45 protein-coding genes and 1 tRNA gene (1 of these 46 running past the window's edge) are annotated in these 51,161 nt (G+C 66.5%); 22 read left to right on the plus strand and 24 right to left on the minus strand.

The features are described 5' to 3' along the window. The 4 genes from ACM9HJ_RS16645 to ACM9HJ_RS16660 form a co-directional block, all read left to right on the plus strand. Positions 1 to 842, plus strand: the 3' portion of a protein-coding gene (locus ACM9HJ_RS16645) for a hypothetical protein (protein WP_416572874.1). The gene continues 46 nt to the left of window position 1, outside the view; only the last 842 of its 888 coding nucleotides appear in the window; its start codon lies beyond the left edge, outside the window; it ends in the stop codon at positions 840 to 842. After that, positions 835 to 1,101: a hypothetical protein gene (locus ACM9HJ_RS16650; RefSeq protein ID WP_416572875.1), complete on the plus strand. Its 267-nt coding sequence runs from the start codon at positions 835 to 837 to the stop codon at positions 1,099 to 1,101. Before ACM9HJ_RS16645 ends, ACM9HJ_RS16650 begins: the two co-directional genes overlap by 8 nt. Before the next feature lie 3 nt (positions 1,102 to 1,104). Then, complete coding sequence (locus tag ACM9HJ_RS16655) at positions 1,105 to 2,037, plus strand: HK97 family phage prohead protease (protein ID WP_416572876.1); 933 nt, start codon at positions 1,105 to 1,107, stop codon at positions 2,035 to 2,037. A 213-nt stretch (positions 2,038 to 2,250) separates the two neighbouring features. Further along, entirely contained in the window at positions 2,251 to 2,763 is a 513-nt protein-coding gene (locus ACM9HJ_RS16660) for a P27 family phage terminase small subunit (protein WP_416572877.1), read from the plus strand. 221 nt (positions 2,764 to 2,984) lie between these two features. Here the strand turns inward: ACM9HJ_RS16660 and ACM9HJ_RS16665 are convergent, their stop codons facing one another. Further along, positions 2,985 to 3,245, minus strand: a complete 261-nt coding sequence (locus ACM9HJ_RS16665; RefSeq protein WP_416572878.1) for a helix-turn-helix transcriptional regulator — start codon at positions 3,243 to 3,245, stop codon at positions 2,985 to 2,987. A gap of 388 nt (positions 3,246 to 3,633) precedes the next feature. Here ACM9HJ_RS16665 and ACM9HJ_RS16670 point away from each other — a divergent pair, with 388 nt between their 5' ends. After that, positions 3,634 to 4,170, plus strand: a complete 537-nt coding sequence (locus ACM9HJ_RS16670) for a hypothetical protein (RefSeq protein ID WP_416572879.1) — start codon at positions 3,634 to 3,636, stop codon at positions 4,168 to 4,170. Positions 4,171 to 4,667: 497 nt separating this feature from the next. On the opposite strand, the gene ACM9HJ_RS16675 is transcribed toward ACM9HJ_RS16670, so the two are convergent. Then, a tRNA-Glu gene (locus ACM9HJ_RS16675) sits at positions 4,668 to 4,743 on the minus strand. 156 nt (positions 4,744 to 4,899) lie between these two features. On the opposite strand from ACM9HJ_RS16675, the gene ACM9HJ_RS16680 reads away from it, so the two are divergent. After that, entirely contained in the window at positions 4,900 to 5,862 is a 963-nt protein-coding gene (locus ACM9HJ_RS16680) for a hypothetical protein (protein WP_416572880.1), read from the plus strand. Positions 5,863 to 6,017: 155 nt separating this feature from the next. On the opposite strand, the gene ACM9HJ_RS16685 is transcribed toward ACM9HJ_RS16680, so the two are convergent. After that, positions 6,018 to 6,608, minus strand: a complete 591-nt coding sequence (locus ACM9HJ_RS16685) for a TlpA family protein disulfide reductase (protein WP_416572881.1) — start codon at positions 6,606 to 6,608, stop codon at positions 6,018 to 6,020. 102 nt (positions 6,609 to 6,710) lie between these two features. On the opposite strand from ACM9HJ_RS16685, the gene argH reads away from it, so the two are divergent. From argH to polA, 5 genes are all read left to right on the plus strand, one after another. After that, positions 6,711 to 8,129, plus strand: coding sequence for an argininosuccinate lyase (argH, locus tag ACM9HJ_RS16690; RefSeq protein WP_416572882.1), 1,419 nt, complete (start codon positions 6,711 to 6,713; stop codon positions 8,127 to 8,129). Between the two features lie 26 nt (positions 8,130 to 8,155). Then, entirely contained in the window at positions 8,156 to 8,323 is a 168-nt protein-coding gene (locus ACM9HJ_RS16695) for a hypothetical protein (RefSeq protein WP_416572883.1), read from the plus strand. Then, entirely contained in the window at positions 8,320 to 9,603 is a 1,284-nt protein-coding gene (gene lysA, locus ACM9HJ_RS16700; protein WP_416572884.1) for a diaminopimelate decarboxylase, read from the plus strand. The genes ACM9HJ_RS16695 and lysA overlap by 4 nt, the downstream gene beginning before the upstream one ends. Before the next feature lie 52 nt (positions 9,604 to 9,655). After that, positions 9,656 to 12,361 carry a TIGR02302 family protein gene (locus ACM9HJ_RS16705; protein WP_416572885.1) on the plus strand — a complete coding sequence of 902 codons (2,706 nt, stop codon included), beginning with the start codon at positions 9,656 to 9,658 and terminating at the stop codon, positions 12,359 to 12,361. A 290-nt stretch (positions 12,362 to 12,651) separates the two neighbouring features. After that, positions 12,652 to 15,570, plus strand: a complete 2,919-nt coding sequence (gene polA, locus ACM9HJ_RS16710; RefSeq protein ID WP_416572886.1) for a DNA polymerase I — start codon at positions 12,652 to 12,654, stop codon at positions 15,568 to 15,570. A gap of 273 nt (positions 15,571 to 15,843) precedes the next feature. Here the strand turns inward: polA and ACM9HJ_RS16715 are convergent, their stop codons facing one another. The 9 genes from ACM9HJ_RS16715 to ACM9HJ_RS16755 all read right to left on the minus strand — a co-directional run bounded on the left by ACM9HJ_RS16715 (position 15,844) and on the right by ACM9HJ_RS16755 (position 23,768). Continuing rightward, positions 15,844 to 16,137 carry a helix-turn-helix domain-containing protein gene (locus ACM9HJ_RS16715; RefSeq protein ID WP_416572887.1) on the minus strand — a complete coding sequence of 98 codons (294 nt, stop codon included), beginning with the start codon at positions 16,135 to 16,137 and terminating at the stop codon, positions 15,844 to 15,846. Between the two features lie 44 nt (positions 16,138 to 16,181). Further along, complete coding sequence (locus ACM9HJ_RS16720) at positions 16,182 to 16,523, minus strand: type II toxin-antitoxin system RelE/ParE family toxin (RefSeq protein WP_416572888.1); 342 nt, start codon at positions 16,521 to 16,523, stop codon at positions 16,182 to 16,184. Positions 16,524 to 16,756: 233 nt separating this feature from the next. Next, on the minus strand, positions 16,757 to 18,673 hold the full coding sequence (gene dxs / locus ACM9HJ_RS16725) for a 1-deoxy-D-xylulose-5-phosphate synthase (protein ID WP_416572889.1): 1,917 nt from the start codon (positions 18,671 to 18,673) through the stop codon (positions 16,757 to 16,759). 23 nt (positions 18,674 to 18,696) lie between these two features. Next, positions 18,697 to 19,596: a polyprenyl synthetase family protein gene (locus ACM9HJ_RS16730; RefSeq protein ID WP_416572890.1), complete on the minus strand. Its 900-nt coding sequence runs from the start codon at positions 19,594 to 19,596 to the stop codon at positions 18,697 to 18,699. Positions 19,597 to 19,609: 13 nt separating this feature from the next. Further along, entirely contained in the window at positions 19,610 to 19,861 is a 252-nt protein-coding gene (locus ACM9HJ_RS16735; RefSeq protein WP_094457321.1) for an exodeoxyribonuclease VII small subunit, read from the minus strand. Positions 19,862 to 19,990: 129 nt separating this feature from the next. Then, positions 19,991 to 20,920 (minus strand): histone deacetylase family protein, encoded by a 930-nt coding sequence (locus ACM9HJ_RS16740; protein ID WP_416572891.1) that lies wholly within the window; start codon positions 20,918 to 20,920, stop codon positions 19,991 to 19,993. A 109-nt stretch (positions 20,921 to 21,029) separates the two neighbouring features. Next, complete coding sequence (locus ACM9HJ_RS16745) at positions 21,030 to 21,275, minus strand: sulfurtransferase TusA family protein (RefSeq protein ID WP_416572892.1); 246 nt, start codon at positions 21,273 to 21,275, stop codon at positions 21,030 to 21,032. Between the two features lie 204 nt (positions 21,276 to 21,479). Beyond that, a complete protein-coding gene (locus tag ACM9HJ_RS16750) occupies positions 21,480 to 22,547 on the minus strand; it encodes a Glu/Leu/Phe/Val family dehydrogenase (protein WP_416572893.1) in 1,068 nt (355 codons plus the stop codon). Between the two features lie 294 nt (positions 22,548 to 22,841). Beyond that, a complete protein-coding gene (locus ACM9HJ_RS16755; RefSeq protein ID WP_416572894.1) occupies positions 22,842 to 23,768 on the minus strand; it encodes a peptidoglycan-binding domain-containing protein in 927 nt (308 codons plus the stop codon). Positions 23,769 to 23,966: 198 nt separating this feature from the next. Here ACM9HJ_RS16755 and ACM9HJ_RS16760 point away from each other — a divergent pair, with 198 nt between their 5' ends. Further along, positions 23,967 to 25,451: a response regulator gene (locus ACM9HJ_RS16760; RefSeq protein WP_416572895.1), complete on the plus strand. Its 1,485-nt coding sequence runs from the start codon at positions 23,967 to 23,969 to the stop codon at positions 25,449 to 25,451. On the opposite strand, the gene ACM9HJ_RS16765 is transcribed toward ACM9HJ_RS16760, so the two are convergent. The 3 genes from ACM9HJ_RS16765 to wrbA all read right to left on the minus strand — a co-directional run bounded on the left by ACM9HJ_RS16765 (position 25,448) and on the right by wrbA (position 27,557). After that, positions 25,448 to 25,864 carry a DUF423 domain-containing protein gene (locus ACM9HJ_RS16765; RefSeq protein ID WP_416572896.1) on the minus strand — a complete coding sequence of 139 codons (417 nt, stop codon included), beginning with the start codon at positions 25,862 to 25,864 and terminating at the stop codon, positions 25,448 to 25,450. The genes ACM9HJ_RS16760 and ACM9HJ_RS16765 overlap by 4 nt on opposite strands. A gap of 189 nt (positions 25,865 to 26,053) precedes the next feature. Next, positions 26,054 to 26,767, minus strand: coding sequence for a pirin family protein (locus tag ACM9HJ_RS16770; protein ID WP_416572897.1), 714 nt, complete (start codon positions 26,765 to 26,767; stop codon positions 26,054 to 26,056). A 187-nt stretch (positions 26,768 to 26,954) separates the two neighbouring features. Then, complete coding sequence (gene wrbA / locus ACM9HJ_RS16775; RefSeq protein WP_416572898.1) at positions 26,955 to 27,557, minus strand: NAD(P)H:quinone oxidoreductase; 603 nt, start codon at positions 27,555 to 27,557, stop codon at positions 26,955 to 26,957. A 137-nt stretch (positions 27,558 to 27,694) separates the two neighbouring features. On the opposite strand from wrbA, the gene ACM9HJ_RS16780 reads away from it, so the two are divergent. Next, entirely contained in the window at positions 27,695 to 28,630 is a 936-nt protein-coding gene (locus tag ACM9HJ_RS16780; RefSeq protein WP_416572899.1) for a LysR family transcriptional regulator, read from the plus strand. Between the two features lie 81 nt (positions 28,631 to 28,711). Beyond that, the gene (locus ACM9HJ_RS16785; protein WP_416572900.1) at positions 28,712 to 29,965 is read left to right on the plus strand and encodes a sensor histidine kinase; all 1,254 of its coding nucleotides are present in this window, start codon (positions 28,712 to 28,714) and stop codon (positions 29,963 to 29,965) included. Between the two features lie 2 nt (positions 29,966 to 29,967). On the opposite strand, the gene ACM9HJ_RS16790 is transcribed toward ACM9HJ_RS16785, so the two are convergent. Continuing rightward, the gene (locus tag ACM9HJ_RS16790; protein WP_416572901.1) at positions 29,968 to 31,047 is read right to left on the minus strand and encodes a Fic family protein; all 1,080 of its coding nucleotides are present in this window, start codon (positions 31,045 to 31,047) and stop codon (positions 29,968 to 29,970) included. A gap of 84 nt (positions 31,048 to 31,131) precedes the next feature. Next, positions 31,132 to 33,366: an EAL domain-containing protein gene (locus tag ACM9HJ_RS16795; protein WP_416572902.1), complete on the minus strand. Its 2,235-nt coding sequence runs from the start codon at positions 33,364 to 33,366 to the stop codon at positions 31,132 to 31,134. A gap of 243 nt (positions 33,367 to 33,609) precedes the next feature. Between ACM9HJ_RS16795 and ACM9HJ_RS16800 the strand changes: the two genes are divergently transcribed. After that, positions 33,610 to 36,126: a cation:proton antiporter gene (locus ACM9HJ_RS16800; RefSeq protein ID WP_416572903.1), complete on the plus strand. Its 2,517-nt coding sequence runs from the start codon at positions 33,610 to 33,612 to the stop codon at positions 36,124 to 36,126. Between the two features lie 252 nt (positions 36,127 to 36,378). Here ACM9HJ_RS16800 and ACM9HJ_RS16805 read toward each other — a convergent pair whose 3' ends face one another. From ACM9HJ_RS16805 to ACM9HJ_RS16820, 4 genes are all read right to left on the minus strand, one after another. Then, the gene (locus tag ACM9HJ_RS16805) at positions 36,379 to 37,242 is read right to left on the minus strand and encodes a class I SAM-dependent methyltransferase (RefSeq protein ID WP_416572904.1); all 864 of its coding nucleotides are present in this window, start codon (positions 37,240 to 37,242) and stop codon (positions 36,379 to 36,381) included. Positions 37,243 to 37,281: 39 nt separating this feature from the next. After that, positions 37,282 to 38,007 (minus strand): aspartyl/asparaginyl beta-hydroxylase domain-containing protein, encoded by a 726-nt coding sequence (locus ACM9HJ_RS16810; RefSeq protein ID WP_416572905.1) that lies wholly within the window; start codon positions 38,005 to 38,007, stop codon positions 37,282 to 37,284. A gap of 66 nt (positions 38,008 to 38,073) precedes the next feature. Further along, on the minus strand, positions 38,074 to 38,820 hold the full coding sequence (locus ACM9HJ_RS16815; RefSeq protein ID WP_416572906.1) for a metallophosphoesterase family protein: 747 nt from the start codon (positions 38,818 to 38,820) through the stop codon (positions 38,074 to 38,076). A gap of 342 nt (positions 38,821 to 39,162) precedes the next feature. Then, positions 39,163 to 39,984, minus strand: coding sequence for a hypothetical protein (locus tag ACM9HJ_RS16820; RefSeq protein ID WP_416572907.1), 822 nt, complete (start codon positions 39,982 to 39,984; stop codon positions 39,163 to 39,165). Positions 39,985 to 40,247: 263 nt separating this feature from the next. Here ACM9HJ_RS16820 and ACM9HJ_RS16825 point away from each other — a divergent pair, with 263 nt between their 5' ends. From ACM9HJ_RS16825 to ACM9HJ_RS16855, 7 genes are all read left to right on the plus strand, one after another. Further along, complete coding sequence (locus ACM9HJ_RS16825; RefSeq protein ID WP_416572908.1) at positions 40,248 to 40,679, plus strand: EF-hand domain-containing protein; 432 nt, start codon at positions 40,248 to 40,250, stop codon at positions 40,677 to 40,679. Positions 40,680 to 40,693: 14 nt separating this feature from the next. Continuing rightward, on the plus strand, positions 40,694 to 41,338 hold the full coding sequence (locus ACM9HJ_RS16830) for an RNA polymerase sigma factor (RefSeq protein WP_416572909.1): 645 nt from the start codon (positions 40,694 to 40,696) through the stop codon (positions 41,336 to 41,338). Between the two features lie 40 nt (positions 41,339 to 41,378). Further along, positions 41,379 to 41,840: a hypothetical protein gene (locus ACM9HJ_RS16835; protein WP_416572910.1), complete on the plus strand. Its 462-nt coding sequence runs from the start codon at positions 41,379 to 41,381 to the stop codon at positions 41,838 to 41,840. Further along, positions 41,837 to 42,292, plus strand: coding sequence for a periplasmic heavy metal sensor (locus ACM9HJ_RS16840; protein ID WP_416572911.1), 456 nt, complete (start codon positions 41,837 to 41,839; stop codon positions 42,290 to 42,292). Before ACM9HJ_RS16835 ends, ACM9HJ_RS16840 begins: the two co-directional genes overlap by 4 nt. Positions 42,293 to 42,360: 68 nt before the next feature. Further along, positions 42,361 to 43,671: a DUF1800 domain-containing protein gene (locus ACM9HJ_RS16845; protein ID WP_416572912.1), complete on the plus strand. Its 1,311-nt coding sequence runs from the start codon at positions 42,361 to 42,363 to the stop codon at positions 43,669 to 43,671. Between the two features lie 2 nt (positions 43,672 to 43,673). Further along, positions 43,674 to 44,861 (plus strand): DUF1501 domain-containing protein, encoded by a 1,188-nt coding sequence (locus ACM9HJ_RS16850; RefSeq protein ID WP_416572913.1) that lies wholly within the window; start codon positions 43,674 to 43,676, stop codon positions 44,859 to 44,861. A 48-nt stretch (positions 44,862 to 44,909) separates the two neighbouring features. Beyond that, positions 44,910 to 46,037: a nicotinate phosphoribosyltransferase gene (locus tag ACM9HJ_RS16855; protein WP_416572914.1), complete on the plus strand. Its 1,128-nt coding sequence runs from the start codon at positions 44,910 to 44,912 to the stop codon at positions 46,035 to 46,037. Between the two features lie 969 nt (positions 46,038 to 47,006). Here ACM9HJ_RS16855 and ACM9HJ_RS16860 read toward each other — a convergent pair. From ACM9HJ_RS16860 to ACM9HJ_RS16870, 3 genes are all read right to left on the minus strand, one after another. Further along, positions 47,007 to 49,505 (minus strand): esterase-like activity of phytase family protein, encoded by a 2,499-nt coding sequence (locus ACM9HJ_RS16860; protein WP_416572915.1) that lies wholly within the window; start codon positions 49,503 to 49,505, stop codon positions 47,007 to 47,009. Positions 49,506 to 49,737: 232 nt separating this feature from the next. Beyond that, positions 49,738 to 50,577 (minus strand): hypothetical protein, encoded by an 840-nt coding sequence (locus ACM9HJ_RS16865; protein ID WP_416572916.1) that lies wholly within the window; start codon positions 50,575 to 50,577, stop codon positions 49,738 to 49,740. 185 nt (positions 50,578 to 50,762) lie between these two features. Further along, positions 50,763 to 51,161 (minus strand): hypothetical protein (locus ACM9HJ_RS16870; RefSeq protein WP_416572917.1); only part of this gene is annotated, 399 nt, incomplete at its 5' end.

Below are 51,161 nucleotides of genomic sequence, written 5' to 3' on the forward strand. Positions count from 1 at the left end.
AGGGTGCGGCGCCCATTCCGTTGCATGACCAGATTGCAGCCGCTGAGAAGGCTATCCGCGACATCGAGATCGAGCGGCAAGCGGCCGTCGCGGCGCTCGCCAGCGCAGAAGAACGCCGGCGGGCGCTGCTGGTGGAAGATGATGCCGAGGGGCTGCGGGCCCATGCCCAGGCCTTGCAGGCGGCACAGGACGCCGTTGACGCGGCGCCGCTGAAACTGGCCGCGGTCACGGACACGCTCAAGGGTCTGCGGGACCGCCAGAGGGCCGAGACGGTAGAGCGGCACAAGGCGGCGGCAGCGGCACATTTCGCGGCCGTTGGGGAGGCTGTCACCGCCTTGCTGGCCGTCAACCACAAGGCCCATGCTGCCTATGAAGCTGCCCGCGCTGATCTTGGCGAGGAACCGTGGCCGCGCGGCATTCACCCGGCGGCCTATGTCGGCATGGTGAACGATCAAGGCTACGAAGCATGGGCCCGGCATGTGGTCAACGAGCTTCCCGACATGCGGGCCGTACCCGTCATCGGTGGTGTCGTGCCCCCGGCGCCTGTTCCTGCACCCACCGCCAAGCCGATTGCCGCGCCTATGACGGCGGGCTTTGCTTCCCGACGGGTGCGGGCAGACCCGCCGGCGCCCCGTCCGAAGACGCCCCCGCGCGCACCGCACAAGCGGCCGGATCATGTGCCCGACGGTCACAAGGTTGTCACCTACCTGCGGGCAGGCGTGGAGATACCGAGCGGCGGGACATCGATCGTCGGCGATGAGATGGCATTACCGGATATGACCGCCATCGCCCTGGTGCGGAGCGGCGCGGCGGACTTCGGGACGGAGGCCGCGCATGTATGACAACACAACCCTGCAGGTCGGGGTGGCCGGCGGGCAACCCGTCATCGTGAAAATGGGGCCGCTGGTCTCGGACGTGCCCGCAACCGTGCTGCTGTCCGCCGACTACACGTTGTGGAACCCGCCGGGCTATCCGCAGCGCTTCAGCTATACGGGCGCCGCGATTCGCCAGCCGGGGACCGTGACAGCCGGAACCACCATCAAGGTCATCAAGGCCGAAGCCGCCGCCCTGGTGGCGGCAGGCGCGGCGACGGAGGTGTAAGACATGACCATGCGCAAGAGCTTTGCTGGCGGACAGGCGCAGGCCTTGGGCCCGCGTCGCGTTCGCGTCCAGTGCAGCAGCGACGGCATCGACCGAACCGGGGAGGTTGTGCAGCAATCGGGGATCGAGTTTCCCGCATCGGTCCCGGTTCTCTGGGGTCATGATCCCGATCTCCCCATCGGCCGTGCCTATCCCCGGATGGAGCGCGGCGCCTTGGTCGCTGAGGTCGAATTCGCACCTGAAGGGATTTGCGAACATGCCGACCGGGTGTGCGGCCTGGTGAAGGCTGGCGTGGTCAATACCGTCTCCATCGGGTTCGACGTGCTGAAAGCCGAACCGATGGACCGGGGCCGGCCCGGCGGCCCGCAGCGCTATCTGAAGTCGGAACTGCTGGAACTGTCCTTCGTGTCCGTGCCCGCCAACGCGGATGCGCAGGTAACGGAGCGGTCACGTGGTCGCGGGGTGCGCGTCAAGGGCCTGTACGAGTGCGCACGGCTGGCGGGGCTGCTGTCGGAACTCTCCTGGCTTGAGGAATGTGTAGAGGCTGAGGCCGCGCGCGAGGGTGACGGCTCCCCGCTTCCTGAAATGCTGGGCAGGATCATGGCCGCCATGGGCGAGGCGCTGATATCCATGACGGTCGAAGAGGTCAACGAACTGCTGGCCATCGAGGCGGCGGAACGGGGTGCCGTCGGGCGCTCCCGCAAGCCGGCGGCCGTGCGGTTCCGCGGCGCCGTCATTGCCCGCATGGGTGGCGGCAAGGCGATGACGCCCGATCAGATCAGGGCCCGACAGGCGCGGGCAAGGCTTCTCGACCTCACGAAGCCGAGTGTTGCCGACGGGTCTGGGCTGGCCCTTGATGATCCAGGCATCACCCCCGCCCATCGGGCCGCACGGGCGCGGGCAAGGCTTCTCGACCTCACGGAGCGCCTGACCTGAAGCGGAAGGGTGCGGGGCGCTGGGCCTGCCTCCCCGGGGGGGTGGAGGGCACCCCCGCAGACCCCCCCCAGGGGGTAGGGGGTTTTCCATCTAAATGGGTCGGCACCCCCTACCGGCCCTTGGTTCTTTCTGTCCGCCGTCAAAATTGGGGGAAAAAGTACCCGTTTTCGAGGGGTTCGCGGCACATATCAATGGTTGTAGGAGCATAGTCACATGACAAAAGGTCGACCCCGCAAGCCGACACACCTCAAAGTGGTGGCGGGCACCGATAGGCCAGACCGGCGGAATGGTAATGAGCCGACGCCAGCGCGCGAACGGCCCAGCCCACCCGCCGACCTGTCCGTGAAAGCTGCGGCCGCCTGGGGCGAGCTTGTCACCATCCTGGACGGGATGGGTGTGATGACCTGCGCCGATGTGTTCGCCTTGGCCGCGCTGGCCGAGACGGTCGCCGACCTGCGCCGACTGCGGGACGCGCTGGCAAGGGACGTTGTTCTTGACCCAGGCGGGGGCACCGAACCAGTCATCATCGCAAAGGGCGGAGAACCGACCTATGTGGTGTGCGGCCGCTCGGGTGCCCAGGTAAAGCACAGGCCCGAAGTGGCCATGATCGCCGACGCGGACAGGCGCCTTCAGGGCTGGCTGGCCCGGTTCGGGCTCACGCCGTCCGATCGCTCGCGGGTAAGCCGGGTGGTCGATCCGCAGCGGGATGAATGGGATGGATTCTGATGATCTGGCGCTGGCCATAGCGCGGCCATGCCCGCACCATGGCCAGCGCCACCGTGGCCCACGGCCGGCCGGCTATGTCCGCGGCCGGGGTGCACCCAAATTTGGGTGCACCCTCTGTCGGTGTGATCAGCGCATCGGAGCCTTCGCCGGTGGCACGGAAATGCTCGATAACATCACCGTCCATGCGCAGGCCGGAAGCCTTTCGGCCAGGCGGCCAACAGTTACCAGACAACGTCCCGCAACCTCTTTCCGCGCTGCTGGTTTTGCGGGTTTATCCCTGACAAGCCGAAGGCTTTCTCCACCTCAGACCGCCGCAACCACATCACCCGCTTCGACAGGGCCCAGGGTGGCGGCAATCGGCCCGACTGAACCATGCTGGTCACCGTCGAGCGTGACACCTGAAGCGCCTCCATCAGATCCTCGATTGTCAGGAAATCATCGGACAGGATCCCGGTGCGGCGGGGTTGTGGGCTGTCGGTCACGGGACGTCCCGAAGCCGCACCCCAGGTCCGCCCCCGTCTGAAGCAGCGCCAGCGTCCAGGAACTTGACGCCGGCACCTTCAAGAGCCGCACGGATGGCATCGACGGTGCGGGGGTAGAGGGATTCACCGCGTTCGAAGCGGGTTATAGTATTGGTCGACGCAACCGCCAAGGCGGCGAGTTCGCGGACGCCGAGCCCGAGAGCTGCCCTCGCCATACGGCATTGAGTGGGAGACATTCAAAAGACCTCGCTACACCGTAGCGACAATCACCTTGACCGCCGCATATTATGGTGACAGTGTAGCGATGTTGCGTCGCTGACGCAAGTGACCGGGCAGCAACTATTCTTGCTCCGGCCTGACCAAACCCCGTTTTATAGGAGACTGGATCATGGCTACTGCCAATCCAAACGCAGCCGCTTTGCCTAACGCAGCGAACCTTGGACAATCCGCTCTATCGGGGCGGCGAGTTCGCCGAGCGGTGCCTCGGGGAGCGCTGGCTGGTTCAGCTGCAACATACCCGGTTGATACGGTCGCCGAAGCGCCGGCGCAGCAGTCTCGCCGCGGTGTTTCCAGCATCACAGCAGCCGGCCCGGATGGCCCGATGGTTCAAGCCTATTACGATTTCCTGGAATACCAGAGGGCGTTCAACACCAGGCCGTTATCGGCGGATCAGCCGGATGACGACGCCCCCTATCTGGAACTGGAACGGTTGCGGAACGCGGTCACGTCGATAATGCCGGAGAACCCAATCGGAATGGCCGTCCTGGCCCTGATGCTGATCTGGGACTCCGACGCCGTGGTGCGAGATATCGACATTGCCAGGGGGTGGGATGGCCTCTCGGAACCGCCGGTGGGCGCGCTCGTAGAGAACAACATCGCGCTGTGGAACATCGCTTATTGTGGCTGGATCGGGCTCTGCCGGTGAAGGTTTGATCGTAGACACGACGGTCAGCGCTGTGAATTTCCGGAGGCACTACAAGCCAACGCATGCACCGGAAGACGCCATCATTATTGCTGATCGCAACTTAACGGAGGCAACAATGTCTAAGTGGCCAATGGAAATTACCATCAAACTCACTGCTCCACCAAATTGTGACGACGTCGGCGCTTGGCAGAAGGACGTTACAGAGGGCCTCAGGATGGTATGTGAGATGACGCCTGCCGAGCGAGAGGTTACGCTCAGCAAGGTGCGCGCCGCCCTCGCTCAATCTACCTGATCCCACCAAGCGGGCTACGGGCAATCTGTGCCTGTGCCAGCCCGGCCGGCTCACCCCTTGCCGGGGCTGGAGGGCATCTGTCGCTGGGAAAGGCCCGCTGTTACAGCGTGCGGCGGGCCTGCTAGCCACCGAGGGCCACCCGAAACGCCGACTGGACACAAACTGGACACTGGCCGGTGGCGATTTCGTAAGTGCTTGAAATCGCTGGCGTCCCCAAGGGGATTCGAACCCCTGTTACCGCCGTGAGAGGGCGGTGTCCTAGGCCTCTAGACGATGGGGACTAGAGCCGTGCGAGGCGCGCTTTCTATGCGATTGGCGGAGCGGGATCAAGCACTTTTTTGCAGGCTTGTGACGTCGTACCGAATTGGCACTTTCCTTCGCCGGACAGGCACGGCAATCCTCCACGCCTGCAACGATAATCATCAGGAAACGCGTCCATGTCGCCCCGCCGGTCCCTTGCCGCCCTGCTGCTGGCCACCACCCTGTCGCTGGGTGCCGCATCCGTCCCGGCCCAGGCGCCGGCACCGCTGACGGTGAAAAACCTGGGCTGGCGCTTCGTGGAATTCATCGACGCAACGCAAGGCCTGCCCCTCGATCAGCGGGTGGCGCGGTTCAAGGCGGAGGTGGCGGTGGAGTTCCCCGCCTTCTATCTGCCCCCACCGAACGCCGATGCCGAACGCAAGGCCAAGTGGGATACGCTGCTGGCCAACAGCATCGAGAAATTCCCCGACATCCGCGCCGAATATGAACGCAAGCTGCGGGCATTCGACGGTGATCTGGCGCGCAATCTGGCCCGGTTCCGGGAAATGTTCCCCGGCTTCACGCCCGCCCATTCCATCTATCTGCTGCATTCGCTGAACCGCATGGATGGCGGCACGCGGGAGTTCGACGGCAAGCCCTATCTGATCTTCGGGGCCGACATGATGGCGCGGGTGCATAAGGGCTGGGCCAGCGAGACGCCCTTCTTCCACCATGAACTGTTCCATGTCCTGCACGAACCCTATCTGGGCGCGTGCGAGGCCATCTGGTGCGGCCTGTGGACGGAGGGTCTGGCCGTGCATGCCGCCGCCACCCTGAATCCCGACGCCACGGAACCGGAACTGCTGCTGGATTTCCCCGCCGGCATGGCCGGCGCCACACGGGCCCGGCAGGCCGAGAGCTTCAAGGCGCTGCTGGCCCAGCTCGATCTGGTGGATGACGACATCGCCGGGGAACTGTTCTCCACCCGGCGCGCCCCCGCCGGCGGCGACCTGCCGCTACGCCGGGGCTACTATCTGGGCTGGCTGGTCGCCAAGGAGATCGGCCGCACCCACGACCTGCCCAATCTCGCCCGCATGCCGGCATCGCAGGTCAAACCGCTGCTGCGGCAGGCGGTGGAGAAGCTGGCCAGGGGTGGATGATACCAACCGACAATGAGTTGAACCCATTGTCGGTTGGTTGGCGCGTTGAGCGCCCGCGGGCACATGCCCGCCGTAGCCAAGCCGCCGGATGGCGGCGCCCGGCGCCTGAGGGGCTGCATTGGCCGGAACGGTCAATGCAGCTTCGCAAAAGCCCCTTACCGCATCACCCACCCGATCAGCGCCTTGGCCTCCGCCCCGTCCCAATGCGCGGCACCGGCCAGACGGCCGACCTCCCGCCCCTCCGCATCCACCAGGATCGACAGCGGCAGCCCTTCCTTCAGGGGGAAGGCCTTCATGCTGGTCATCTTCTGATCCAGATAGATGGGCAGGGACTTGATCCCCGCCTTCTCGAAAAACGGCCCGACCTCGTTCAACCCGCCGCGATCGACGGAGATGGCCAGCACCTGGAACCTGTCGCCGCCCATGTCGGCCTGCAGCCGATCCAGCGCCGGCATCTCCCGGATGCAGGGCGCGCACCAGGTGGCCCACAGGTTGATCAGCAGCGCCTTGCCCTTGAACGCGGCCAGATCGACCGGCTGCCCATCCTTGTCGGTGATCGACAGGGCCGGCAACGGCGGGCGGTCGGGGCTGGCCACAAACGGCCGCGCCTCCCCCTGGAACAGGGGCATGGGCGCCTGCTTGGCGGCGGTGGCGGCGGAATTTTCCGTCTTCTCGCCGCAGCCCCCCGTTACGAGAATTGCTGTACCCACGGCCACGATTGTTGCGATGCGTCTGAAAATCGCCATTCTGCCCTCTGTCGAATCTTTTTGGCCGCGTGCCTTCGTGCCGCGACAGAGTTCGTGCCCGACGGCCCCGCCGTCAACCCTCTATACTGACGCAGAATGACGATGACCGAGACCAAGCCCCAGATCAACGCCGCCGGACCCGATGCCAACGCGCTGTGGGGCGGGCGATTCGCCTCTGGTCCCGCCGCCATCATGCAGCAGATCAACGCCTCCATCGGCTTCGACCAGAAGCTGTGGGCGCAGGATATCGCCGGGTCCAAGGCCCATGCCACCATGCTGGCGGCCCAGGGCATCATCAGCAATGCCGACCGCGACGCCATCCTGGCCGGGCTGGATCAGGTGGCCGGAGAGATCGCGGCGGGCAATTTCACCTTCACGGTGGAGAATGAGGATATCCACATGAATGTGGAATCCCGCCTGAAGGAGATCATCGGGGAGCCGGCCGGCCGCCTGCACACCGCCCGGTCCCGCAACGATCAGGTGGCCACCGATTTCAAGCTGTGGGTGCGCGACGCGTTCGACCGGCTGGATGGCGACCTGAAGGCGTTGCAGGCAGCCCTGATCGACCGGGCCGAACAGTTCCCGGACCTGATCATGCCGGGCTTCACGCACTTGCAGACGGCACAGCCGGTGACCTTCGGCCACCATCTGCTGGCCTATGTGGAAATGCTGGGCCGCGACCGCGCCCGCATGCGCGACGCCCGCGCCCGCCTGAACGAATGCCCGCTGGGGTCCGCAGCACTCGCCGGCACCCCCTACCCGATCGACCGTGACGCCACGTCCACCGCGCTGGGCTTCGACCGGCCCACGGCCAATTCGCTGGACGCCGTGTCCGACCGCGATTTCGCCCTGGATTACCTGGCCGCGGCCAGCATCTGCGGCACCCACCTGTCGCGTCTGGCCGAAGAGATCGTGATCTGGTGCACCAGCCAGTTCCGCTTCATCCGCCTGACCGATGCCTTCACCACCGGCAGCTCGATCATGCCGCAGAAGCGCAATCCGGATGCGGCCGAGCTGGTGCGCGCCAAGGTCGGCCGCGTCATCGGCGCGCTGAACGGCCTGCTGATCGTGATGAAGGGCCTGCCGCTGGCCTATTCCAAGGACATGCAGGAGGACAAGGAGCCGGTCTTCATGGCCGACGAGACCTTGGCGCTCTGTCTGGCCGCCACCACCGGCATGATCCGCGACCTGACGCCCGACCCGGCCAGCATGCGCCGCGCGGTGGAGGCGGGCTTCCCCACCGCCACCGATCTGGCCGACTGGCTGGTCCGCACCCTGGGCGTGCCGTTCCGCGACGCCCACCACATCACCGGCCGCATCGTGAAGCTGGCGGAAAATGCCGGCACCGGCCTGGCGGAGGTGCCGCTGGCCAAGATGCAGGAGGTGCATCCCGGCATCACCGACGGCGTCTATGCCGTGCTGACCCTTGAAGCCTCGGTCAACAGCCGCACCAGCCTGGGCGGCACCGCCCCGGTTCGCGTGCGCGAGGCGGTGGACGCCGCGAAGAAACGGTTCCTGTGACACGGCCGGTCGGAAGGATCAATCCCATGCGCAAAGCCATCCTCCTCGCCGCTCTGCTGGCGCTCGCCGGCTGCGGGATGAAACCGCACTTTCCCAAGGCCCCGCCGGGCAGCCCGCCGCCGCGCACCTATCCCGATCCGGCCAGCGATCCCAAGCCCTCCACGCCGCCCTCGACCGAAAAGCCGCAACAATGACCTGCTTCCCCGTTCCAGGATTCCAGTACACCAACGGCCAGCTGCATGCCGAGGGCGTGGCCCTGGCCGACATCGCGGCATCCGTGGGCACACCCACCTATGTCTATACGACGGCGGGCCTGACGGCCGCGTGGCAGGCCTATGAAGATGCCTTCGCCGGCCAGGACGTCACCATCTGCTACGCGCTGAAGGCCAATTCCAACCTGGCGGTCATCCGCACCCTGGCCAAGCTGGGTGCCGGCGGCGACGTCGTGTCGGTGGGGGAGATGCGCCGCGCGTTGGCCGCCGGCACCCCGGCGGACAAGATCGTCTTTTCCGGCGTCGGCAAGACCCGTGACGAGCTGGTAGCGGCCCTGCAGGCCGGCATCCACCAGATCAATGTCGAAAGCCTGCCGGAACTGGACGCCCTGTCCGCCGTGGCCGTGGAGCTGGGCCTGACCGCCCCCGTCGCCATCCGCATCAACCCGGATGTCGATGCCGAAACCCACGGCAAGATCAATACCGGCCGCAAGGAGGACAAGTTCGGCATCGATTTCGCCCATGCCGGCGAAGCCTATGCCCGCGCCATGGCTCTGCCCGGTATCGATCCCGTGGGCATCGCCGTCCATATCGGATCGCAGCTGCTGAAGACCACGCCCTTCCGCAAGGCCTTCGACAAGCTGGCCGGTCTGGTGCGCGACCTGAAGGCCCACGGCGTGCCGCTGTCCCGCATCGACCTGGGCGGCGGCCTGGGCGTGCCCTACAAGCATGAGGATTCCGCGCCCGATTACCACGCCTATGCCAAGGCCATTGCCGAAACGGTGGGCGACCTGGGCTGCCATGTCACGCTGGAGCCCGGCCGGTCGCTGGTGGCCGCCGCCGGCCTGCTGCTGACCCGCACCATCTTCGTGAAGGACGGCCTGCACCGCCGCTTTCTGATCGTCGATGCCGCCATGAACGACCTGATCCGCCCGGCCATGTATGAGGCCTGGCACACAATCGTGCCCGTGGCCCAACCCGCCGCCGACGCGGTGCTGGCTGATGCCGACATTGTCGGCCCGGTATGCGAGACGGGCGACACGTTCGCCCGCCTGCGCCCCATGCCGCCGGTGGCGCCGGGTGAGCTGCTGGCCTTCCTGACGGCCGGAGCCTATGGCGCCGCCATGTCTTCGACATATAATTCGCGTCCCCTGGTGGCCGAGGTGCTGGTGACCGGGGACAGGTTCGACGTGGTTCGCCGCCGCCCGAGCTTCGAGGACAGCCTGGCATTCGAGGCCATGCCCGATTGGCTCTCCCCCTGAACGGCGAAAGCGGGGTAGGCTGTCGGGCGAACTGCTAAGGTTTGAACGACAGATGCCGCCCCGCCCCGCCCCGTCCAGCAATCCCCGCCCCCGTTCGGCCGGCCCCGCGCCGGCCCGGACCCTGGCGGCCAGGCTGCGGGCGGTGCTGTCGCGCTACCGCGTGGGCTCCGTGCCGGGCAGCAGCCTGCCGGGCCGCGCCCCCCTGCCCGGCGATGCCGACAGCCGGCCGCTGAAGCTGGCCCGCGCCGTCCTGTGGTGGGAGGCTTTGTGGCCCGCGCTGTGGCGGCCTTTGTCGCTGCTGGGCCTGTTCCTGGCCGCCGCCTGGGCCGGCCTGTTCATCCATATGTCCCCCTGGCTGCATGTGCCGCTGCTGCTGGCCATCCTGGGGGGAATCGGCTTTCTGTCCTGGCAGGGGTTCCGCACCTTCCGCAAGCCGACGGAGGGTGACGCCCGCCGCCGCCTGGAACAGGACAGCCGGCTTTCCCACCGCCCCCTGGCGCAATTGCAGGACGGTATCGCCGGCGGCGCCGGCGACCCGCTGGCCCATGCTTTGTGGCGGCTGGCGCAGGAGCGGGCGAAGCAGCAGGCCACCGGCCTGCGCCTGGACCTGCCCGACAGCCGCCTGCCCGCCCGCGACCCCTGGGCCCTGCGCGTGGCCGCATGCCTGCTGATGGTGGTGGGGGCGACGATCGGCTGGGGCGATCTGGGCCACCGCACGGCCGGCGCCCTATTCCCGCCGCTGGGCATGGGCGGCCTGCTGACCCCGACCCGCCTGGATGCCTGGGCCACCCCGCCCGACTATACCGGCCAGCCGCCCGTCTTCCTGACCGCGAAGAAGCCCGCTGGCGCGGAAGAGACGGAGGAAAAGCCGCTGTTCCTGCCCACCGGGACCAAGCTGGTGGTGCGGCTGGACGGCGGCTATGGCACGCCCGTGCTGCTGGCCAATGGCCAGGAGCTGGATTTCCAGCCCGTGGCCGGCGGTGGCCATCAGGTGGAACTGGCCCTGACGGCGGGTGAGGGCGTCACCGTGCGGCAGTTCGGGCGCGAGGTTGCCTCCTGGCCCATCCGGCTGGTGCCGGACCAGCCGCCGGGCATCGCCTTCCGCACCCCGCCCAAGGGGACGGAGCGCAATGCCCTGCGCATCGATTACACCGCCGCCGATGATTACGGCATCCATGCCGTCACCGCCACGGTGACGCTCGCCACCGACCTACCCGGCGCCATCGACCGCACGCCCATCGACCTGCCCCTGCCCGTCCCGTCGAAGAACAAGCGGGAGATCACGGGCACCGGCTTCCACGACCTGTCGGGCCACCCCTGGGCCGGCATGCCGGTGACCATCCGCCTGCGCGCCACCGACGGTGCGGGACAGGTGTCGCAGAGTGCGGAACAGCAGATCCCCCTGCCCGAACGCCATTTCAACCATCCGGTCGCCAAGGCCGTCATCGAACAGCGCAAGACCCTGATCCTGATGGGTGAGGTGGTGCGGCCCATGGTCGGCCGGGCCCTGCACGATCTGTCGGTCAACCTGGATGGCTATGGCGGCGATCCGCTTGCCTTCCTGGCCCTGCGTTCCGCCGTGGGCCGCCTGATGCGCAATGCCGGGCCCGACACGATCCCCAGCACCATCGGCATGCTGTGGGACGTGGCCCTGCGGATCGAGGATGGCAACCTGTCGCTGGCCGAACGCGAGCTGCGCGACGCGCAGAAGGCGCTGATGGACGCGCTGGACCGCAATGCCCCGGCCGATGAGATCGACCAGGCCATGCAGCGCCTGGAACAGGCCATGCAGGAATTCATGAACGCGCTGGAGCAGCAGGAGGCCCAGCAGACGCAGCAACGGCAGGCCCAGCCCCAGCAGGGCGAAGCCGACCCCAACACCCAGGCCATGACGCGCGAGGAAGTGGAGGCCATGGTCCGCCAGATGCGCGACCTGGCCCAGTCCGGCAACCACGAGGCCGCGCGCCAGATGCTGTCGCAGCTCCAGCAGATGATGGAGGGGTTGCAGAATGGCCAGCCGCAGCAACAGCAGCAGAACCAACAGGCCAACCAGCAGGGCCAGGCCCTGGCAGAACTGACCCAGAAGCTGCGGGAGCTGCAAAAGCAGCAGCAGAAGCTGATGGACGAGACCTTCAGCCATCAGCAGGAACAGTTCGACCGGGCGGAGGAGATGCCCCCCAACCAGATGCCCGGCATGGGCATGCCCAACCGCCAGAACCGTTCCCCCAACGGGCAGCCGCAGACGGGCCAGGGGGCCAAGGGCGGACAGCCCGGTCAGGCCATGGCCGGCCAGCAGGATGACCTGCGGGGCGAGCTGGGCGAGATCATGCGGAAACTGGGAGAGATCGGCGGCGAAATCCCCCGCCCCCTGGGCCGGGCCGAACGCGCCATGAAGGACGCCGCCGAGGCGCTGCGCGGCGGGGCCCCCGATCAGGCCGTGGCGTCGCAGGGCGAGGCGCTGGAACAGCTTCAGCAGACCATGCAGTCGATGCAGGAACAGATGGCCCGGTCCAGCCCTGGTCAGGCCGGCGGCCAGCCCTCGCGCACCGGCCGCCAGCAGGGCCGCGACCCACTGGGCCGCCCCCTGCCCGGCTCCGGCACCCTGAATGGCGAGGAGGTGAAGATCCCTGCCGAGGCCGACATGCAGCGTGCCCGCGAAATCCTGGAGGAACTGCGCCGCCGTGCCGGGGAACAGAACCGCCCCAAGGCCGAGCGCGATTACATCGACCGGCTGCTGGACCGGTTCAAGCGGTATTGAGCGGGGATGGTGGGTGGGCCGCGAGATTGCTCACACTCTCTACCGTCACCCCGGCGAAAGCCGGGGCCCAGTGTAAGGCGCGGTCAGCGCTGATATGACTCCATATCGCGGCAGACGCCGCTCAGCGCCTGGGCCCCGGCTTCCGCCGGGGTGACGGTTGGAGGGGCGGTAACGACGGTGCCCAAACTTCATCGGATGCAACCGCTCCCCCCCCACCATCCCCTCGACATCCTGGCCCCGTTGCGCCATGTTCCGAGCCTGAGAACACAGCCGGAACGACAGGCCGCCCCATGCCGACCGATAACGCCGCCAGCCCTGCCCTGCCCCCGGCCGATGGCACCCCGCTTTATCTGGTGGATGGCTCCGGCTTCATCTTCCGGGCATACCACGCGCTGCCGCCGCTGAACCGGCCGGACGGCACGCCGGTGAATGCCGTGATGGGCTTCACCAATATGCTGATGCGCCTGCTGGCGGAACTGAAGGCCGATGCTGTCGCCATCATCTTCGACAGCAAGCGCCTGAATTTCCGCAATGAATTCTATCCGGACTACAAGGCCCACCGTCCCGACCCGCCGGAGGATCTGCGTCCGCAATTCGCCATCATCCGCGAGGCGGTGGAAGCCTTCAACCTGCCCTGCATCGAGCTGGAAGGGTTCGAGGCCGACGATCTGATCGCGACATATGCCCGTCAGGCCCGCGCCCAGGGCCGGCCCGTCACCATCGTGTCGTCCGACAAGGATTTGATGCAGCTGGTCGATGACGGCATCCGCATGCTGGACCCGATGAAGAACCGCATGATCGGCCCGGACGAGGTGTTCGAGAAGTTCGGCGTGGCGCCCGACCGCGTGGTCGATGTCCAGGCCCTGGCCGGCGACAGCGTCGACAATGTCCCCGGCGTGCCCGGCATCGGCATCAAGACCGCCGCCCAGCTGATCACCGAATATGGCTCGCTGGAAGCACTGCTGGAACGCGCCGGGGAGATCAAGCAGGCCGGGCGCCGGCAGAAGCTCTTGGAAAATGCCGATCTGGCCCGCATCTCCAAGCGGCTGGTGAAGCTGGACGAAAACGCCCCCGTCCCGGTACCGGTCGACGAGCTGAAGGTGCGGGAGCCGGACACGGCCCGCCTGCTGTCCTGGCTGGGCGTGCAGGGTTTCCGCTCCATCATCGCCAAGGTCAAGGCAGAGATCGCGGCCGACGGCACCCTGGCCGATGGCGCCGCCATCAGCGCCGCCACGGGTACCGTGTCGGAAGTCAACCGCCGCGACCTGCGCGCCGCGCTGGACGGCCGTTCCTACGCCCCCTCCGCCGTCACCACGGAGGTGCGCGCCGACGCCCATGTGCCGCGCCCGGACAAGGTCGAGCATATCCTGGTCGATACCGAGGAGGCTTTGGCCGCCTGGGTGGCGGAGGGGATCGAGGCCGGGGTGGTCGCCGTGGATACGGAAACCGACGGTCTGACCCCGATGCGCGCCGGTCTGGTGGGCATCTCGCTGGCCACCCGTCCCGGCCGTGCCTGCTACATCCCCGTCGCCCATATCGACCCGTCCACGCCCAAGGAGGGATCGACAGGCGGCCTGGATTTCGGCGACAGCGCCCCGCCGCCCAAACAGGTGCCGCTGGCCCGTGCCCTGGAACTTCTGAAGCCGCTGCTGGAACATCCCGGCGTGCTGAAGGTCGGGCACAATATCAAGTTCGACTGGCAGATGTTCGCCAAGCATGGCGTCACCGTCACCCCCATCGACGACACGATGCTGCGCTCCTATGTCATCGGCGGCGGCAAGCATGGCCATGGCATGGACGAACTGGCCCAGCGCCATCTGGGCGTGACCACCATTTCGTTCGATGAGGTGACGGGCACCGGCAAGGCGCGCATCACCTTCGACCGCGTGCCGCTGGACAAGGCCACGGCGTATGCGGCGGAGGATGCCGACATCACCCTGCGCCTCTGGCACGTGCTGCGCCATGACGTGCTGGCCGACCGCATGGTCACGGTTTACGAGACCATCGAGCGCCCCTTGGTGCAGGTGGTGGCGCGGATGGAGATGGAAGGCGTGCTGGTCGACCGCCATGTCCTGAAGGAACTGTCCACCGACTTCGCCAAGCGCCTGGTGGAGCTGGAAGCGGAAATCCACGTTCTGGCCGGCCGTTCCTTCAATGTCGGCAGCCCCAAGCAGCTGGGCGAGATCCTGTTCGACGAGATGAAACTGTCGGGCGGCAAGAAAAGCAGCAAGACCGGCGCCTGGTCCACCGACAGCTCCGTACTGGAGGAACTGGCCGACCTGGGCATTCCCATCTGTCAGAAGGTCATGGACTGGCGGCAATTCGCCAAGCTGAAATCCACCTATACCGACACGCTGGGCGAACAGATCAACCCCGAGACGGGTCGCGTCCATACCAGCTTCGCGCTGGCCGCCACCTCAACGGGGCGCCTGTCCTCCACCGACCCCAACCTGCAGAACATCCCGATCCGCACGGAGGAAGGGCGCAAGATCCGCCGCGCCTTCGTGGCCGCCCCCGGCCACCGCATCATGTCGGTGGATTACAGCCAGATCGAATTGCGGCTGGTGGCGGAGATGGCGGGCATCCCGGCCCTGCAAAAGGCCTTCCGCGACGGCATCGACATCCACGCCATGACGGCGTCCCAAGTGTTCAGCGTGCCGATGGACCAGATGACCTCTGAAATCCGCCGCCGGGCCAAGGCCATCAATTTCGGCATCATCTACGGTATCTCCAGCTTCGGCCTGTCCCGCCAGCTTGGCATCGCACCGGGCGAGGCCGGGGCCTTCATAAAGGCCTATTTCGAACGGTTCCCGGAATTGCAGGCCTATATGGAAAAGACCAAGGCCGAGGCGGCGCGCGACGGTTTCGTCCGCACCCTGCTGGGCCGCAAATGCTGGATCCCCGGCATCCAGGAGAAGGGTGCGCGCAAGGCCTATGCCGAGCGCCAGGCCATCAACGCCCCTATCCAGGGCACGGCCGCCGACATCATCAAGCGCGCCATGATCCAGCTGCCCGGCGCCCTGACGGATGCCGGCCTGAAGGCCCGCATGCTGCTCCAGGTGCATGACGAACTGCTGTTCGAAGTGCCGGAAGCCGAGGTGGAGGCGACCTCTGCCCTGGTGCGCAAGGTGATGGAAGGTGCCGCCGATATCGGCATCCCGCTGGTGGCCGAGGCCGGTGTGGGGGCTTCGTGGGCGGAGGCGCATTGAGGCCGGTTTGCGGTTGACCGGAAACAGCCCCCTTTTCGTCATCCCGGCGAAAGCCGGGACCCAGGGGCCACAGGATCAAACCTATACGCGGCGTCGATCAAAGCTGCTGACAGGTCGGGCGTTTGGCCCCTGGGTCCCGGCATGCGCCGGGATGACGTGAGGAAAGAGCAACCCCAACGGGTGTAGGTCAGGTCGAGCAAAGCGAGCCCTGACAAGCGACGGCGCCGGTGGGTGTCAGGGCTCGCTTTGCTCGACCTGACCTACGGCACTGCGTCAACCATCCACCAGTTCAACGCGCAACCGCTTGCCAACGGCGCTGGCTGCGCGTTCCAGGGTCAGCAACGTCACGGAGCCGTTGGTCGGATCAAGCAGCCGGTCCACGGCCGTGCGGCTGGTCCCCATGCGCTCCGACATCTCCGTCTTGGTCAGGTTCCGGCTTTCCATGGCCTGAGAGAGCTGCCAAGCGATCACCCGCTTCAGAGCGCGGGCTTTCACACGCTCCAGGGTACCGTCTTCAGCCAGAAGGTCGTCCAACGACGACCCGACATATGTACGGTTCTCTTCCATCGCTCTGCCCTCACGTCGTGACGCAGGGGGCACAAGCCTCTGCATCAAAGTCTCTTCATTCTATCCTTGGCCAGATCAAGATCGGCCTGCGGCGTCTTCTCGGTCTTCTTGATGAAGCCATGAAGCAGGACCATCCGCCCTTCATGCACGCAAAACAAAATCCGCACGATGCGGTTCCTGAGATGCGTGCGCACTTCAAAAATCCCGCCACCCATCGGGCGACAGGTTGGCATTCCGATCGGCCAGCCAAACTCAATCACGCTCAGGTCTTCACCAATCTGAGCACGATCCTCCTTGCTGAATGTTAGCAGCCAGTCATGTACCGGCTCCGCCCCGCTACTCAGTGCACAGAACTGCACGGGCAGGCGTTTCTCACCGGATTGCATCTTTACCTCCGCTATAACGCGGACGTAAAGTGAACCAAATTTGGTGCTAATTTAATTCAAAAAACGGCTCACGAAACATGAACCGATAGGTGCATTTAGCCTCATAAAGCTGCCGGCGTCAACAAATAAATTGTACACGCAAACTTGTGATGCGACGCGCTAAACGGAAGGCTGGACTTGATTAGATGGGCTTCTGGCTGCAGCTGTCGTGTACATCGCTGCAGAGCGTCACCTCACGCCCCCACCGCCGCCCTCCCCTCCACGCCCAGCGCCTTCAGCGCCGTATTGACGATGTCGCGGGCCTGCAGCCCCGCCTGCTCGTACTGCTTCACCGGGCTGTCATGGTCCTGGTAGGTGTCGGGCAGCACCATCGGCCGGACCTTGCAGCCGATATCCAGCAGGCCTTCCACCGCCAGATGATGCAGCACATGGCTGCCGAAGCCACCGATGGACCCTTCCTCGATGGTGATCAGCACCTCGTGCCCACGCACCAGCCGCTCCACCAGCCCCATATCGATGGGCTTGGCGAAGCGGGCATCGGCCACCGTGGTGGACAGGCCCAGCGCCGCCAGATCCTCCGCCGCCTTCGACGCCTCCGCCAGACGCGCGCCCAGCGACAGGATGGCGACCTTGGTACCTTCGCGCACAACGCGGCCCTTGCCGATGGGCAGCGGCTCGCCCTGTTCCGGCATTTCCACACCCACGCCCTCGCCCCGCGGATAGCGCACGGCGATAGGGCCGGCATCATAGGCGGCACAGGTCGCCACCATATGCACCAGCTCCGCCTCATCGGCCGCCGCCATCACCACCATGTTGGGCAGGCAGGCGAGATAGGCGACGTCGAAGGCGCCGGCATGGGTGGCGCCATCGGCCCCCACCAGCCCGGCGCGGTCGATGGCGAAGCGCACGGGCAGGTTCTGCAACGCCACGTCATGCACCAGCTGGTCATACCCGCGCTGCAGGAAGGTGGAATAGATGGCGCAGAACGGCTTGTACCCTTCCGTCGCCATGCCGGCCGCAAACGTCACCGCATGCTGTTCGGCGATGGCCACGTCGAAGCTGCGCTTGGGGAATTTCTGTTCGAACAGGTCCAGGCCGGTGCCCGACGGCATCGCCGCCGTGATCGCCACCACCTTCTCGTCCTTTTCCGCCTCCTTGATCAGGCTGTCGGCGAAGACGCGGGTATAGGAGGGCGCATTGGCCTTGGGCTTGGCCTGGGTGCCGGTGATCACGTCGAACTTGCCGACAGCATGCAGCTTGTCGGCCGATGCCTCGGCCGGGGCATAGCCCTTGCCCTTCTGCGTGACGACATGCACCAGCACCGGCCCGCCGCGCGGATCGTCGCGGACATTCGCCAGCACGGGCAGCAGATGATCCAGATTATGCCCGTCGATGGGACCGACATAATAGAAGCCCAGTTCCTCGAACAGCGTCCCGCCGGTCACCATGCCACGGGCATATTCCTCCGCCCGCCGCGCGGCGTTCAGCAGCGGGCGCGGCAGATGCTCGGCCACCTGTTTGGAGAAATCACGGAAACCCCGATAGGATTTGGAGGAAATCAGCCGCGACAGATAGGCCGACAGCGCCCCCACCGGCGGGGCGATCGACATGTCATTGTCGTTCAGGATGACGACAAGGCGTGATTGCAGCGCCCCGGCATTGTTCATCGCCTCATAGGCCATGCCGGCCGAAAGCGCCCCGTCACCGATCACCGCCACGACATTGTTGGTGCGCCCGGCTAGGTCGCGCGCCGCCGCCATGCCCAAGCCGGCGGAGATGGAGGTGGAGCTGTGGGCCGTGCCGAACGGGTCGTACTCGCTCTCCGACCTTTTCGTGAAGCCCGACAGGCCGCCACCCATGCGCAGGGTGCGAATCCGGTCGCGGCGCCCAGTCAGGATCTTGTGCGGATAGGCTTGATGCCCCACATCCCAGATCAACCGGTCGTCCGGCGTGTCGAAGCAATAATGGATGGCGACGGTCAGTTCCACCACGCCCAGACCAGCACCCAGATGGCCGCCCGTCACGGAGACGGCGTCGATGGTCTCATTGCGCAACTCATCGGCCAACTGGCGCAATTGTGCGGGCTGCAACCGCCGCAGATCGGCGGGGATCTTGACCTGGTCCAGCAACGGCGTCTTCGACTGGGACATCGTCCCCACCTCTTACTTCGTTTTTATGTGCGCCGCTCAACGACATAATGCGCCACCTGGCGCAGCATGTCGGCCCGGTCCCCGAAAATCTCCAGGTGCTGGGCGGCCTGACCGGCAAGCCGGCGCGCCTGATCACGCGCCCGCTCCGGACCCAGGATGGAGACGAATGTGGCTTTTCCAGCGACGTCGTCACGGCCCACCGGTTTACCGACCTCGTCCTGCGTGCCTTCGACATCCAGCAGATCGTCGGCAATCTGGAAGGCCAGACCCAGATCATGGGCATAGGCCTGCAGCGCATGATGCTGCGGCGCGCCCGCCTTGCCCAGGATGGCACCGGCCACGGCGGAAAAGGCGATCATCTCGCCGGTCTTCAGGCGCTGCAACCGGGTGATGGCGCCGATATCCAGCGGTGTCGTCTCCGCGATCAGGTCCAGCATCTGCCCGCCGACCATGCCGCGCGGGCCAGCGGCCTTGGCCAGGGCCGCCACCAGCTTGCAGCGCACCTGCGGGTCCTCATGCGTCTCGTGATCGGCCAGAATCTCGAACGCCTGGGTCAACAAGCCGTCGCCGGCCAGGATGGCCGTCGCCTCGTCGAATTCCAGATGCACGGTCTTGCGCCCGCGGCGCAGGTCGCTGTCATCCATGGCCGGCAGGTCGTCATGGATCAGGCTGTAGCAATGGATGAACTCCACCGCCGCCGCGGTGCGCAGCGCGCAGGCCGGGCTGACCCCGAACATCCGGGCACTTTCCATCACCAGGAAGGGCCGCAGCCGCTTGCCGCCGCCCAGGCAGCCGTAACGCATGGCGTCGAACAGGCGCGCCTCCATCAGGTTGGTGCGCGGCAGCAGCACCTCGATGGCGGCTTCCACCTGTTCCACGGTATCGGCCATGGCGGCGGTCAGGGTCTTGGGCAAAGACGGCATGGGCGTTCGGGCCTCAATCCAGGCGGGCGGGCTCGGCACCGATGGTACCGTCGGCGGCGATGGTGATGCGGTCGACCTTGGCCTGCGCCTCGCGCAGCTTCGCCTCGCAATGGCGCTTCAGCCAGGTGCCACGCTCGTATGACTGGATGGCGTCATCCAGCTTGGCCTTGCCTTCCTCCAACTGGCGGACGATCCGCTCCAGCTCGGCAAGCGCGTCCTCGAAGCTGAGGGCGGCGATATCGGGGGGCAGGGTCTGGTCGGTCATGGCATCGGCACTGTTTCTCGGAAGGGCGGACTGTATGTCCCCCGGCCCTGGCGTTCAAGTACCACGCAGGGATGAGGGGGACATACCAGTCGCCAATGCCGGTGGCCTTGCCGGAAACACGGGATTCATTCAGGCGACCATTAATGTCTTCACATGCGCCGCCGTGCTGTTGGCCAGGGCGCGCAGGTCATAGCCGCCTTCCAGAACCGAAACGATCCGCCCCTTGGCATGGCGGTCCGCCACCTCGATCAGCTTCTGCGTGACCCAGGTGAAATCCTCCTCCGTCAGGTCCAGCCCGCCCACCGGATCGCGCATATGCGCGTCGAACCCGGCGGAGATCATCAGCAGGTCGGGGCGGAACGCGTCCAGGGCCGGGATCAGCTGGTTCTGGATGGCATGGCGGAATTCCGGGCTGCCGGCCATGGGCGGCAGACAGGCATTGACCACATTGCCGAAATCCCCCTTCTCCCGGATCGATCCGGTACCGGGATAAAGCGGCCATTGATGGGTGGAACCATAGAACAGGTCCGGATCATGCTGGCAAAAGGTCTGGGTGCCATTGCCGTGATGCACGTCGAAATCCACGATGGCCACACGGCGTACCCGGTGCGTGGCCCGCGCATGCGCCGCCCCCACCGCGACATTGTTGAACAGGCAGAACCCCATGGCCTGGTCCGGCTCCGCATGGTGCCCCGGCGGACGCACGGCACAGAAGGCATTGCGCGCCTCCCCCCGACACACGGCATCCACGGCGGCCACCACGGCCCCGGCGGCCCGTAAGGCCGCCTGCCCCGTGCCCGGCGACAGCACGGTATCGGCATCGATGCTGCCATGGCCGCTGTCGGGAATGGCGCCCAGCAGGGCCGTCACATGGGCGGGCGGATGCACCCGCTCCAGTTGTTCCCGTGTCGCCAGCGGCGCGTCCCGCCGGTCCAGGAACATGAAGGCCTCATCCTCCAGCGCCGACAGCACGACGCGCAGCCGGTCGGCACATTCGGGATGGCCATAGCCCGTGTCATGTTCCAGGCAGTCATGGTGGGAGAAAAGCAGAGTATTCATGCGGTGCCACGTCCCCGGTCATTCCCTCACTGGCCCGCCGGTTCTTGAAGCGCCGGTCGTGGCCAATATCCATCATGGGCGCCGGGGATGTGCCTGTCAGTGCGACAGATCAACCGCCCCGGCGGATACGCAACCGTACCAATTGCCCATGGGGTGTGTCACCCAGGACCTCGGTGGCAAGCAACGCATGCCCGCCCTCGCGACAGAAGGTCTGGAAATCCTTGGGCGCCACCTTGTCGGTGACCATGACCTCCAGCACTTGTCCGTCCTGCATGCCGCGCAACGCCTTGGCCGCGCGCAGCACCGGCATCGGGCATTTCAAGCCCGCGCAATCGAGCGAGACATCGGCATCCATGATCGGTTCCCTTGCGGCTCAAATACCAAGCCAAGGTGAGTGAAACTCATCTTGGCTTGGTTGGCGCGTTGAGCGCCCGCGGGCACATGCCCGCGCCAGCCAAGCCGCCGGATGGCGGCGCCCGGCGCTTGAGGGCTGCATTGATCAGAACTTGTTCTGATCAATGCAGAACGATAAGGCCTATGGATGCCGGGTCCATTTCTGTCAAGCCGCCTGCTTCTTGTCCCCGCCCTTGGCGGCGGACAGGATTTCACGGGCCATCTGGTCGGCCACGGCACTGGTCGGGCGGTTCTCCCGGTCAGCACGGCGGAAAATCTCCGTCAGCGTCACGGGAATGCGTTCCACCTGGCGCAGGACGCTGTCGCGATCATAGGCCTGGGTCACCTCGGCGCTGACATTGATGATGCCGCCGCCATTGATGACATAGTCCGGCGCATAGAGGATGCCCAGCGACCGCAGCGCCTCGCCCATCGGGTCGGTTTCCAGCTGGTTGTTGGCGCCACCGGCCACCACCTTGGCCTTGATCTCACCCAGCGTGCGCGGATTGATGACGGCACCCAGCGCACAGGGCGCATAGACATCGACATCGACGCCATGCACCTGATCCGGGGCAACAGCACGGGCCGCGAACTTCTCCACCGCGCGGGAAACCGCATCGGCATGGATGTCGGCGACGGTCAGCACCGCCCCATCATCGGCCAGCCGCTGGCACAAATGCGAACCGACATTGCCCAGCCCCTGCACGGCCACGCGCACGCCCTTCAGGCTGTCGGTGCCCAGCTTGTGGCGCACGGCGGCCTTGATGCCCAGATAGACGCCATAGGCGGTGAACGGCGACGGGTCGCCCGACGCGTCATGCCCGCCCGACAGGCCGGCGACATGGCGGGTGGTCTGGCCCATCATCATCACGTCGGCGACGGAGATGCCCACATCCTCCGCCGCGATATACTTGCCGCCCAGGCTGTCGATGACCCGGCCGAAGGCGCGGAACAGCTCATTCGACTTGTCCTTGCGGCTGTCGCCGATGATCACCGACTTGCCGCCGCCCAGCGGCAGCCCGGCCATGGCGTTCTTGTAGCTCATGCCGCGCGACAGGCGCAGCGCATCGCGCATGGCCTCCGTGTCATTGGCATAGGGCCACATGCGGCAGCCGCCGCAGGCCGGGCCCAGCGCCGTGGAATGCACGGCGATGATCGCCGACAGGCCCGTGGCCGCGTCGCGACCGAAAAGCACCAGTTCGTGATTATCGAAATCGGGGAAATCGAACAGCATGGGGACGGGCCTCCGGGCCGGTGGATCGCTGTCGCCACCTCGTTCTCGGGCGGCTTTGACAGGCGAAGTCTAGGGCCGGCCCGGCTTTCAGGTCGATTTCGTTGTTTGGCGACCGATTGCACGAAATGCACGCGCAAACGCCCGCGCGGATTTTTTTATTTCGCGGACATGACGTCTACGGAAGATGGGGGCAACGGCATGTGCCGTTGCAGGCCGGCGACCGCCGGCTTAGCACCCACGTGGGCGCGCAAGCCAAGCCCGCGGATGCGGGCGCCCGGCGCCTGAGGGAATAAACTAAACTCTCCGCGGATCACGGGCCGGGGCGCTGAACACCGGCTCGCGGCGGCCATTGGGGCCGGGCGGGGTACCACCCAGCGTCGGCTCACGCCGCACCGTGCCAGCCGCCACCGGCGGAGGGGCAGGACGACGCCCCTTGGCAGCCTTGGCAGCCGGCTTCACCTGCCGCCGCCCACTGCCCCACCAGAAACCCAGCATGCCAACCAGCAGCGCGCCGATACCGCCGATAATCCCATAGCGCACCCAGTCGGGCAGGCGGGCCGGATCGAACCCTTCCCCCACCGGCGCCTCATGCGTCACTTCCGTTTCCACCGAACTGCGCGGGGCGGCGGCGGGATCGGTACCGGTCACCGACGGGGCCGGACTGGCGGAAGGCGGCGGCAGCGTGCCACCCGCCGTGGCCGGCGGGGCGGTGACCGGGGCGGTGCGTGCGGTGGTCGCCAGATCGGCCCCGCCGCGCGACACGCCCAGCACCGTACTCTCCGTTCCCTGCCCGCGATCAACGGCGGCGGCCGACGGGGCGGCCTGCGGCTTCACGTCGGCCTCGCGCAGACCCATGGGCTGGCTGGCCTTGGCCCGGCTGTTGGCGTCGGCCAGATTGCCCACGCCCTTGCGTTCCGGCTGGCTTTCCATCATGCGGCCGATCGTGCCCTGGTCCAGGCGGCCCGTGGATTTCAGCCCGTGCTTCTTCTGATAGGCGGCGATGGCGGCGGCGGTGGCGCTGTCCATCTTGCCGCTGGCCCGGCCCTGGTAGAAACCCTGCTGGTCCAGGATCTGCTGCGCCCATTGGATGGTGGCGCTGTTGGGCTGCTGGTCCTGCGCTGTGACAGCCGGCGCCGCCGACAGCAGCAGCATGGCCAGCAGGGCCGCACGGGCCTTCTGGCGGTGACGGATGGCGGAACGGGAACGGACCGGCGCGGACACTTTTCAGGCACCCCTGTTCAGGCGGAATGGATCGGAACCGACACCGCTTGTGCGGCGCATCATGAAAGGGATGACACCGCTATCGGGCGTTGGCAAGGGCGACAAGACCGACATCACCTCATGGCAGATGCGGATGATGGACCGGCCCCGCGCGCAAGCCTATACATGGTGGTGGATCATGTCCTTTCGAAGGCCGAATTGACCCGCGACCTCGCCGAAAACAGCCCGGCCCCGCCGGACGACCCGGATAATGCCCCGCCGCCCGACCTGCCGCTGGCGGGCGGCGCGTGGCTGTCCATCATGGCGCTGCTGGACGGGCTGCTGCTGGGACCCGCCCCCGTGCCGCTGGGCCTGCGCCTGCTGGCCCTGGCGCTGCTGTCTGCCTGGTGGTGGCAGGGCAAGCGGTCGCCGCGCTGGCTGTCCGGGGCCTGGCTGGTCGCCACCGTGGCGGGACAGGTGGCCGCAACCTATGCCTGGGCCGAAGCCGGGGTGGGCGCCACGGCGCTGGCCGGCGGCACGCTGGCGGGCTTTCTGCTGCTGCCCCTGGCCGCGCCGCTGCTGCGCGACCTGACCCGCGCGCCGTCCCCGATCACCCTGCCCGTCCCCCCGCCGGGCAACGGCGTGCCCCTGCCCGTGCTGCGTCTGGCGGCCGACAGCCTGAACAGCCGTTTGCATTCCATGGCCCTGGAACTGGACGGTCTGACCTCCGGTTCCGTCAGTCCGGCCCAGGCCATCCAGCTGCGCCTGCTGCGCAACGAGGTGGCGGGGATGCAGTCCCTGGTGCGTCAGCGCCTTTCCGGTGGGGAAAGTGCGGCACCATCCGCACCGCCTCAGCCCCGGCCCCTCGCCCCGCCCCCGCCGCCTGCCGCCCCGCGTCTGGCACCGGCCGCCCCCAACGGCCTGTCGGCCATGGTGGTGGATGACGACCCCGTGGGCCGCACCCTGACAAGGCTGCTGCTGGAACAGGCGGGATACTGGGTGGAGGAAACCGACGACGCCAAGATGGCGCTGGAGATGGCGTTGATGGAGGGGCCGGACGTGGCCCTGGTGGCAGCCCGCATCGGCCGGCACAGCGGCCTGGCCCTGTCCTGGTGCATAAGACGCGGCGGTGGCCCGCCCGTCGTGCTGCTGCGCGGCCGCGCCGACCGGATCAGCGAACGCCAACGCCGCCGCGCCGGTCTGGCCGCGATCCTGGGCAAGCCGGTGACCCCCGACACGCTGGCCGGCACCCTGGGCCCGCTGTTGGCAGACCGGGCGCAGGCGGCGGCACCGGAACTGCCCGCCACCCCGTCGCCCGTGGAACCACCCCCGCCCGACGCCATACCCGTGCTGGACCTGCGGGTGCTGGAGGAACATCTGTCCATCCTGGGCGCCGACCGGGTGGGGCAGATCATCGACAGTTTCGGCCGCAACGCGCCCGCCACCCTGGCCTCGGTGGCCGAAGCCCTGGCCCAACGCGACGTGCCCGCCGTGGGCCGTGCCGCGCACAAGCTGGCCTCGGGTGCTTTGACCGTGGGCCTGCCGGTACTGGCCGGTCTGGCCAAGGCGGCGGACACGGCGGCCAAAGGCGGCAATGACGCGGCCACCCTGACCGCCGCCGAACAGCTTCCCGCCGCCTTCGCCGCCGCACAGGCAGCCCTGGCGGGATATCGCCGCGACCGGCTGACGGCGAAGGGGAATTAACGCTGCGACCGCAGCCCGGCCAGCCCGACCAGCAGCCAGCCCAGGATAAAGCTGAGCCCGCCCACCGGCGCCACCGCCCCCATGGCCGACGGCCCGTACCAGCCCAGCGCGTACAGCGCACCGGGGAACAGCACGCAACCGATGGCGAAGGCCAGCCCCGACGCCGCCAGCAACTGCGCCTGCCCCGGCAGCACCCGCCGCAGCATCGCCACCACCAGCAGCGCCAGCGCATGCACCATCTGATATTGGCTGGCCGTCTTCCACAATTCCACCGCATGCCCATCGCGCACCCCGGCCAGCCCATGGCTGGCATAGGCGCCGGCCGAAACGGCAATGGCGCCGAACAGCCCCGCCAGCAGCATCAGCCGGGCGGCCACGGAGTCGGCCACGGGATGGGTATCGGTGCTGTTCACTGGCAACATCCTTCGGCTGGTTCGTGGCCAAAGGCTGGCACGACCCATCATCAACGCCAAGGGACGGATCAGCGCAGGAGCCCCAAAAACAAAATGGGCGGCGTCCGGGGGGAGGACGCCGCCCTTTGAACCGGAACCGGCTTCAGGGGGGGGATGGGGAGAGCCGGCCCCGGTATTCACACCCGTCGATCAGGCCGCACGCGGCAGATCGGCGAGGATCAGTTCGGCCTCTTCCAGCACCTCGATGGTCAGGACCTGTTCGTCCTTCACCGCGGCACCGTCGCGGGCCTCCAGGGTGATGCCGTTGATCTTCACCTTGCCCCTTGCGGGGACGAGATAGGCCAGCCGATCACCCAACTGATGCGTCAACACCGTACCGGCGGGCAAGGTTCCACCCAAAAGTGCGGCGTCCTGATGAATGAACAGCGCACCGCTGTCCTTGTCCTGATCACGACCGGAAGCCAGGACACGCAGATGGCCATCGGCATCGGTGCCCTTGGGGAACTTCGCGGCTTCCCAGCGGGGCTTCACGCCACGCTTGTTGGGGATGATCCAGATCTGGAACAAGGTGGTCTCACCCGGCTCGCGGTTGTATTCCGCATGCACGATGCCGGTACCGGCCGACATCACCTGCACGTCGCCCGCTTCCGTCCGGCCCTCATTGCCCAGGAAATCCTGGTGGGTGATGGCACCCTTGCGGACATAGGTGATGATTTCCATGTCCTGGTGGGGATGCGGGTCGAAGCCGGTATTGCTGTCGATCGTGTCGTCATTCCACACCCGCAACGGTCCCCAATGGACCCGCGACGGATTGTGATAGCCTGCGAAGCTGAAGTGGAAATTCGCGCGCAGCCAGCCATGGTTGGCCTTGCCCAGGCCGTTGAACGGGCGATGTTCGATCATGACACTTCTCCTCTTTGGCTCCCCGTACCGTCCCGGAATGGCGGCGATACGGGGACCGTTGGTCATGGGTGTAGGACCGAAGGTCATCGGATGATGACCTTCGGAGGCCGGCGACCGCCGGCCCGGCGCTCGTGCGCCGTAAGCCAAGCCCACGGATGTGGGCGCCCGGCGCCTGAGGGAGCAGGCGTTAAGCAGACAGCTTTGCCGCCAGGCGGGCCACATGCTCACCCTGGAAGCGCGCACCGGCCAGCTCGTTCTCCGAGGGCTGACGCGAACCGTCGCCGCCGGCGATGGTGGTGGCGCCGTAGGGGCTGCCGCCCGTCACCTCATCCAGACGGGTCTGGCCACCGAAGCTGTAGGGCAGGCCGGCAATGACCATGCCGTGATGCAGCAGGCTGGTATGGAAGGACAGCAGCGTCGCCTCCTGGCCGCCATGCTGGGTGGCCGTGGACACGAAGACCGAGCCGACCTTGCCGATCAGCGCGCCCTTGGCCCACAGACCGCCGGTCTGGTCCAGGAAGTTGCGCATTTGGCTGGCCATCATGCCAAAGCGGGTGGGCGTGCCGAAGATGATGGCGTCATAGTTCACCAGTTCATCGACCGTGGCCACCGGGGCCTCCTGGTCCAGCTTGATGCCGGAACGCTTGGCCACATCATCGGGCACCAGTTCCGGAACCCGCTTGACCACCACTTCCGTGCCGGCCACCGACTTGGCACCCTCGGCCACGGCCTTGGCCATGGTCTCGATATGGCCGTAGGAGGAATAGTAGAGGACCAGAACCTTGCTCATCTTCATCTCCATCATCTGTCCGCCGTCGGCGGGGTGTGTCTCTGTGTTGAGGTGAAGATAGGCCGTTGCACCGTTCCCGATAATGGTCCAATTCTGAACAGCTTTGTCCCGGTGGGCAGGACAATTCGGAGGGAACAATGGACCGGTTGGAGGATTTGCGGCTTTTCACCCTGGTGGCGGAGGGGCGGAGCTTCACCAAGGCCGCCGACAAGCTGGGCCTGTCCAAATCCGCCGCCAGCCGCCGCATCGGGGAGCTGGAGACGCGGCTGGGGGCCCGACTGTTCAACCGCACCACCCGCCATATCAGCCTGACCCAGGTGGGCGAAGGCTTCCATGCCCGCGTCACCCAGGCCCTGGACGCGCTGGAGGAGGCGGAACGGTCGGTGGCCAGCCAGCATGCCGCCCCGCGCGGCGTGTTGAAACTGGCCGCCCCCATGTCGTTCGGCATCGTCCACCTGTCCGGTGCCATCGCCGACTTCATGGGCCTCTACCCGGAGGTCACGGTGGATATGGACCTGTCCGACCGGTTCGTCGATCTGGTGGAAGAAGGCTATGATCTGGCCGTGCGCGTCGGAAGGCTGAAGGACAGTTCGCTTGTCGCCCGCCGCCTGTGCCCGTCGCGCGGCGTCATCTGCGCCAGCCCGGATTATCTGGCCAAGCACGGCACGCCGCTGGTCCCGGCCGACGTGGCCAGCCATGCCTGCCTGATCTACACCAACATCCAGAATCCCGAACAATGGACCTTCCGCACGGCACCGGGTGCCGACACCACGCAGAATGTCCGCATCACCGGCCGGCTGCGCGCCAACAACGGCGATGCGCTGCGCGAGGCGGCCTTGCATGGCCAGGGTCTGGTGATGCTGCCCACCTTCATCGTCGGCGATGCGCTGGCGGCCGGGCGGCTGGTGCCGGTGCTGGATGCCTGGCTGCCGCCGCCCATGGCCGTGCACGCCGTCTATCCCGCCAACCGGCACTTGAGCCCCAAGGTCCGCGCCTTCGTCGACTTCCTGGCCGGGCGGTTCGGACCGGTGCCCTACTGGGATTCGGCACTGACCGTGCTGAAGGGCGGATGACAATGGGCGGAGCTTCATCAATCCTTCACGCCAATCTGGCATGACAACTCGATTTCACTTCCAAGTCACCGGGGGGCGGGTTTGGATCGGCATGCGGGCGAGGTGCGGGCGAAAGGTACGGAGACTGGCGACGCCGCCTGGACGGCCGCGCGCCTGTGCCGTCCCGTCCCGTCGGTAAAGCCGCAAACCACCTGCGGCGCCGTGGCCGAACTGTTCCAGCGCGACCCCGCCCTGCAAGGCGTCATCGTGCTGGACGCCGAGTCCCGGCCCGTGGCCCTGGCCGACCGCCCCACCTTCCTGCTGCATTTCTCCCAGCGCTATGGCCGCGACCTCTATGCCCGCCGCCCCGTCACCCATCTGGCCGACCGGGAACCGCTGCTGGTGCCCGTGGATACCGGCCTGTCGGCCCTCAACCTGCTGATCGCGGAACGCAAGCCCGATGCCCTGCATCGCGGCTTCGTGCTGGTGAATGCCGATGGCGTTTCCGCCGGCATGGGCCAGGGCATCGACGTTATGCGCCTGACGGCGGAGGAGATGGCCCGCACCCTGGAACGGCTACGCGCCACCCAGCATGACCTGATCCAGGCGGAAAAGATGGCGGCCCTGGGCAGCCTGGTGGCCGGCGTGGCGCATGAGATCAACACGCCGCTGGGCGTGGCCGTGACCGCCGCCACCGCGTTTGCCCAGGACACCGACCGTTTCGCCAATGCCTACCGCGACGGCAGCCTGCGCCGCGCCGATCTGGAGGATTATGTCGGCTCGGCGACGGAGGCGATGGGCTTCGTCCTGGGCAACATCACCCGTGCCGCCGATCTGGTGCAAAGCTTCAAGCAGGTGGCCGTGGACCAGACCACCGATCTGGCCCGCCGCTTCGACCTGGGCGATTATGTGGGTGAGGTGCTGCGCAGTTTGCAGCCGCAGCTGCGCCGCCTGCCCCACCGTCTGGATGCGGCCCTGGATGACGGGCTGGTGGTGGACAGCGCCCCCGGCGCCATCGCCCAGATCGTCACCAATCTGGTAATGAACGCCCTGACCCATGCCTTCACCGGCCGGGAAGACCCCGGCACCATCCGCGTCACCCTGCGTCCCTCGCCGGGCACGGCCGGCTGGGCCGAACTGGCGGTGGCCGATGACGGCCGCGGCATCGACGCCGCCACCCTGCCCCGCATCTTCGACCCGTTCTTCACCACCCGCCGCGATGCCGGCGGCTCCGGCCTGGGCCTGCACCTGGTCTACAATCTGGTGACCCAGCGCCTGGGCGGTCGCATCGATGTGGAAAGCCGCGTCGGCGAAGGCACCCGCTTCGTGGTGGCGTTTCCGCGCAAGGGCGGGTGAGCCTATCCGGCATCCGTGTCGAACGCATCGCCAAGCCGGTATGACCGGTTCTTGCGCGAGGCATCATGTAGGGTGAGGAAGCCGCTGGCGACCCATAGCCGGCAGAGCCCGACCAGGGTGCGCGGGCTCAGTCCCAGATGGGCGGCGATGTCGGCGCTGGTCGCCGTGCCCAGGTGCCGTAGATATTCCCATACGCGCCGTTGCCGTGGGTCGAGGCGGCGCAAGGATGGCGTCTGGTCAGTGGCACCGCGAGCCGCCGCCCTGTTTGCCTGTGCCTGCACGGCCATGAAGGCATCGGCCATGCCTGCGCAGAAATAGGCGACGAACCCGGTAATGTCGGCTTCGGCCCGGCCCATGTAATAATTATGCGATGGGCCAACCGTCAGCGCCTGGTAATAGGCCCCGAGATTGCGGGCATAATATTCTTCCAGGCTGTAGATGCCTTTCAACCCATACCCGGCTTTGTGCAACAGCAAGGTTGCCAGCAGCCGGGCCGTGCGCCCGTTCCCGTCATAGTATGGGTGGATGGTCGCGAACTGGTAATGCGCGATGGCCGCGATGATGGGGGCCGGAAGCTCGGCTCGGGTCATGGCATCCGCCACCCAGGCGACCAGTTCCGCCATCAGGCCCGGTACATCCGCAGCCTCCGGCGGCATATAGACGATACCCCGCGACGCGCCATCCCGTATCACATTCTGGCCGTCGCGATAGGGGGTGGGGCTTGCCCGCCCCTCCATGACCAACCCATGGATGCGTCGAATATCGTCTTGCGTCACCGAAGCCGACTGCCTTGCCAGACGCTCCACCTCTTCAATGGCGCGGTAGTAATTGCGGACTTCGGTTTCATCCCGCTCCCGTCCCGGAAAGCAGGCCCCGGCAATCACTTCCAGCACTTCGGCCTGGGTCAGACGGTTGCCCTCGATCTGCGTCGAATAATGTGTGGCGACCAGCCGCGCCGTCTCGCGAAGCGACGCCAGCATTTCAACATCGATCGGCAGCGCCATGACGGCCTGACGGGCCGCCTCGATGGCCATGAGGGCTTTGCCAATGCCGGGCGTGATGCGGAAATCGGGCTTATACATGGGCGCATCCTATGCCGATGCGTCGATAAATGTCAGATAAAACGTTGTTAAATGGTGGATAAATGTCAGTTAATCCGACCTGACCTAGACCACCCCGATGAACCGCCCCGCATCCGCCGCCGGCATCGGCCGCCCATAGAGATAGCCCTGCAGGAACCCGCAGCCCAGGCGCGACAGCTCGTCCGCCTGTTCATCCGTCTCCACCCCTTCCGCCACCACTTCCAGCGCCAGCTGCTGGGCCAGGGCCAGCATGGTGCGCAGGATGGTGCGGCTTTCGAACCGGTCGATCATGCTGGACACAAAGGCCCGGTCCACCTTCAGGAAATCGAAGGGCAGGGTCTGGAGATAGGACAGGTTGGAATAACCCGTACCGAAATCATCCATACAGAGGCGAATGCCCAGCCCGCGCAGGCCGGACAGGATTTCTGCCGCATGTGCCGGATCGCCGATGATGGTGCTTTCCGTGACCTCCAGCTTCAACAGCGTCGGATCGACCCCGCTCTCGCGGATCACCTCCTGCACATTGTCCAGGAAACCCGGTTCCGACAGCTGGGCAGCGGAGATGTTGACCGATACCCAGACCGGCCGCCCCGCCCGGCGCGTCCACTCCGCCGTCTGCAAGGCCGCCTCGCGCATCACCCAGGTGCCGATGGGCACGATCAGGCCGGTTTCCTCCGCCGTGGGGATGAAGGCGGCGGGGATGACGATGCCGCGCGACGGGTGGTTCCAGCGCACCAGCGCCTCGAACGCCACCACCTCGCGCGTCGCGGCATCGACGATGGGCTGGTAATACAGCTCGAACTGCCCCTGCTTCAGCGCCGTGCCCAGCTCCATGGTCAGGCCGATGCGCCCGCCCTCGGCCCGGTCGGCGCCGATCACCACCTCCTGCAACCGCCCATAGGCGCGCTTGGAGGCCTGCATGCTCTCCTCCGCACGGGCCAGCACCTCCTCCCCATGCCGGCCGGTGCAGTTGCACCAAGCCAGACCCGGAGAGGACATGGGATGCACCTCGCGGCCCGCCAGCATCACCGGTTCGCTGACCGCCGCCGCCACCGCATGCACCTGATCGCGGGCTTGCGCCAGGTCGGGCGAACCCGGCAGCAGCAAGGCGAACTGGTCAGCACCCGTGCGCCCGCACACCGCCCCCGGCCCCAACGCCGCCGCCACACGCTGCGCCGTGGTGATCAGCAGCCGGTCGCCCGCCGCCACGCCCAGTTCCTGGTTGATATCGCGGAAATGGCGCAGGTCGATGATGCCCACGGCCACGCTTTCCGCCCCGCCCGCCGGTATCCGCGACAGCCGCGCCTCGATCGCCTGGATGAAGCCCAGCCGGTTCAGCAGGCCCGTGGCCCGGTCATGGGTACGGTCCTTGGACAGCTGCGCCACCAGCCCGGCATTCTCCAACCCCACCGCCACCGTGCGCGCGAACAGCGACAGCATGCCTGCGTCGGGCCGCCGGTCGGGCGGCAGGCGCGACAGGTGCAGGACGATGGCGGCCTCATCCGACAGGCTGGCCGACAGCGCGAACCAGCCATCGCCCGACTGCGGCGCACCCGCCACCAGGGCCGCCGCCACCTGCTGCCCGATCTCCGCCGGAACAAGATGGGCGAGCGCGCCGGGCGTCATCGCCACCCCGCCCTCCCCGATCCCGGCTAAGAGGCGCGGTTCGCCGGCAACGGCATCAGGCAATCGATCACAGCGGACCAGCAGCACCCCCGCCCCCGGCCCCGCCACCCCGGCCAGGGCATCGACGGCACCATGGGCCAGCCGCTCCGTATCATGTTCCCCGAACAGCCGGGACGTGGCGTCCAGCACATGGGTCAGGCCGGCGCGATGGCGGTCCAGCTCGCGGATCTGTTCGAACGCGCGCAGGGCCGTGAACACCGACGTCCATAGCCGCCGCGCCGTCAGCTCGTCCTTGGCGCGGTAGTCGTTGATGTCATAGCGCTCCACCACCTCGCGCTCCGGCGCCTGACCGGGCTGGCCGGTGCGCAGGATGATGCGGACATCATGGTTGCGCAGCTCCTCTCGCACGGTGCGGACGAAGCGCAGGCCGGCATCTTCGGCCTCCATCACCACATCCAGCAGGATCAAGGCGATGTCAGGATATACGGCCAGCATCTGGCGTGCCTCCGCCGCCGAATAGGCGGACAGGAACAGCAACCTGCGGCCGGCATGGCTCATATCGCGCAGCGCCAGCTTGGTCACGGAATGCACGGAAGGGTCGTCATCGACAATCAGGACCAGCCAGGGCGGCGCCGGCGGGGCTGCCGGAGCCGAAACCGGCTCCGCCGCGAAATACAGCAGGTCCTCCGCCATTCCCTGTCGCCCCCTGGGACCCGAAGGCCCCCGTTCCCATGCCTGGGCCGCCTGTCCCGCCCCGGGTACGGCCGCCTTCTATGAACATAGATAAATCAAGTGCGTGAGCCTACGCCACCGCCATCATGGCGGCAAGCACGGCGCAGGGGCGACCTGCCGCCGACGCCGGGTGCCGGTGCTGGCGAAAGGCCGGGCTTCCATGCCATTCTCTCGCCCGTCCCCCCGCCCCCGGCAGCGTGCTCCATGGAAACCCTGATCAACACGCTCTTGGCCATTGCCGGCCTGCTGGCCCTGGTCAGCCTGCTGCCACCGTTGGCCAAACGCCTTGGCCTGCCCTACACGGTGGTGCTGGCGGCCTTGGGCGTGGGCATCGGGCTGCTGCTGCATGCCGGCGGCGGCATGGATCGCGATGTCACAGGACCGGTCACCGCCTTCATCAACGCGATCGGGGAGGTGGAGCTGACATCGGCCGCCTTCCTCTACATCTTCCTGCCCGTGCTTTTGTTCGAAACGGCGCTGGGCGTGGATGTGCGGCGCATGATGGACGATCTGGGGCCGATCCTGCTGCTGGCCATCGTCGCCGTGCTGGTCTGTACCGTGATCGCCGGGCTGGCCATGTGGTGGGTCTGGGGCCTGTGGCATGGCATGCAGACGCAGAAGGCGCTGATCGTCTGCCTGCTGCTGGCCGCCATCATCGCCACCACCGACCCCGCCGCCGTGGTCAGTATCTTCCGCGACCTGGGCGCCCCCCGCCGCCTGACCATCCTGGTGGAGGGCGAAAGCCTGTTCAACGATGCCGCCGCCATCGTGCTGTTCACCCTGCTGCTGGGCATGCTGACCCAGGGGGATGAGCCCGACCTGGGGGCCGCCGCCTTCGATTTCGTGTTCAAGTTCGTGGGCGGGGTGGCGGTGGGCTGGATATTGGGCTGGCTGACCGCCCTGGTGGTCACGCCGCTGCGCAACCAGACCCTGTCGGAGATCACCCTGACCGTGGCACTCGCCTATCTGTCCTTCATCCTGGGCGAACATTATCTGCATGTGTCGGGCGTGGTGGCCGTGGTGGTGGCGGGTCTGGTCATGGCATCGGCCGGACGCACCCGCATCAGCCCGGAAAGCTGGTCGGGACTGGAACAGGTATGGAGCCAGCTGGGCTTCTGGGCCAATTCCCTGATCTTCCTGTTCGCCTCCATGCTGGTGCCACCCACCCTGATGAATGCGAAATGGAGCCATTTCGCATTGCTGGGTGCCCTGATCGTGGCGGCGCTCACCGCCCGCGCCCTGGTGATCTTCGGCATCCTGCCCGTCCTGTCCTGGGTGGGGGCGTCCGACCGGATCAGCCACCGGTTCCGCATCGTCATGACCTGGGGCGGGTTGCGCGGCGCCGTGTCGCTGGCCCTGGCGCTGGCCGTGACCGAACACCAGGCCCTGCCCGACTATATCCAGGAACATGTGGCCGTGGTCGTGACCGGCTTCGTGCTGTTCACCCTGTTCGTGCAGGGCACCACCCTGCGCCCCCTGATCCGGGTGCTGAAGCTGGACCGGCTGACCCCGGTGGAACAGGCGTTGCGCAACCGCGCCGTGGGCCTGTCGCTCAGCAATGTGCGCCGCGACCTGGAACATGTCGCCGAACGGTTCGGCCTGGACGCGGCCCACGCCGTCGACCCGCTGATGGAACGCGGGGCGGAGCTGGCGCAGGAACAGCTGGATCTGGAAAGCCGCTATGGCGCCCTGTCGCTGGACGACCGTCTCTATATCGGCCTCTCCACCCTGGCCCGGTTCGAGGAACAGCGCTACCTGTCCTATTTCCGCGATGGCGTCATCTCCCGCCTGTCGGTGCAGACGCTGGCCGCCGCCGCCGGCCGGTTGCAGGACGCGCTGAAGACCGGGGGGCCCGCGGCCTATGAAAAGGTGGCGGCCAAGCAGCTACGCCCCGGCCGCGCCCTGCGTCTGGCCCTTTGGCTGCACCGGCGCTTCGGCTGGGAACGGCCGGTATCGGCGCGGCTGTCGGAACGCTACGCCATGCTGACGGCCCTGCGTTTCTGCCTGCGCGAACTGTCGCAATTCACCAAGGACCGGCTGGCCCCCATGCTGGGCAAGCAGGCGGCAGAGGCCGTGCGCACCCGCCTGATCACCCGCCTGAAGGTGGTGGAAGAGGCGCTGGACAGCATCCGCCTGCAATATCCGGCATATCTGGACGCCGTGCAGTCGCAATACCTGATCCGCGCCGGCCTGCGGATGGAGGAACGGTCCACCCAGTCGCTGTTCGAAGAGGCGCTGATCAGCCGGGAAATCCTGAACGATCTGGAACGCGACCTGCGCGACCGCTGGCAGCATGTCAGCAAGCCGCCGCAGCTCGACCTGGGCTTGGCCACGCACGAACTGATCGGCCGCGTGCCCTTGTTCAGCGGCCTGGCGCCGGACCGTCTGGCCCGCATCGAACGGCTGCTGCGCCCCCGCCTCTATTTTCCCGGTGAGACCATCGTGCGCAAGGGGGAGCGCGGCGACACGGTCTATTTCGTCTCATCCGGTGCCGTGGCCGTGCATGTGCCGGGGCTGGAGGCGCCGATCCGCCTGGGCAGCGGCGATTTCTTCGGGGAGATCGCCCTGGTCCTGGACCAGCCGCGCAACGCCGACGTCACCGCCATCGCCTATTGCCAGCTGCTGCTGCTGGACAAGCGCGACTTCAACCGCCTCTACACCAGCGACCCCGACCTGAAGGCGCATATCGACAGCGCCGTGGCGCGGCGGCTGTCGGCCTAGCGCGGATTTGGGCTTCAATCGAACCTGCCGCACCTTCCCGGTGGCTCCCGCAAAAGTCTGGGCTGTAGGGGCTTCGCAATATCCACCGTCACTCTGGCGAAGGCCGGGGCCCAAGTGACAAGCGCCTCGCTCTACGATCTGGGCCCCGGCCTTCGCCAGAGTGACGGTGGAGAGAGTGGCAACGACAGAGCCCAAGAGGTTCAGGTAAGCAATCTCAATCCCGATACGAACTATGCGACGGGTTCCCCGCCATCAGCCACCCCCCGGCACACGCCGCGCCACCACCACCATCTTGGTCGACCCCGCCTCGAACGGCGATCCCTGGAAATCGCCATCCACCCGCACGATGCCGAACCCGGCCAGCCGCAGCATCAGTTCCAGCTCGTACCGGAACAAAGGCCGCCAGTCGAAATGGTAATGCGTGCGGCGCACGGCACCGCCGGGCATCACCTCATCATACCAGCCGTGGTTGCGCTGCACCTGCCGGTCGTCCAGCATCCCGACCATGGCGAACTTGGTATAAAGGTTGCCGGTGCGGCGGTTGGTGCGGGTATAGGCGGTTTCCGGCACCTGCGTGGCGGCCAGCGGCATGACCAGCGGGTTCATCACATCCAGCGCCAGCACCCCGTCAGGCGCCAGATGATCACGCGCCCGTTCCAGCACCGCCAATTGGCTGTCGAAATCGGCGATCAACATCAGCAGGTTGAAGCCCATGACCAGCAGGTCATTGTCCTTCTCCGCCAGATCCAGGTCCAGCACGTCGCCCTGGTGCGTCGCCACCCGTCCCGCCACCTCCGCCCGTTCCACCGTCAGCCGGCGCTCGAACCCGGCCAGCATGGTGGGCGACGCATCGACACCGATGACCGGAAACCCGGCACGGGCCAGCGGGATGGACAGGCGGCCGGTACCGCAGGCGAATTCCATGATCCGGGGCGCCCGGTCCAGCATCTCCGCCAGTTCCAGTGCCAGCCCGACATAATGCGACACGTCATGCAGAATGCCCTGGCGTGCGGCCGACGCCTGCAGGGCCGGATCGGCGGCGATGTCCTCCGGCCAGGGATAATCGCTGTCATAATAAAGGTAACTGCCGTCGCTTTCGGGAACATGGGGGTTCATGCGTCGGCTTTCCTCGGGACGGCAGGGAATGGCGGCAGCCTATCGCATCGCCCCCGCCGCTGGAAGGGAGGCGCCGACACCGCGCACACGGCGGGCCACCCAGGCATCCTGCAGATGCTCCCGCGTCCGCAGGGCCAGTGCCTCGCGCCGGTCGGCGTCGGCCGCCAGTGCGGGCGGGAACAGGGCCGTCACCATCGGTGACACGGCGATATCCAGCACCAGGGTGATGCGATCCTCGCTGCCATGGTTCCACACCTCATGGACAGGGGTGAAATCCGCCGTCCAGGCCCGGCCCGCGGGATAGACGATGCTTTCATGCCCGATGCGCGTCACCGCCCCGGCCGGCGTGTGGATGGGGATGATCAGGCGGATTTCCGACCGGTGCAGCCCCTGGTCGTCCCAATGCCAGGGCAGGCCGCCGCCGGGCCGCTGCCGGGCGACATGCATGCCCAGCACCTGCCAGCCCGGCCGCGCCGCCAGCGTCGCCGCCAGCTGCATATGGGCCAGACCGGGAAGCGGTTCGGGCAGCGCCGTATCGCCGGGCGGGGACCGGGCCAGCAGGCCCAGCATGCACCATTCCGTCTGGCGGCCCCCATCCATGCAATAGCCGGGCATGTCGGGATGGATCAGCGGCGACAGGGCCAGGAATTGCGCCCGCAACACCGCCGCATCCACCGCCATGTCGGCCGGCGCATGCAGCAGCAGCCCGGACAGCCGGGTTTCCCGTTGCCAGGGCTGTTCGGCTTCTTCCAGGCAGGAAACCATGGCGGACACATTCTTTGGATGAGCGGAATGCCATAGTACACACGCGCCTGGAGAATGCGCCAGCCCTCAGTCCGATCCCACCCGCCCCGTGCGCAGGGCCCGCGCCCAGGCATCAGCCCCGCGCGATGCCGCCAGGTCGGCCGCCGTATCCCAGTCATAGGCGACCTCGCGCATCGTCACCGCCCATTGCCCCCGCGCCTGGTCCAGCAGGCAGTAACGGGCATGCGGGCTGCCCATCTCGTTCCGGTGCAAGGCGACATGATCATCCTCATAGGCCTGCAACCCCACCGATCCGGGATTGACCACCAGCCGCCCGTCGCCCAGGCGCACGGCACGCTGCACATGGGAATGCCCGCACAGGATCACCCGCGCCGGCCCATCGCCGGCCCGTTCGGCCACCAGGGCATGGCCGGCGGGCCGGCTGCCCCATTCCCCAACCTCCTCCAGGAAATAGGTCAGGTCCGATGCCGGCGTGCCATGGCACAGCAGCACCTCGCCCCCCGCCAGTTCCGCCTGCGCCGGCAGCAAGGCCAGCCAGTCGCGGTGATGGGCCTCCAGCACGCCGTTGGCATGGCGGTCGGACATGCCCATCCGTTCCACCGGATGGGTCAGCAGCTGGCGTTCATGGTTGCCGGCGATATGCAGCATGTCGCGGCCCTGCATCATGTCGGCCGTCTCTGCCGGGAACAGCGGCCCCGACAGCTTGTCCCCCAGATCGACGATCAGGTCCGGCCCCTGCCGGTCGATATCGGCCAGCACGGCGGCCAGGGCCGCCAGATTGCCATGGACATCGGAAACCACCGCGATCCGCATGCTGCTGCCTCCCGTTTCTCATTGGGGGCCATCATGGCGGCGGAATGGGGTCAGGAAAAGCACCGCCTTGTCACCCGGACAAGCAATTGATGAAGCGGGTGGCATGCTGCCAATGTCCATCTGACCAGGACTGCCCCTCCCCCCTTTCCGTCATCCCGGCGAACGCCGGGACCCAGGGGCCAAGCGCCCGACCTTTCAGCAGCTTTGATCGACGCAGCGTTGAGGGTTGATCCTGTGGCCCCTGGGTTCCGGCGTTCGCCGGGATGACGGGGAAGTGGTTCGCTGAATTCAGAAAAACCCAGCAACCGCCCGCCCAACACCTGAAGGAACAAGCAACCGGTGTCACCCCCGCAAGGGGCGGAAGAATCGCAAGAGGTTCTGCAGCTCGTTCCGCAGCGCCTCATCCTCGCGCAGGCGCGATTGCAACGCCACGTCGCGCTTGGCCAGGAACACCACCTGTTCCTTGGGCGGCAGCTGCCGGTACGACGGTTTCGGCGCGATGGCGCCATCGTCCTGGATGGTCGACATGAAGAAACAGGCGCGCATGAATTTGGAGAACAGCTTGCCCCCGCTCTCCGGCGGCTCCCGCGACAGGATGGCGAAGATGTAGTAGGCACGGAAGAAATAGTAGCTGGTATAGATGCGCTGGACGGTGGCGAACTGTTCCCCTGGCGTGCTGGTCTTGGACAGCATCTGCTGTTCCTTGAAGCCAGCGAAGAAATGCGTCGACGCCTCCTTGACGAACTGCATGGGCCGTTCGCGGTTGGCACTGATTCGCTTGCGATATTCCAGAAGGGCGCGGCCGATCAGCGTGTGCATGATCCGCCGTTCCGCCTCCAGCTCGCCGGGCATCGACATCAGGAATTCGACCGCCGACATCAGCTGGATAGGGTGGGAAATGGACCCGCGCTTGCCCCGCCCCTTGCCCAGCAGCGAGGATTGCAGCCAGTCGATGACCTCATGCGCCTGCCAGCGCAGGCGGACCACGGTGGGAACGGAGGTGAGGCCGGAGGATTGCAGGAACAGGCGCAGATGGTCGCGCCACCCCCGCTGCGGCAGTTGCACGGCTTCCACATCGGTCAGCTTGATGGCCGAACCCAAAACCTCCGGGTCGGGCGGCAGCGGCCTGAAATCAAGGCTGCGCCCGTAGACGACCCCCCTCAACTTGCTCTCCCGCGCCGGCGCCATCGCCCTGGTTGTCCTGTGTGTGCCGGCAATGTCCCGATCCGGGCCACTTGCGCCGACAACGTTAACATTCTGTTATTATCACTATTGCGTTAGCGATACATCTTTTTCCTGTAATGCCCGATGCAGGGTTTCCGGAAACCCGCCGTATCAGGATTGAACGAGGCGGAATGGCGCCTTACCCGCCTCGTTCCCCCGCCGCCGGAAAGGCCGGCGGCTGATCCCCAAACGGAGTTTCGGAAATGACCATCTCCCACCGCACCATCGCTGCCATGGCCGTTTCGGCGTTGCTGGCCGGCGCCACCACCGTCATCGCCCAGCCCGCTCCCCCGGCCGACGCCCCCAAGGGCGGTCCCCGCGCCGAGATGCTGGCCAAGTATGACGCCAACAAGGACGGCAAGCTGGACGAGACCGAAAAGGCCGCCATCAAGGCCGACCATTTCAAGAAGCTGGACAAGGATGGCGACGGCAAGGTCAAGCGCGCCGACTTCCCGGCCGCCGCCGAGGCCGCCCGCGAGGCAGCAAAGCAGGAGCGTGAGCTGGCCCTGTTCGACAAGATGGACACCAACAAGGACGGCACCGTCACCCAGGCGGAATTCGCCGCCTTCAAACCGGAACGCGGCGATCATCCGGGGCGTGGGCACCGGCATGACCGCAAGGCCGGCGACAAGTAACCGGGTCTCGCGTGATGAGCATGACGTCCGCCCTGTCGAAACGTAGAATGGTGGGAACGGCTACGGCGCCCACGGTCGGGGTGTGGGCGCACGACAGGCAGGACGTCATCTTGAACGATGCGGGTGAAACGGACGAGGCGTTGGTGGCAAGGGTCGCGGCTGGCGACCGGCGGGCCTATGGTCTGCTGGTCGACCGCCACCTGGACCGCACGGTCACCATCGCCCACCGCATCCTGAACAATCAGGCCGATGCGGAGGATGTGGCGCAGGAGGCGTTTTTGCGTCTCTGGCGCCACGCCGACCGTTTCGACCCCGGTGCCGCGCGGTTTTCCACCTGGTTCTACCGGGTGACGACCAACCTGTGCCTGGACCGCACCCGCCGCCCCCCCATGGCGACGCTGGAGGCGGCGGGCGATCCCGCCGATCCGGCCATGGACCAGGAACGGTCGCTGGCCGACCGGCACACCAAGGCCGCCGTGGCGGCGGCGGTCGCCGACCTGCCCGACCGGCTGCGGGCGGCGGTGACATTGACCTATGATGGCGGCCTGTCCAATGCGGAAGCCGCCAAGGCGCTGGATGTCAGCGTCAAGGCCCTGGAAAGCCTGCTGGTCCGGGCGCGTCGCGCGCTTCGGGAAAAGCTGGCGGGATGGGGTACATGAACATGCTTTGTGTTGAACGTACCGGCCAAGGGTGGCTGCCATGACCAAACGCGAATTCCTTGATCTTCTGGACCGGTACGGGGCCGACCCCGCCCGCTGGCCCGCCCCCTTGCGCCTGCGCGCTGACCGGGCACTGGCCACGGACGCGGATCTGCAAGCCCTGTGGCAGGCCGAAATTGTGCTGGAAGACGCGCTGGCCGGCCTGCCGGAAACCATCGCCGGGCCGGAATTGCGCCGCTCCGTACTGGATATCCCGCTGGACCATCCGCGTGGCGCCATCACCCCGTCGCTGACACGCCTGCTGATCGAGGGCTGGCGACGCTGGACGGCGGGCATGGCCACGGTGACGGCCGCCGGCCTGATCGGCTTCGTCCTGGGCTATGGCCAGCTGGTGGAACCGCCCGCGGCCTCGGCGGGGGAACAGACGGGGGTGGAGGAACTGGCCTCCCTGCTGGGTGACACGACCTATGATGAAGCGGTCGATCTGGAGAATGCGGAATGAAACGGTCGACCCTGATCCTGTCGGTGCTGCTGGTCCTGTCGGCCGCGGGCAATCTGGCCGTGCTGGGCATCTTCGCCGGCCATTGGATGCGTGGCGGCGGTGATCGTCCGCCCAGCAGCGTCGACCGGCTGATGGGTCTGGTGCCGCCGCCTCTGCGGCCGGAGATCGACGCGGTGGTGCGCAACCGGGATGAGGAGGTGCAGACGCGGGTCCAGGCCCTGCGCGATGCCCGCCGTGCGGTGGGCGAGGCCCTGCGCCAGCGCCCCTTCGACGCCGCCCAGGCCGAAGCCGCCCTGACCGATTTGCGCCTGCAGACCGGCCGCATCCAGGAAAAGCTGCACCGCACCGTCGTGGAACGGATGTCCGCCGCCCAGGCCGCCGGCACCCTGCCCCCACCGCCCCCCGACCATGGCAAGGGCAAACCCGACGACAAGCCGCCGCCGGGGAAATGAAAGCGCGTAGGTCAGGTCGAGCCGAAGGCGAGCCCTGACCTACGGATTGCAACAGGGAGGATCACGCCATGACCACCGCCCTCGCGGCGCATGCCCTGTCGCGCTTCGGCTTCGGTGCCGGGCCCGGCGATCTGGACAAGGTGAAGTCCGACCCGCGCGGCTGGGTGGAGGCGCAGCTGGCCCCCCGGCCCCGGCCCGGCCCCCTGTCCGGCCATGAAGGCTCCGCCATCCGCGTCGCCGATTATCTGGCCGCCCGCAAGGCGAAGGGCGAGGCGGAGGAGATGGCCAAGAAACGGGCGCGCGAGCGTTACCGCGCCGATATCGCACTGCGCACCCGTCTGGCCGCCACCAGCGAGGCGCCGTTGCAGGAACGGCTGGTACAGTTCTGGTCCAACCATTTCACCATCTCCACCCAGCGCCCCGTCGTCGCCCCCCTGGGTCTGGCGTATGAGAACGAGGCCATCCGCCCCCACATTCTGGGCAGTTTCCGCGACATGGCGCGGTCCGCCATCCTGCACCCCGCCATGCTGATCTATCTGGACAATGCCCAGTCGATCGGCCCCGACAGCAAGGCCGGGCAGCGCCGCGACAAGGGCCTGAACGAGAATCTGGGGCGCGAGGCGCTGGAACTGCACCTGCTGGGCGTGGATGGCGGCTATCACCAGGATGATGTCCGGGCCATGGCCCTGATCCTGACCGGCTGGACCCTGAACGAGGCGGACGGCACCGCCGATTTCATCGACCGCCGCCACCAGCCGGGCGAGAAGCTGATCCTGGGTCAGCGCATCCCCGATGGCGGCATGGCCGAGGCGCCGGCCGCCATCGACATGCTGTGCGCCCACCCCGCCACCGCCAACCATGTGGCCCGCAAGCTGGCCCGGCATTTCATCGCCGACGACCCGCCGCCGGCCGCCATGACCGCCCTGGCCAAAAGCTTCCGCGACAGCGGCGGCAATCTGGCCGCCGTCACTCGCACCCTGGTCCGCCTGGATGCCGCCTGGGCGCAGCCGCTGGCCAAGATGCGCAGCCCCAATGATTTCGTCACCGCCACGCTCCGCGCCAGTGCCGTGGAAATCCCCGACGACAAGCTGGTGAACGCGCTCAGCCTGCTGGGCCAGATGCCGTTCGCCGCCCCCTCGCCCGCCGGCTGGACCGATGATGCCGCCGGCTGGACCGGGCCGGATGCCATCCTGCGCCGCATCGACTGGTCCCTGGCCTTCGGACAGCGGGTAGGGGCCAAGGTCGATGCCCGCCTGCTGCTGGATACCGCGCTCGGCGATCTGGCCGATGACGGTCTGCGCCAGGCCATCGCGCGTGCCCCCAGCCCGGCCGAGGCGCTGGGTCTGGCCCTGTCCTCCCCCGCCTTTCAACGGAGGTGATCATGCATCTGCATCGCCGTCACTTCATCGCCGCCGGGGGTGCCTGCCTCCTGGCCGCATCCGCCCCCCGTCTGTCGCTGGCCGCCGCCGGCACCGACCGGCGCCTGGTGCTGATCGTGCTGCGCGGGGCCATGGATGGCTTGGGCGCCGTCGTGCCCTATGCCGATCCCGACTATCGCGCCATCCGCGCCAACCTGGCCCTGGCCGAACCGGGGCAGGAGGGCGGGGTGCTGGACCTGGATGGCCGCTTCGGCCTGCATCCATCCCTGGCGCCGCTACATGAATGGTGGGGACAGAAACAGCTGCTGGCCGTGCAGGCCATCGCCACCCCCTATCGCGAACGCAGCCATTTCGACGCCCAGGACCTGCTGGATACCGGCGGCATCCGCGCCGGCGACGACACCGGCTGGCTGAACCGGGCGCTCGCCCGCCTGGATGGCGGCGGCAAGGGCCTGGGCCTGTCGCTGGGCCAGGGCGTGCCGCTGGTGCTGCGCGGGTCGGTGCCGGTGGCCAGCTGGGCACCCTCCCCCCTGCCGGAACCGACCATGGATTTCATGGACCGCGTCGCCGAGCTTTACGGCAAGGACCCCGTCCTGGGCCCGGCCCTGGCCGCCGGACTGGGTGTCGCCGACATGGCCGCCGGCATGGATGGCAACAAGAAGCGTGAGGGGGCCAAGGACCGGCTGATCCTGGCCGAAACCGCCGGCCGCATGCTGTCCGACCCCGCCGGCCCGCGCGTCGCCACCCTGGAACTGTCCGGTTGGGACACGCATGTCGGCCAGGGCACGATCCAGGGCCGCCTGCCCAACGCCCTGGGTCAGCTGGCCGAAACCATGGTAACGCTCCGCAACGCCATGGCGGGTGTCTGGGACCGCACCCTGATCGCCGTGGTAACGGAATTCGGCCGTACCGTGCGGCCCAACGGCAATGGCGGTACCGACCATGGCACGGCCGGCGTTGCCCTGCTGGCCGGCGGTGCGGTGGAAGGCGGGCGCGTCCTGGGCGACTGGCCGGGCCTGCGCGAGGACAAGCTGTTCGAAGGCCGCGACCTGGCCCCCACTACCGACATGCGCGCCCTGCTGAAGGGCATATTGTCCGGCCATCTGGGCCTGGCCCCGGCGGAGATCGACAAACATATCTTCCCCGACGCCAAACAAGTGCGCGCATTGCCGGATTTGATCCGGGCCTGACGGGCAGGCTATGATGGGCCCGACCGTCAATGCCGGACCCTGGCCCTCATGACCCACACGCCCCCCGCCGCCGATGCCGTCAGCGACTGGACCGACGTCTATTTCCAGCGCACCCGCGCCATCGTGGAAAAGTTCGGCGACCAGCCCGTCACCTATGCCGTGTTCATGCGCCGGCCCGTGGTCTTCGCACCCCGGCTGGCGCTGGACTGGCTGCGGGCTGTCGCGGCCGAACGCGGCTTCACGCCCGACATCCAGCTGAATTACGAGGAAACCAAGTGGGTCGGTGCCGGTGAGCCGATGATGTGGATCACTGGCCCGTTCAGCCAACTGGTGGAACTGGAAACCCTGTTCCTGATGAAGCTGGGCCCTGCCTGCGTGGCCGCCTACAACGCCTATATGATGTGCGCCGGCCTGCCCAAGGTGGCGTTCCTGGCCATGGATGCCCGCCATTGTGCCGGCACGGAAATGGCGGAGATCATGGCCTATGCCGCCTCGGTCGGCTCGTCCCGCGCAAGGCGGCGCGACGGGGCCGTCGGCTTCGTCGGCAATGCCACCGACGCCACAGCGCATTATTTCGGCCGCGACAAGGGGCTGGGCACCATGCCCCATGCCCTGATCGGTTATGCCGGCTCCACCGTCCGCGCGGCGGAAATGTATGCCGAAACCTTCCCCGGCCAGCCGATGACCGTGCTGGTCGATTATTTCGGGCGGGAGGTGACGGACGCGCTGGCCGTCTGCCGCCGCTTCCCCGACATGGCGGGGGCCGGCGACCTCAGCTTGCGCATCGACACACCCGGCGGCCGCTTCATGGAAGGGCTGGACCCGCCCAGCAGCTACGCCGTGCTGGACCGCCACGCGCCCGCCAGCATCCGCGGCTACCGCGACGAAACCGAACTGCGCCACCTGATCGGCGCCGGCGTGTCGGCCGCCGCCATCCACTTCTTGCGCGAAAAACTGGACGAAGCCGGCTTCGCCCGGGTCCGCATCGTGGCCTCCAGCGGCTTCTCCCCGGAGAAATGCCGCGTCATGGCCGACGCCAAGGCCCCGATCGATGTGGTCGGCACCGGCAGCTACCTGCCCGACAAATGGGCCGAAACCTACGCCACCGCCGACATCGTCGAATATGGCGGGGTGAAGCGGGTGAAGGTGGGCCGCGAGTTCCTGTTGCGGCGGTAAGATTTGAGATTAACTCAGGCCGGCCTGGGCTTTTTAATGAGACGCCATCTTGTCCTCACATCACCAGGAAGTAGTTGGAATTCTATAATTTTAGCTATATTTATTCCATTCTCAGATGTTAATCGAGGTAAGTTATGCCTTTTCCGTGGCCAACCGGTCGTTACGAAACCATTCAGTACGAAATGCATCACTTATCCTCAATAAACAGAGTAATAAAGGATTCAAGAGGGCAAAAAAGACAGGTGATTTTTCATTTCGGATATCACTGTTTTACGGATTCCAAAAAGACATTGGATTTTCGGCATCGATTTTCGGATCCAGACTCCCCTGGTGAAGAAAGAGTTTTTTGTCCAAAGCGTTGGCTTCTGTCGAGAGATTTGAAAAAGAAATTGGAAACCGATGTCAGTAAAATTGACATAGAATATATCGACGGCGATCAATGGGTCTGGAATCATCAGATAGATGGTATCAATAAGCCATATTGTGTGTTCTTTAGGTTTGGAACGACCCAGCCGCGCCTTCCTATTCAAATTGACGTAGTATCAGCTTACGTCCGCAGTGGAGGTCGTGTTAGCGGGGCCGACAAAGACCGGTTTATTGCCATTCTTGCAAGAGAATGTGGGATCGACGGCGCTCTCGTCTCTTAAAAAGGAGGAGGCCGGGCATCGTTCCAGCCCGGCCTACCCACCTTACTACCTGCGTCACGCAAGGCTGACAGTCGCCTGTCTCAGGGCACCAGTTGACCCCACGAATAAACGAGAGGTGCGCTTCCCAGGTGCACAATTATGTAACACCATTCCCCTGCCAATGTCAATCCCTAATGAAATCTCGTATAAAACAAAGAACAAAAAATATCTAAAAAAGAAAATTTAACAAGGGGCCAAAGAATTTGGCCCCTTGTTAGTATGTTGTTTTTATGGACGCCGATCATGCAGTCAATAATAGGTCACCTTATCATCCACCAATGCATCAGAACCCGACGCGCAGGCCCACACCCAGCGTATAGTCCGGCTTGTCATCCTCCACGAACAGCGTATCGCCATTCACATACAGGCCGGCATTGTCGCTGACGGCAACGGCCAGGCCCAGACCGGCGCGGAACCCGTCACCCTGCGGGTCGGGCAGGATGGCGGTGTTGCGGCCCAGCGGGCTTTCACGGCGGTTGGACAGCACGGTGGTGTAGGTCTGGCCATCATCCTTGATCAGGTCTTCCTGATACCCGAACCGCAGTTCCGGCACCGCCACGCGGCCATTGCCCAGGTCGATGCTGGTCGACACCTGCCCACCGACATTCATCAAGAGCTGCTGTTCGGCCAGCTTGGAATGATCCAGGTTCAGGTGCAGCGCCCCCGTCTCGCTCCAGGCATCCAGCTCGACCCGGTTATAGTCGAAGCTGACAATGGGGCCATAGCGCAGGGAACCCGCCGTGGCGACGGAACCGAACTCCACCCCGACATGGTGCCCCTCGCCGTCGGTCTCGCCATTGGCGGTCAGGTTGTAGGCCAGCGTGTTGCGGCTTATATCCTCCACCGACAGGTCGGTATAGCGGTAGCTGGCATCGGCATAGAAACCGCCCGGCAGCGCGACGGTGGCATAGGGACCAACCGACCAGGCCTTGACCTTGGTGCCGCCCAGCGCGCCGAAATCGCTGTCCGTATCGGCATAGCCCAGGGCCAGACCGATGCGCACGGTGCCGGAGATCGCATAATCGCCAGCCACGCCCGCCGACCAGCTTTCCGGCTTGGACAGGCGCTTGCCATCCTGGTCATCCTCGGCGAAGGCCGACCAGTTGCCACCGGCCGCCAGTTCGAAACTGCCTTCCGACCTTTTGGCCAGACCGGCACGGATGGCCTGGGTCCGCCCCGTCAGGTCCGACGATGCCGCCGCCTGCGCCGCCAGCGCGGTCTCCCCCAGCGCCTGCCCGATGGCCGGCCCGGTCAGCGCCTGGCTTTCCGTGGCCAGCGGATCGACATAGGTGGGCAGGGTCAGGCGATAGGCCAGCAGCATCGTGTCGCTGTTGACGCCCGATGCATCCTTGTAGGGCGCACCCACCTGGAACCCGTCCTGGGTGACGAAATCATTGTCATTGCCCACGAACAGGAAGAAATCATCCAGCCTGGCCGCGTCCAGGGCCGGCACCAGCGACAGCGCCTCCCACTTTTCCGCCAGGCAGGAATTGGGGCAGTTCGGATTGTTGCTGGCACCATTGGTCAGGCCGAACCTGGCCAGCTGGGCGACATCGTTCACATTCACGAAGCTGGCGAACTGCACCGGCTTGATATCGGCGACCAGCACGCCCTTGGGCGCGATGGAGGTGCCGGTATCATAGGCGGTGCCGGCGATGTTGGTGGCGCCGGTGATGTCGATCAGGTCGATCTGGCGGTAGAAGCTGGTGGGGCTGCTGTTGGGCGTGGCCAGCGCGCCATAGCCGTTGCCGTCGCGCGACAGCAGCAGGAACTGGGTATTGTTCAGTGCCAGCAGTTCCGACTGCGCCGCCACGCGGTTCAGGGCGCCGCCGGGGGTGCCGTTGACGTTGAACATCGGCAGCTGGATGACATATTCGCCCTTCAGCACCGGGGCGGCACTGTTGGAGATGTCATAGGCGAACAGGCGGGTGTTGCGACGCGTCGTGGCCGTGCTGGCGATATCCAGGTCCTGGACATTGGCCGATTGCAGCGCCACCCATAGGGTCTTGCCGTCCGGCGACATGGACAGGCCTTCCAGGCCCTGGTTGTTCTGGCGGCCCCGCGTCGGGTTGACCGGGGTGGCCTCCGTCGCGCCATAGTTCAGCGACCCGTTGCGCAGCGGCAGGAAGCTGGCCGGCGGCGCGATGGCGGACAGCAATTTACCGTCGCGGGTGAAATGATAGATGTAGGGGCCATATTCATCGCTGACCCAAATGCTGCCGTCGGGCGCCAGCGCGAACCCTTCGGAATCCAGCGCCAGACGGCCGGTACCGGTCAGCGGCATGTTGGGAAACCCGTTCGCCGCCGGGCGATAAGTCAGGCCCGTACCCGTGCTGGCCGGGTCCAGGCCGCTGAAGAAGCCGCCCTTGTCGTCGGTGAACTGGATCGTGTCCACCAGCTTCATGCCGATCTGGGTCTGCGGTGCCGTGCCCGTGCCCGTATAGGGATTGAAGGTCAGCGACAGGACATTGTAGCGCGGGATGTAATTGGTGGTGCTGGCGACATTGTAGCCGCGGTCAGGCAGCGCATAGAGCGTGCCGGCATAGGACCCGTCGGCATTGCGGTGCCAGGAGCGCAGGTCGATGGCCATGGCCGACATCGACCCGACAGTCTCACCGAACTTGTCGCGTGTATTGGACGCCAGACGCCCCACGCCCTGCAGGCCCTGGTTGGTGAAGGTGGTGCCGTTCAGGGTGACGCTGGTCGCCGATTGCGCCAGCGCCGGCAGCGTACCCAGGCAAAGCGCGCTGGCCAACAGCGCGCCGCGGAACGATTGTTTCATGATGCCCCCCGGAAGATTTAAACTTCAATCGGGGGCTGATACCGGGCGGCGATGACAGTAAAGTTGCGGTTTGGGCGACAGAATTATTGCTGTCCGGGGATACGGAACTGAAAAATCCAGGTAAATGCAGGGCTTTCGGCGCAGCATATACAGTTCTGCATGCGCGCCATGATCCAGTTGAGAGATGGCGTCACAATTTCAGCGTATATGATTGTTTTTTCGGCGCGGCAGCTCAGAACTTCAGCCGCGTCGCCAGCTTCAGGGCCGTGCCGCCCTGCCCGTCCCAGCTCATATCGGCATTCAGCTTCATCCGGTCGATGCGGATCAGCGGGAACGGCGCCTCCAGCCCGACGCTGCCTCCGGTATCGGCGACCTGCGCCTTCACCGCCGACAGGCCGGTCAGGTCGGCCACCAGGCTGCCGTTGCGCGGCCGGTATTCCATGCCCAGATTGGGGCCCGCATCCGCCGTCCCCAGCGCCACCATGCCGGCCGTCAGGCGCCAGCCCGTCTGGCCGCTGGCGCACGCACTGCCCCAACTGCCCTGCACACTGCCCGACAGGGCGCCGAAACCGCCGGCCACGTCGCCCGACAGGCTGTTGGGCAGCAACGTCTGATCACAGCCGCGCGACAGGCGCAGCGTCTGGCGCATGCCCTCCGTCCCCATGCGCATGCCGACCTTGCTGTCCAGCCCCAGCGCCTTCAACTGCGCATCGGCCTTCAGCCCCGCCGCCTGGAACGCACGCGGATCGGCGGCGACACGGATAGGCGAAGACCCGGCAACGGCCGGCGTACCGCCCGTGAACCGGGCCAGCGCCCCGTCATAGATCCGTCCGATCCAGTCGGTCAGGGTGGCCATCATCGCCTTGCGCCCCTCCACCGGATCTGACGCCATCAAGGGCGCCTCCGTCACGGTGGCGGCGGGTGCGGTGGGCAGCGGCCCGACATATTGCGTGGACGGGGCGGCGACATTGTTGAAGCGGATGGCGAAGATCGTCGGCTGCGGCGTCTCGGCCAGGGCCGGCACGGCGGAGAGCAGCGACAGCGCCGCCAACAGACCTTTCCGCGTCCCCATCCGTCCCTCCCCCCAATAGATGCACGAGCCTACCAGACCGATCCGGCAACAGGCTGTGACTTCCGACCCGCCTCATGGAACATTTGATTAATATGATAATAAGGCGGAAACGCGGCAGCGCAACAGATTATGGGAAATGTTTTACGTTTCCGAATGCTCCACACCCGATTCCGACTTTCGGACGGTTATGTTCTCCCATCGCTCCCTGAACGGCTCCAGCCAGGGCCGCACCCGATTTCTATGCCCATCTTGCTGTAGTTCGGCATAAATCTACGGAAATCATTGTCCTTGCGGATATTCCCTTTCCTACTTGGCAACGACAGCCAAGTAAGATGCGCACGATGCACGACATCCGCAACGATGGTACTGGGAATAATGTAGGAAGTGGGAGTATCCAGCGGTGATTTTCCGAAATCGACAAATACATAAAATAGATTGGGATCGATAAGCTTTTCGTGCTTGACGCCCATGTGCCAACCACCATCGGCTCCCTTCTCTGTGCGGGTCTTAACTTGAACCGCACAGACTCGTTTGCCGATATTATCAGTGACCACGATATCCGTATTGGGCACACCGATCGGGGC

Origin of the sequence: Niveispirillum sp. KHB5.9, from assembly GCF_048066115.1 — a bacterium.
Taxonomy (GTDB): domain Bacteria; phylum Pseudomonadota; class Alphaproteobacteria; order Azospirillales; family Azospirillaceae; genus Niveispirillum.

What these genes read in the sequence shown, in the direction of transcription:
- ACM9HJ_RS16740 (WP_416572891.1), bottom strand. Translation starts at nt 20,920, where the DNA reads ATGAATACTCTGCTTTTCTCCCACCATGACTGCCTGGAACATGACACG.
- ACM9HJ_RS16810 (WP_416572905.1), bottom strand. Translation starts at nt 38,007, where the DNA reads ATGGTTTCCTGCCTGGAAGAAGCCGAACAGCCCTGGCAACGGGAAACC.
- ACM9HJ_RS16780 (WP_416572899.1), top strand. Translation starts at nt 27,695, where the DNA reads ATGGACCGGTTGGAGGATTTGCGGCTTTTCACCCTGGTGGCGGAGGGG.
- ACM9HJ_RS16790 (WP_416572901.1), bottom strand. Translation starts at nt 31,047, where the DNA reads ATGTATAAGCCCGATTTCCGCATCACGCCCGGCATTGGCAAAGCCCTC.
- ACM9HJ_RS16795 (WP_416572902.1), bottom strand. Translation starts at nt 33,366, where the DNA reads ATGGCGGAGGACCTGCTGTATTTCGCGGCGGAGCCGGTTTCGGCTCCG.
- ACM9HJ_RS16655 (WP_416572876.1), top strand. Translation starts at nt 1,105, where the DNA reads ATGACCATGCGCAAGAGCTTTGCTGGCGGACAGGCGCAGGCCTTGGGC.
- dxs (WP_416572889.1), bottom strand. Translation starts at nt 18,673, where the DNA reads ATGTCCCAGTCGAAGACGCCGTTGCTGGACCAGGTCAAGATCCCCGCC.
- ACM9HJ_RS16865 (WP_416572916.1), bottom strand. Translation starts at nt 50,577, where the DNA reads ATGGGGACGCGGAAAGGTCTGTTGGCGGCGCTGTCGCTGCTCTCCGCC.
- ACM9HJ_RS16830 (WP_416572909.1), top strand. Translation starts at nt 40,694, where the DNA reads ATGAGCATGACGTCCGCCCTGTCGAAACGTAGAATGGTGGGAACGGCT.
- ACM9HJ_RS16670 (WP_416572879.1), top strand. Translation starts at nt 3,634, where the DNA reads ATGGCTACTGCCAATCCAAACGCAGCCGCTTTGCCTAACGCAGCGAAC.
- ACM9HJ_RS16840 (WP_416572911.1), top strand. Translation starts at nt 41,837, where the DNA reads ATGAAACGGTCGACCCTGATCCTGTCGGTGCTGCTGGTCCTGTCGGCC.
- ACM9HJ_RS16825 (WP_416572908.1), top strand. Translation starts at nt 40,248, where the DNA reads ATGACCATCTCCCACCGCACCATCGCTGCCATGGCCGTTTCGGCGTTG.
- ACM9HJ_RS16745 (WP_416572892.1), bottom strand. Translation starts at nt 21,275, where the DNA reads ATGGATGCCGATGTCTCGCTCGATTGCGCGGGCTTGAAATGCCCGATG.
- argH (WP_416572882.1), top strand. Translation starts at nt 6,711, where the DNA reads ATGACCGAGACCAAGCCCCAGATCAACGCCGCCGGACCCGATGCCAAC.
- ACM9HJ_RS16695 (WP_416572883.1), top strand. Translation starts at nt 8,156, where the DNA reads ATGCGCAAAGCCATCCTCCTCGCCGCTCTGCTGGCGCTCGCCGGCTGC.
- polA (WP_416572886.1), top strand. Translation starts at nt 12,652, where the DNA reads ATGCCGACCGATAACGCCGCCAGCCCTGCCCTGCCCCCGGCCGATGGC.
- ACM9HJ_RS16715 (WP_416572887.1), bottom strand. Translation starts at nt 16,137, where the DNA reads ATGGAAGAGAACCGTACATATGTCGGGTCGTCGTTGGACGACCTTCTG.
- ACM9HJ_RS16850 (WP_416572913.1), top strand. Translation starts at nt 43,674, where the DNA reads ATGCATCTGCATCGCCGTCACTTCATCGCCGCCGGGGGTGCCTGCCTC.
- ACM9HJ_RS16735 (WP_094457321.1), bottom strand. Translation starts at nt 19,861, where the DNA reads ATGACCGACCAGACCCTGCCCCCCGATATCGCCGCCCTCAGCTTCGAG.
- ACM9HJ_RS16800 (WP_416572903.1), top strand. Translation starts at nt 33,610, where the DNA reads ATGGAAACCCTGATCAACACGCTCTTGGCCATTGCCGGCCTGCTGGCC.
- ACM9HJ_RS16650 (WP_416572875.1), top strand. Translation starts at nt 835, where the DNA reads ATGTATGACAACACAACCCTGCAGGTCGGGGTGGCCGGCGGGCAACCC.
- ACM9HJ_RS16730 (WP_416572890.1), bottom strand. Translation starts at nt 19,596, where the DNA reads ATGCCGTCTTTGCCCAAGACCCTGACCGCCGCCATGGCCGATACCGTG.
- ACM9HJ_RS16860 (WP_416572915.1), bottom strand. Translation starts at nt 49,505, where the DNA reads ATGAAACAATCGTTCCGCGGCGCGCTGTTGGCCAGCGCGCTTTGCCTG.
- ACM9HJ_RS16660 (WP_416572877.1), top strand. Translation starts at nt 2,251, where the DNA reads ATGACAAAAGGTCGACCCCGCAAGCCGACACACCTCAAAGTGGTGGCG.
- wrbA (WP_416572898.1), bottom strand. Translation starts at nt 27,557, where the DNA reads ATGAGCAAGGTTCTGGTCCTCTACTATTCCTCCTACGGCCATATCGAG.
- ACM9HJ_RS16845 (WP_416572912.1), top strand. Translation starts at nt 42,361, where the DNA reads ATGACCACCGCCCTCGCGGCGCATGCCCTGTCGCGCTTCGGCTTCGGT.
- ACM9HJ_RS16750 (WP_416572893.1), bottom strand. Translation starts at nt 22,547, where the DNA reads ATGCTGTTCGATTTCCCCGATTTCGATAATCACGAACTGGTGCTTTTC.
- ACM9HJ_RS16685 (WP_416572881.1), bottom strand. Translation starts at nt 6,608, where the DNA reads ATGGCGATTTTCAGACGCATCGCAACAATCGTGGCCGTGGGTACAGCA.
- ACM9HJ_RS16770 (WP_416572897.1), bottom strand. Translation starts at nt 26,767, where the DNA reads ATGATCGAACATCGCCCGTTCAACGGCCTGGGCAAGGCCAACCATGGC.
- ACM9HJ_RS16835 (WP_416572910.1), top strand. Translation starts at nt 41,379, where the DNA reads ATGACCAAACGCGAATTCCTTGATCTTCTGGACCGGTACGGGGCCGAC.
- ACM9HJ_RS16705 (WP_416572885.1), top strand. Translation starts at nt 9,656, where the DNA reads ATGCCGCCCCGCCCCGCCCCGTCCAGCAATCCCCGCCCCCGTTCGGCC.
- ACM9HJ_RS16855 (WP_416572914.1), top strand. Translation starts at nt 44,910, where the DNA reads ATGACCCACACGCCCCCCGCCGCCGATGCCGTCAGCGACTGGACCGAC.
- ACM9HJ_RS16805 (WP_416572904.1), bottom strand. Translation starts at nt 37,242, where the DNA reads ATGAACCCCCATGTTCCCGAAAGCGACGGCAGTTACCTTTATTATGAC.
- ACM9HJ_RS16680 (WP_416572880.1), top strand. Translation starts at nt 4,900, where the DNA reads ATGTCGCCCCGCCGGTCCCTTGCCGCCCTGCTGCTGGCCACCACCCTG.
- ACM9HJ_RS16815 (WP_416572906.1), bottom strand. Translation starts at nt 38,820, where the DNA reads ATGCGGATCGCGGTGGTTTCCGATGTCCATGGCAATCTGGCGGCCCTG.
- ACM9HJ_RS16720 (WP_416572888.1), bottom strand. Translation starts at nt 16,523, where the DNA reads ATGCAATCCGGTGAGAAACGCCTGCCCGTGCAGTTCTGTGCACTGAGT.
- lysA (WP_416572884.1), top strand. Translation starts at nt 8,320, where the DNA reads ATGACCTGCTTCCCCGTTCCAGGATTCCAGTACACCAACGGCCAGCTG.